Raw genomic sequence first — 57,235 nt, forward strand, 5'->3', positions numbered from 1 at the left:
ACAGCAGCCGAGCAGGCTTCCCGGGCCGACAGGTCACTGGTGAAGGACACACCCACCGGGAGCGGTCAGTCACGAAGAAGGTCAGACCCGACAGCCTCCTCGACTACCCACCATCATCCTCACTGTCTCGAAGGGCCCCTTCGTGACGACCCTCCGCAAGCTCCGGGTCTCCTCAGGGATCGAGGGGTTGGCACTCCGCAGGGGTCGGGGTGGGTCCTCGCTTGTGATATATGCGAAAGTCTGCATATATTGGCGACGACATGGGGCACTCACATTCGCACGCGCACACCCACGGGCCGACGACGACCGCATCGACGGGGCATCGCCGGATCTGGCCGATGGCTGTCGCCGTCGGGATCATCGGCAGTTACTTCGTCGTCGAGCTCGTCACCGGACTCATCGTTGACTCCCTGGCCCTGATCGCCGATGCGGGCCACATGCTCACCGACGTCGCCGCGCTGACGATGGGCCTGATGGCGCTGCTGCTGGCCAGGCACGGTTCGGCCACCGACGACCGCAGCTTCGGCTGGCACCGCGCCGAGGTGTTCACCGCCGTCGCGAACGCGGTGCTGCTCATCGGGGTGGCGGTGTTCGTCTTCTACGAGGCCATCCGGCGTATCGGCACCGACCCCGAGGTCCCCGGGCTGACGTTGATCGTGGTCGCGCTGGTCGGTCTGGCCGTCAACGTCGCGGTGATGGTGTTGTTGCGCGCCGACTCGAAGCAATCCATCGCGGTGCGCGGTGCCTACCTCGAGGTGCTCGCCGACGCCGTCGGCAGTGTGGGTGTCCTCGTCGCCGGCGTCGTGGCGTTGACCACGGGCTGGGGATACGCGGACGTCGTCGTCGCGGTGCTGATCGCGCTGTGGGTGGTGCCGCGTGCCGTACGGCTGGCAGTGGACGCCTTGCGGATCCTCAACCAGCAGGCCCCCGCGCATGTCGACGTCGATGCACTGCGCCGGGACCTCGCCGCGATCCCCGCCGTCGACGACGTCCACGACCTGCACGTGTGGACCCTGACGACCGGGATGGACGTGGCGACAGTGCACCTCGACAGCGACGGCACCAACACCGACGTCCTGACCGCCGCACAGGAGGTCATGGTCCGCCACGGGCTCGGCCACGCGACGATCCAGGTGGACCCCGAGTCAGTGCAACGGAAGTGTCGCGACGAACTGCAGTGGTGACGGCACGAAAACCGTTGGCGTGAACGCACCCGACTCGCCATGCTGTGAAGCATGACGATCGGCGATCTGTCCACTCTCACACGTAAACCCGACCGCGGTGGGGACCGTGCACTCCTCGACGAGGTCCTCGACGAAGCGACCGTCGGGGTGCTGTCGACGGTGACCGACGACGGGTTCCCGTGGTCGGTGCCGATGCTGGTGGCTCGCGACGGGAACCGGTTGCTCGTGCACGGATCGTCCGGAGCCGGCGCCCTCCGGCACGTCGCCGCCGGTGCGCCCGCCACGTTCACCGCGTTCCTCGTCGACGGACTCGTGGTCGCCGCCACCTTGTTCGACCACTCGGTGAACTACCGGTCGGCGGTCGTCCGAGGACGGCTGGAACGCGTGGACCCCGCGGACGCCCTACGCGCACTCGACGTCTTCTCGGACGCGGTGCTGCCCGGCCGCAGTGCGGAAGTACGTGACCACACCCCCAAAGAGGTGTCGGCGACGGCGATCCTGGCGTTGCCGATCATCGAGGGCCAGTGGTTGACGAAGGCACGCAGCGGCGGTCCCGGTGTCGCCGACGGCGCAGTCGGCTGGACGGGCCACGTCCCCGTCCGCACCGTCTACGACGAACCGGTGGTGGCGACACCGGGTGAGCTTCCCCGATCGGTGCGAGACCTCTACCGCCAGAACACGAACAGATCCCAGCCGTAGGACGCGAGCACACTCGGCACCCCGGACAGACCGAACAGCCAGTAGACGAGATCGAAGAACGCGCGGTTGAGGAACGGGATGAACAAGAGCGCGAACACGATCAGGAAGCCGTACGGGGCCACCTTCTGCATCGAGAACCGCGTCTTGTCGGACAGATACGGCTCGATCGCTCCGTACCCGTCGAATCCCGGAACCGGCAACAGGTTCAGCACCGCGGCGGTGATCTGGAGGAACGCCAGCATCGACAACGCCGCCCAGAGGTTGAGGCCGTCGACCGCATAGAGAACGTTGTCCGGGCCGGTGAAACCCTGTGCCCCATAGGAGCTGGGCGAGGCGAACCGCACGACCATCAGCAGGATCACGCCGAGCGCGGCGTTGGTCAGCGGACCGGCCAGCGACACGATCGTGCGTTGGGCCCGACTGAATCCGTGTTGGTGCACGTACACCGCGCCGCCCGGAAAACCGATGCCGCCCAACAGGATGATCAGCAGCGGCAGCCCGATCGACAGGCCCGGATGTGCGTACCGCATGGGGTTGAGGGTGAGGTAGCCACGCAGTTCGGCGCTGCGGTCGCCGAACCGGAATGCCGTGACGGCATGGGCGAACTCGTGCAGGCACAGCGAGATGACCCATCCGGCCAGCACCAACAGAAGTGTTCCGCCCACCGACTCGAGATTGCGGCCGGGTTCGGAGCCGGCCACCAGCCAACCACCGACGGCCGCGGCCGCGACGAGCCCGAGGAACAGCGGCCCCGGGCGGACGGCGCGGACGATTTCACGGCTCGTCGGCCCGGCACCGCGACCGGCGGCCGACCCGAACGCACTCACGGACACACCAGGTTCATGTCCACATGATGCCGATAGAACGTCGAACGCTTCAGCGTGCGCGTCGTGAGGACGCCCTCTCGCTCGACGACGATGTTGGTACCACCGGTCTGCGCCGCTCGTCCCTCGTGCCAGCCACCCGGGCGCAGCGGCCGGATCAGCCGCGCGCGCAGGCCGGGAGCGTGCGCCAGCGGCTCGATCTCCACCCCGCGCACCTCGCCGGTGAACAGTCGGGTGTTGTCGACATACGTCTCGCCGTGCAGCTTCGCGCCGTCGCCGCCCAGGTGACGAGCCCGCCCGACCAACACCGTTGCTGCGTCGTCGCGGATCAGCGGTACCGCGCGGGCACTGCCCTGCTCGGCGAGTTCTGCCGCCTCCCGCCCGTGGGGGAGACCGTGGACCCGGGTGGCGCGGGTGGCGGCCGGCGCGACGTAGCCGACCTCCACGTCGAGACGTTCCGTCAGCATCAGAACCGCGAGGACCTGCGCGAGAAATGCATCGGCACCGGCCGCGTCGGCCCCCACCACCACGAGTCGCGAAGGTTGTTCGTCGGCGAGAAAACCCGTCACCGCGGCTCGTACCGCCTGCTTCTGATTCCCCACCTCGGCTTCGGCGATACGCACAATCGACACGTGAGTAGCGTATCGATCCCGGTGAGCAAGTAAGGTTGGCCTGTTGTTCAGCGTGCCAACTCAAAGGAGTAACCGACCATGGCCGCGATCGTGCTGATCGGCGCCCAGTGGGGCGACGAGGGCAAAGGCAAGGCGACCGACCTCCTCGGTGGGCAGCTGCAATGGGTTGTCCGCTACCAGGGCGGCAACAACGCAGGTCACACGGTGGTGTTGCCCAACGGTGAGACGTTCGCGCTGCACCTGATCCCGTCCGGCATCCTCACGCCGGGGGTCAACAACGTCATCGGCAACGGTGTCGTGGTCGATCCCGGTGTGTTGCTCACCGAGCTCGGTGGGCTCGAGGACCGCGACATCGACACCTCGGGTCTGATGATCTCCGCGGACGCGCACCTGCTGATGCCGTATCACGTCGCCATCGACAAGGTGACCGAGCGATTCCTCGGCAACAAGAAGATCGGCACCACCGGACGCGGTATCGGTCCCTGCTACCAGGACAAGATCGCCCGCGTCGGCGTCCGGGCCGCCGACGTGCTCGACGAGAAGATCCTCACGCAGAAGGTCGAGGCGGCGCTCGAACTGAAGAATCAGATCCTGGTCAAGATCTACAACCGCCGTGCCCTCGAGCCGGCGCAGGTGGTCGACGAGGTGCTGACGCAGGCGGAGGGCTTCAAGGGACGCATCGCCGACACCCGGCTGCTGCTCAACCAGGCGCTCGAGCGCGGCGACACCGTGCTGTTGGAGGGTTCGCAGGGCACCCTGCTCGACGTCGACCACGGCACCTACCCGTACGTGACGTCGTCGAACCCGACGTCGGGCGGCGCGGCGGTCGGGGCGGGTATCGGCCCCAACAAGATCACCACGGTGCTCGGCATACTGAAGGCATACACCACCCGCGTCGGGTCAGGACCGTTCCCGACCGAGCTGTTCGACGAGTGGGGCGCCTACCTGGCCAAGACCGGCGGCGAGGTGGGCGTGACCACCGGACGCGCCCGCCGGTGCGGCTGGTTCGACGCGGTGATCGCCCGCTACGCGACCCGCGTCAACGGCATCACCGACTACTTCCTCACCAAACTCGACGTGCTCTCCAGCCTCGACACGGTGCCGATCTGCGTCGCCTACGACGTCGACGGCGAACGCGTCGAGGAGATGCCGATGACGCAGACCGGGTTCCACCACGCGAAGCCGATCTACGAGGAGATGCCCGGCTGGTGGGAGGACATCTCCGGCGCCCGGACCTTCGACGAACTGCCGAAGACCGCACAGGACTACATCCTTCGGCTCGAAGACCTTGCCGGGGCACACATCTCGTGCATCGGTGTCGGCCCGGGCCGCGACCAGACGATCGTGCGGCGCGCGATCATCTGACCCGACTCGTCGAACGGCCGTTGCCGCAACCACACGGGGAACTGCCCATCCACACGGGGAATATCCCCAGTGGATGTCAACTCCCCATGTGGTTGCGATACTAGGCGGCATGCGTTCGAGGCGGGGGAGCCGCGACTACGGGTCGATCCTGCTCGGCTCGGCCGACGAGAGCGGGTTCCGGCAACGGATCCGGATACAGACGCTGCTGACGGGATCGATCGTCACGGCCAACCTGTTCGGTGCCCTGGTCGCCGTCGCGCTGACCGCGGTCGGCATCCCCGAACCCACGGTCTTCACCGGCGAACTGTGGTGGGTGAACTTCATCGCGGTGCCGGTGTACATCTTCGCCGCCTTCGTCGTCGGAATCGGTTGGGGCACAGCGGTCGCCGTTCGGGATCTGCGGTGGGCCATCGCGGACCGGCCGCCGACCAAGCGCGACGCGCGCCGCACGATGCGGGTGCCGTGGGTGCTGTCGCTGGTGCAGGGCATGCTGTGGGGCGGCGCGACGGTCATGTTCACGCTGATGTACGGGATCGTGGACCCGCAACTCATTCCAAAAACCCTGTTCGTGGTGGGGCTCAGCGGCATCGTCGTCGTGTCGATCTCGTACCTGCTGATCGACTTCACGCTGCGTCCCGTCGCGGCGGAACTGATCAGCGCCGGATTCCACCGCCGCAAACGCAGCGGCGTGCGGGCCCGCTCGGTGGTGTCGTGGATCGTCGGATCGGCCATCCCCATCGTCGGGATCATGCTCGTCGTCGGCTTCGGCCTCGCGCGCGACGACACCACCAAACTCGACATGTTCGTCGGTGTGATCGTGCTCGGCCTGACCGCGCTGTTCACCGGACTGCTGCTGACCGTGTTGTCGAGCGTCAGCGTGACCGGCCCGATCCGCAGCGTGCGCGCGGGCATGAATCAGGTGACCGCCGGGGACCTCGACGACGCCGAGATCGTCGTCTACGACGGCACGGAGCTCGGTGACCTGCAGGTCGGCTTCAACTCGATGGTGGTGGGCCTGCGGGAGCGGGAACGGATGCGGGACCTGTTCGGCCGCCACGTCGGCCGCGATGTGGCGGCGGCGGCGCTCGAGCGGGACCCGGAACTCGGTGGGTCGGAACGCACCGTCGCGGTGGTGTTCGTCGACGTGATCGGTTCGACGACCCTGGCGGCCGGTCGCACCCCTACCGAGGTGGTGGAGATCCTCAACCGGTTCTTCGCGGTGATCGTCCGCGCCGTCGAACATGGTCAGGGGCTGGTCAACAAGTTCGAGGGCGACGCCGTGCTCGCCATCTTCGGCGCACCGATCGAGATCGACGATCCGGCGGGCGCCGCCCTGGTCGCGGCCCGCGACATCGCGCAGGGACTCGCCCAGGACGTCCCGGACATCTCCGCGGGCATCGGCGTCGGCTACGGGCCCGTGGTCGCCGGGAACATCGGCGCCATCGAACGCTTCGAGTACACGGTGATCGGCGACCCGGTGAACGAGAGCGCCCGGCTCTCCGAGCTCGCCAAAAGAGATCCGTCGCGCCCACTGGCCGCGGGACGCGCGGTCGACGCCGCCGGGGACGAATCGGCGTCGTGGGAACGGCAGGAGACGATCACGCTGCGGGGACGCACCGAGGAGACGGTCGTCTACGCGGCGCTCATCGATGACGGGCCCGACCGAGATCTCCGCGGAGGCACGCTCTGAACTGCACGTAGGATCTGGGCATGACGTCAGACAGCCACAGCGCTTCGGAGGCGTCGGTGCAGGCCGGTGAGGAGGCCGCATCGGTGCCGGGCCCGCAGGTCCCACCCCCGGTCGATCCGGAGGCACCGACGGCCGTTCCCGCACCGGCCGTCGGACCGCCCGCGGTGCTCGGAACCCCGCTCAGCCCCTCGGCCACCAAGGTGATGGTGCTCGGTGCCGGTGAGCTCGGCAAAGAGGTCACCATCGCTTTCCAGCGGCTCGGTGTCGAGGTGATCGCGGTCGACCGGTACGCCGACGCCCCCGGCCAGCAGGTCGCCCATCATGCCGAGGTCGTGGACATGACCGACGGTGACGCGCTGCTCGCGCTGATCGATCGGTACCGCCCGCACTATGTGGTGCCCGAGATCGAGGCGATCGCCACCGAGGCGCTCGTCGAGGTCGAGAACCGTGCCCTCGCCGAGGTCATCCCCACGGCCCACGCGGTGGTGGCGACGATGAACCGCGAAGGCATCCGCCGTCTCGCCGACGAGGAGCTGGGGCTGCCCACCTCGCCGTACCTGTTCGCGTCCTCGCAGGAGGAACTGGAGGCGTCCGTCTCCGAGATCGGGTTCCCCTGTGTCGTGAAGCCGGTCATGTCGTCGTCGGGCAAAGGGCAGACCGTGGTGCGCGCGCCCGCCGACATCGAGGCCGCGTGGCAGACCGCGACGACCGGGGCCCGCGTACAGGGCGAACGCGTCATCGTCGAGGGCTTCATCGAGTTCGACTACGAGATCACCCTGCTCACCGTGCGGGCGATCGACCCGGCGACCGGGCGCCTGGCATCGCACTTCTGCGCTCCGATCGGTCATCAGCAGGTCGGCGGCGATTACGTGGAGAGCTGGCAGCCGCACGAGATGAGCGGCGACGCACTCGCCTCGGCAACCTCCATCGCCGCGCGCATCGCGACCGCGATGGGTGACGGGAAGCTCGGCGGGCGAGGGGTTTTCGGTGTCGAACTGTTCGTCAAGGGCGACGACGTGTACTTCTCCGAGGTGAGTCCGCGCCCGCACGACACCGGCCTGGTCACCCTGGCCACTCAACGGCTCTCCGAGTTCGAGATGCATGCCCGCGCCATCCTCGGTCTGCCGGTCGACATCACCCTCGCCTCACCCGGAGCGTCCGCGGTGATCTACGGCCAGCTCGACGAGCCGGCGATCGGATTCGCCAACGTCGCGCGCGCCCTCGCCGTACCCGAGACCGACGTCCGGCTGTTCGGCAAACCGGCGAGCTTCCAGCGTCGGCGGATGGGCGTCATCACCGCCACCGCCGACGACGTCGCCACCGCCCGACAGCGGGCGGTGCAGGCCGCGTCGCTGGTCACCCCGGTGGCCGGCCGGCCGTTCGAACGTATGGTGCCGCAGCCCATGGGCCGACCGCCGGTGCCGCCACCCCCACGCCGTCCCGGACCCCCGCCGATGCCGGCCGGCCGGCCCGGTGGGCCGTCACCAGCCGGTCAAGCCGGACCGCCGCCCCCGCCGCGTCCCGGACCGCCGCCGCGAAACGCACCGCAGGGACCGCCGCCGCGCGGTCCGCGACCGGGACCGCCCCCGCCACGCGGGCCGATGCCGCCGCGCGGCGGTGCCCCCGGACGACCGGGTGGCCCTCCGCCGCGCCCGATGCCCCCGAACGCGGGCCGTCCCGCCGGACCGCCGCCGCCCCGCCCGGCCGACCAGACATCGAGATCGGGCGACGACAAGCCGGCCGCGCCCGCGGACCAGACGTCGCGCGCATCGGTCGACTGACCCGGACACCCGTCGATGTCGCTGGGTGGGGAACTGCTCATCGGGGCAGTCATCCTCGTCGGGCTGCTGGGCATCGTGTTCCCGGTGCTCCCCGGTGGCCTGCTCGTCGCGGCCGCCATCGGGATCTGGGCGCTGCTCGTCGGCGGCTGGGCGTGGGGGATCTTCGCAGCCGCCGCCGTCATCATCGTGATCGGTGAGGTCGTCAAGTACCTCGTCGCCGGACGCTCCCTGAAGGCCGACGGCATTCCCAACACCACCATCGCCGTCGGCGGGGTGCTGGGCATCGTCGGATTCTTCGTGATCCCGGTGATCGGACTGTTCATCGGGTTCGTCGTCGGCGCGCTGGTCACGGAACTGATCCGGACGCGCAGCGCCGCCGCCGCCTGGCGCGGCACCCGCGCGGCGTCGAAAGCGGCGGTCATCACCATCGGCATCGAGTTGTTCGCGGCGCTGCTGGCCACCGGTGTCTGGCTCGTCGGGGCGGGGGTCTGGTGACCCGGACCGATCCGTCCGGCGGAATGATCGCCGCCGGACTTCTGCTGCTCGTCGCCGGATTCGTGGACGCTGTTGCCTTCATCTATCTGCAGGCCAACTTCGTGTCGTTCATGTCCGGCAACACCACGGTCATGGGGGTGTCGCCGAGCCTCGGTCACTGGTCGGATGTCGCGGTGTGCGCCGGGCTGATCGCCTTGTTCTTCGCCGGGGTGTTCCTCGGATCCGTCGTCAACAGGACCCGACGTCGTCCACGGGAATTCCTGGTGTGGACGATCGCGGCCGCGACGACGGTCGGTGCGGTGTTGGTGAGCCTGGAACCCGTTGCCGCCGCAGGTGAAATGGACGGTGCCGGTGTCGCCGGGATGCTCGTGGTGGCGGTAGCGACGGGCATGATCAACGCGATCTTCGAGAAGGAGGCCGCAGTGCCCTACGGCCTCACCTATATCACCGGGACGCTGGTGCGGTCGGCTCGGCAGCTCGCCGACACGGTGGTGGGAGAGGCGCCCGGCCGACGCTGGTCGTGGCTGGGGTCGCTGGGGATGTGGTCGTTGCTGGCCGTCGGTGCGGTCGGCGGCGGGTACTGCTACCGGTGGATGTCGTTGCCTGCCATGTGGATTCCGGCCACACTGCTGGCAGCGATGGCGCTCACGATCTCACTGGCGCGTGCCGCGCACCCAACGGGATGATCATCGGGCCGCCCGCGATCGGGTCCTCCATCACGTGCGCCTGAAGGCCGAACGCCTCCTCGAGCAACGCGCTGGTGATCACATCACCGGGGCGGCCGTGCGCCATGATCTGACCCTCGCGCATCACGAACAGTGAATCACTGTATCGCGCAGCAAGATTGAGATCGTGTAGGACCATCACCACGGTCTTGCCGTGTTCGGTGCGCAACGTGTGCACGAGGTCGAGGATCTCCACCGAGTGCGCGAGGTCGAGGTAGGTGGTCGGCTCGTCGAGCAGGAGCAGATCGGTTTCCTGCGCAAGGGTCAACGCGATCCACACGCGCTGACGCTGGCCACCCGACAACGCGTCGATGGTGCGGTCGGCGAGGTCGGCGGTCTCGGTCTGCTCCAGGGCGCGGGCCACGGCCGCCTCGTCGGCCGGAGTGGCCTGCTGATACCACCGCTGATGCGGGTGACGACCGCGGATGACCAGATCGGCGACCGTGAGTCCCTCCGGCGCAACGGGATTCTGCGGCAGCAGGCCGAGCGTGCGGGCCACCGTCTTCGGACGCATCCGGTTAATGTCCTCGTCGTCGAGGTACACCGTGCCGGCGCGCGGCGGAAGCAGCCGCGACAGCGCCCGCAACAACGTGGATTTCCCGCAACCGTTGGGGCCGATGATGCTGGTGATCTGGGCACCCGGGATCGCGATGTCCAGATCGGTGATCACGGTCCGCTCGTCGTAGCCGACGCTGAGGCCCTCGGCCCGCAGTCGGCAGCCGGTGGCGTGCGGTGTGACGTCGATGCCGGGACCGTGGTTCATACCGTCGCCTTCCGGGACATGGTGATCATGAGGTAGATGAGGAACGGTCCGCCGATCGCCGCGGTGACGATGCCGACAGGAAGGTTGCCGGGAAGCACTGTGCGACACAACAGGTCGCCGCCCAACACCAGCATGGCCCCGACGAGTCCGGAGGCCAGCGGCGTCGGCTGCGGCGACGCCGTCAGACGCAGCGCGATCTGCGGTGCGAGCAACGCGACGAAGGCGATCGGACCGGCCGCCGACACGCACAGGGCGGTGACGACGACGGCGGCGACCAGCACCGCCGCGGTCACCCGGCCCGCGTTGATCCCGAGGCCGCGAGCGATGTCGGGGCCCAGACCCAGCACCCCGATCGGACGGGACAGTCCGATCACCATCGTCACGCCGATCGTCACGGCGATCAGCGACGGCCACACGTCCGACCAGGTCGCCTGCGACACCGACCCGACCAGCCACGTCTGCGCGCGGGCGGCATCATCGATCCGGGCCCGGGTGAGCATGTAGGTGGTGAGCGCCTGCAGCATCCAGGTCACGCCGACGCCGATGATGACCAGCCGAAACGGGTCGATCCCCGCGTTGGCGCGACGCCCCGGCCAGGCCAGGATGTACATCGCGATCGCGGTCGCGAATCCGCCCAGCAACGCGGCCGCCGGAATGCCCAGGTCGGCGAGCCAGGCGCCCCACGAGGTGGAGAAGGCGATGGCCGCGACCGCCGCGGCGCTGGCACCGGCGGTGATGCCCAGGATGTCGGGCGTGGCCAGCGGGTTACGGGCGATCCGCTGGGTGAGTGCACCGGCCATCCCCAGCCCGAAACCGACGAGCAGCGACACCAGTGCCCGCGGCAAGGCGACGTCGAACACCACCACGTTCTCGATGCGTGTCCCGCCGCCCAGGAGGACCCGCGCGACGTCGAAGGGACCCATCGGGTAGTCGCTGACCCCGATGCTGAGCAGGAACAGCAGAACTGTGATCGCCGCGCCGACGGCGGCGACGACGAGCATTCGCGGGCGGACGATCCACGACGACGGCCCGACATGGACGATCCGTCGGGCCGTCGAACCCATGGTCGTCTCGGCCCGATCCGGTTCCGGGGCGGGCTGCGTGCGCGTGTCGATGGTCATACGCTCACCAGTCTCCGTCGTCGGACCATCGCGATCAGGAACGGGGCCCCCACCAGCGCGAGCACGACACCGACCTGGATCTCTCCCGGCCGGGCGATGATACGGCCGAGGATGTCGCAGACGAGGATCAGGATCGCGCCCAGCAGGGCCGAGTACGGGACGATCCATCGGTAGTCGGGCCCGACGAAGGCACGGGCGATGTGCGGCACGACCAACCCGAGAAACACGATCGGGCCGCACGCGGCAGTCGCGGCACCGATGAGCAGCGTGATGGTGAGGATGCCGACCGTGCGGATCAGCACCACCCGCGATCCGAGTGCCTTGGTCATGTCCTCGCCCAGACTCAGCACATTGAGGAAATAGCCACTGCCCAGCGCGAGGACCAGTCCGATCACGATGAACGGCAGGCTCGCAGAGAACACGTCGAGTCCGCGCCCGGTGGTGGCACCGACGTTCCAGAAGCGCCACGCGTCGAGGGTGACGCTGTCGGTGAGCACGATCCCCGAGGTGATCGCGAGCAACATCGCGGACAGGCCGGTGCCGGCGAGGACCAGGGTCAGGGGGCTTGCCCCCGACAGGGCGGACAGCCCGAACACGGCACTGGCGGCGATCAGCGCGCCCAGCAGCCCGAATGCCATGTAGGCGATCGGGCTCGAGATGCCCAGCACATAGACGCCGACGACCACCGCGCAGGCGGCGCCGGCGTTCACCCCGAGCATCCCCGGGTCGGCGAGCGGATTGCGGGTGTGCCCCTGGGCGAGCGCCCCCGCCGCGCCGATCGCCAGGCCGACGATCAAACCGAGAACGGTGCGGGGGAAGCGGAGATCCCAGACGATCCCGTAGACGTCGCCTGCGCCGGGCGGGGGAGCAGGGGACTCGAGCACGATCCACGGCATCCCGTGGAAGTCGGTCAGGCTCAGATGTGGCCACCCACCGGCCTGCAAGACGTCGAGGACCTCAGAGAGCCCGAGTTGCCGGGTGCCGATCGCGACGGACGCGAGCAGCGCCACGACGAGTACTGCGATGAGCAGCACGATTCCGGTCATCCGACGCACAAAGGGTTACCTTACCAACGCCTTTCGGGGGTTAGGTGGCGCCCATCGTGACAATCTCCGTTGCATAACGAAACGCCGCCCGCGTCTGTGAAGATGCTTTGAGGTACGTAACGATTCGATACGTGGGGATCGATAGATCAACCAGTACTTGAGGTCGACAAATCAGAGGAGAGGTCCGATGAGAGCATCAATCAAGCGTGCAGGCGCCGCCGCTTTGGCGACGGTCGGCATCGCTGCCGGCTCGCTGGCCGGGACGGCACCGGCGCAGGCCGTCCCCGGCGTCCACAACCTGCAGATGATCGGCGGGATCAACTGCTATTGGAAGGGCTGGGGACCGACGTGGGACAACCTCCCGGGCTGGCGTATGCATCGCTGGATGGGTGTGAAGAACACCGGTAGCCAGCGGATGCACGGTGTGACGGTCACCGAACTGTTCGGCGCGGCCAAGTCGCCGAACTTCCGTAATCAGCCGGCACGTTCGCTGAACCCGGGGCAGACCTACATCGCGTTCGACACCACGTGGGAAGGCTGCTGGCCGTCGTCGATCTCCGGCTACGCGATCGCCACGGAGACCGAGGATCTGCTCGACAACTGGGGCTTCTGGGCCAACGTCCGCCAGGAGCGCGGTGACCAGTCGGAGGTCACGCCGGAGGACTAGGAAGCGCCGACCCGGCGTACGCCGACAGAACCCAAAAAATCACCGAGAGAACCCACCGTCTTGGACGGAGGCCCGCGACCGTGATCGCGGGCGGGTTCTCTCGGTGATTTTTTGGGTTCTGTCGGCCGCCGTGCTGAGCACGTTGGCAGGTGACCTTACGAGCTGGGGCGGGCCACCTTGTCGGGCTCGCTGGCGGCGAGCATGTCCTCGCGCTCGACCACCTTGACGCGTTCGCGGCCTTCGGCGGCACCGAGAGCGCGCTCGTGCTCGTCGAGGCGGTACCAGCCGTCCCAGGTGGTGAACGGGATGTTCTTGGACTCGAGGATCTCGATGAGGGCGTCCTCGGCGGGGCGGCTCGGCGACAACAGCGCCTCGTTGGTCATGTCCTCGAGGATGCAGTCCACGGTCTCGTTGGCGTCGCCCTTGGTGTGGCCGATCAGGCCGACGGGGCCACGCTTGACCCAACCGGTGGTGTAGATGCCGGTCAGGTGGGTGCCCTCGTCGAACACGCGTCCGGCTTCGTTGGGGATGACGCCGGCCTGGGTGTCGAACGGAATCTGCGGCAGGTTGTCCGACAGGTAGCCGACCGCGCGGTAGACCGCGCCGAGCTCCCAGTCGGTGTGCTTGCCGGTCGGCTTGACGTTGCCGGTGCCGTCGAGCTGGGTGCGTTCGGTGCGCAGGCCCACGACCTTGCCGTCTTCGCCGAGGATCTCCACCGGATTCTCGAAGAAGTGCAGATACAGCTTGTGGATCGCGCCCTGCTTCGGCTCGCGGATGGCGTAGTTCTCGATGATCGTGGCGACCTGGTCAGTGATCTTCGACCCGCGCCGCGCCACCGCGGAGCCTTCGTCGTACTCGATGTCCTCGGGGTTGACGATGACCTCGATGTTGGGCGAGTGGTCGAGTTCCTTGAGTTCGAGCGGGGTGAACTTGGCCTGCGCGGGTCCGCGACGACCGAACACGTGCACCTCGACGGCCTTGTTGTTCTTGAGGCCCTCGTAGACGTTGGCCGGGATCTCCGTGGGCAGCAGTTCGTCGCCGGTCTTGGCCAGCACGCGCGCGACGTCGAGGGCGACGTTGCCGACGCCGATGACGGCGACCTTCTCCTGATCCAGCGGCCAGGTGCGCGGGAAGTCGGGGTGTCCGTCGTACCAGGCGACGAACTGGGCGGCGCCGTAGCTGCCGTCGAGATCGGTACCCGGGATGTCGAGGGCGCGGTCGTCGGTGGCGCCGGTGGAGAAGATCACCGCGTCGTAGAGGTCACGCAGCTCGTCGAGGGTGATGTCGGTGCCGTAGTCGACGTTGCCGATCAGCCGCACCTGCGGCTTGTCGAGCACCTTGTGCAGCGCGGTGATGATGCCCTTGATCCGCGGATGATCCGGCGCCACGCCGTAGCGGATCAGACCGAACGGTGCGGGCATGCGCTCGAACAGGTCGATGCTCACGCCACGATCCTTGGCGGTGTCAGACTTCATCAACGCGTCGGCGGCATAGATCCCGGCGGGACCGGCTCCGACGATGGCAACCCGCAACGGGCGGCTCGTGTCACTCATGGAATAGGTGCTTTCCGTGGCTCTCTCGGTGACTTCGGCGAAGAAGTCGCTGGCGGTGGCCGCAAACGCGGCGCCTATCCCTTCTACGGTAGGCGCTGACAGGCCGTCACCAAAATCTCCGTGTGAGGTAAACCTCACTTGGGTCGTGGGTGGTCAGCGCTTCGCGGCCTCGGATATTGGTCCGACGGTCTGCTCGGCCACCCAGGGGATGGTCAGAAGCGTGGGTACCGACATGGCGGTGCCCACCTGCTGGTCCAGGTAGACGACGCGTCCCTCCTGGGCAACGGGCTGCCGCTGCCAGTTCGGATCGTTGCGCAGGCGGTCGTTGGCTCCGTCCCAGTCGACGGCCACCACCACATCCGCATCGTTGAGCATCGCGTAGTTCTCCGCGGAGATCTCCCCGTAGAAGCCGTTGGTGATGGCCGGCTCCAGCGATTCGGGGAAGGCCAGGCCGTAGTCGGTGAGGGTCTGGCCGCGGCCGTCGGTGGCGCTGTAGATCGACAGCCCGCCGGTCGGCGACGAGGTCACCACGACCCCCGTCTTGCCCTCCAACTCCGGATGCTGCTCGCGGACGTCGGCGAGGAATGCCCTGGTCTCGTCGATCTTCGCCTGAGCTTGCTCGGGTAGGCCGACTGCGCGACCGATCTGCGTGGTCTGTGCGTCCCACGGCACCTGCCAATCCGGGTACTCGGCCGGGCGGGTGACGGTCGGGACGGCCTTGGAGAGGATGTCGTACTGCTCGCGAGTCGGGGCGGCGCCGACGGCGGTGACCAGATCCGGATCGGTCTCGAGTGCTTGCGGGATCTGGCTGCCGAACTCGAACGCTGCCTCGGGCAGGATCACCGGCTCCGCGTCGCCGAGCAGCTCCGCGTTCCACGGCGTGGAGCGTTCCGGTGGATCGTTGAACGGTGCGATCGTCGTCGGCGTGATGCCCAGGGCCAGGAGGGTGTCCGCATCGCCGACGCCCATCGCCGCCACCCGGGACGGTTGCTCGGAGACGGTGGTCGAACCGTAGGAGTGGTCGATGGTCACGGGCAGCGCGCCGGGATCGGCCGAGGGCATCGACGACGTCGCGGCGGTGTCCTCCTCGGGTGCACTACACGCGCCGACTGCCACGGCCATCGTGGCGGCGATCGCTGCGATCGCGACACCGGTGGGCCGGAAGTGACGTGTTCGATGTGCTCGCAAAGCTACCTCCGCCTCGTCGGTTCGGTTACCCTGTCGGATTGGTTACCCAACCCTTACCAGCAAGAGGTCGACGGTGCCCCGGGGCGGGTGCACGAATGCTCTCGATAGACTGCCCGCCATGGCCAAGAGTGCAGGTGATCGGGATCGTTCGACGTCGCAGGGGCGTCGTGGCGAGCCGACTGCGCCGGCCGGTCGGTCGTGGAAAGAGGCGTGGCCGTTCCTGGTCGCCCTGGGGATCATCGTGGTCGTCGCCCTCGGCATCGGCATCTCCTATCTGATCCGCCCTGCCGATGACCGGATGAACACCGAGGCCCACATCCAGCACGCCGTGAACGACGCCTACACGGCGCGCAACGAGCTCGACTATGCGGCCTACCGCGGCGCGATGTGTGCGGAGGAGCTCGGGTCGGACAGCTTCCCGGACGAGGCCACGTTTGTCGACGACAACCGGATCTCGTTCGAGGAGAACGGTCAGATCGTGATCCCGGAGATCGCCGACATCACCGTCACCGGAGATCGCGCGACCGCGCAGGTACATTGGCATTTCGACGAGAAGCCCGATCAGGAACAGGTCACGAACGTGGTCGTGGTACGAGAAGACGGGGACTGGAAGGTGTGTACGTCGTGAGCTACGCGGGTGACCTCACGCCGCAGCAGGCGTGGGAGAAACTGGAGAACGACCCGAACGCGGTGCTGGTCGACTGCCGTACCCGGGCCGAATGGGCCTTCGTCGGGGTGCCGGATCTCGAGATCATCGGCAAGAAGACGGTGTTCATCGAGTGGAACACGTTTCCCGACGGTCGCCACAACGGCGCGTTCGTGTCGCAGCTGCGCGACGCCGGGATCGCCGACGACAACGAGGTCATCTTCATCTGCCGGTCCGGGCATCGTTCGATCGGGGCGGCCGAGGCGGCGACGGCCGACGGCGTCGCGAAGGCTTACAACGTGCTCGACGGCTTCGAGGGCGGCCTCGACGAGAACGGCCATCGCGGCCGCGTCGGTTGGCGAGCGTTGAACCTGCCGTGGCGGCAGTCGTGAGCAAGCAACTGCCCGAAGGCGTTTCGGCCGATACGCTGGCCGTCCGGGCCGGTCTGGACCGCTCCGGATTTTTCGAGACCTCCGAGGCGCTGTACCTGACGAGCGGGTACGTCTACGACTCCGCCGAAGCCGCCGAACGTGCGTTCACCGGTGAGGACGAGCGATTCGTGTACTCCCGGTACGGCAATCCGACGGTGGAGATGTTCCAGGAGCGTCTGCGCCAGATCGAAGGTGCGCAAGCATGTTTCGCCACCGCGAGCGGCATGGCGGCGGTGTTCGTCGCGCTGGGAGCGTTGCTCAAGGCGGGTGACCGGCTGGTCGCCGCCCGCAGCCTGTTCGGTTCCTGCTTCGTGGTCTGCAACGAGATCCTGCCGCGCTGGGGTGTCGAGACCGTGTTCGTCGACGGTGAGGATCTCGACCAGTGGGAGGCGGCGCTCGCCAAGCCCACCGACGCGGTGTTCTTCGAGACCCCGTCCAACCCGATGCAGGTGCTCGTCGACGTCGCCAAGGTGACCGAGATGGCGCACGCCGCCGGCGCGAAAGTGGTGTTGGACAACGTCTTCGCCACTCCACTACTGCAGCGTGGACTGGACATGGGTGCCGACGTCATCGTGTACTCGGGCACCAAGCACATCGACGGTCAGGGCCGTGTCATGGGCGGTGCGGTACTCGGCGAGAAGGAGTACATCGACGGTCCGGTGCAGACCCTGATGCGCCACACCGGCCCCGCCATGAGTCCGTTCAACGCGTGGACGATGCTCAAAGGCCTCGAGACGATGCGGCTGCGGCTCGACGCGTCGGTGTCGTCGGCGTTGCGGATCGCCGAGTTCCTGGAAGCCGATCCGCGGGTCGCGTGGGTCAAATATCCGTTCCTGCAGTCTCATCCGCAGTACGAGCTCGCCAAGGCGCAGATGTCGGGTGGTGGCACCGTGGTGACCTTCGAGATCGCAGACCGCGACGGCGTCGGCGGCAAGAAGCGGGCGTTCGAGGTGCTCAACGGCCTCCAGATCGTCGACATCTCGAACAATCTCGGCGACTCGAAGTCGCTGATCACCCACCCCGCCACCACCACCCACCGTGCCATGGGGCCCGAGGGTCGCGCTGCGATCGGCGTCACCGACTCCGTTGTGCGGCTGTCGGTGGGACTCGAAGGTGTCGACGATCTGCTGGCGGATCTGGATCGGGCCCTGGGGTAAGGGTTTCGGCGGTCGCTTCTGGATCTCGATACGGTCCTCGGCTAGCGCCTCGGCCCTACTCGATCAGCGAATAAGGCGGCTCCAACCGCCGATCAGCGAATAGGTTGGCTCCAACCGCCGATCAGCGAATGGGGGACTCCATCCGCTGGTCGAGTAGTCGCGAGGCGCTAGCCGAGCGACGTATCGAGACCCGCTCCACCATTCACCCCTCCGGCCGATCGTTCCGCGCCTCCCACGCCGACCGGATGCGCGCCGGGATCCGCCCCTTCGCGGGCACATCGAGCCCTTGGGTCAGCGCCCAGGTTCGGATCTCGGCGGGTGAGGCCTGCGGCCCGGCCAGGTCCGCGACCACGACGTCGGTGCGCGCCGACAGCCGCCACTCGTGCAACGCCGCACCGAGCCACCGGTATGTCCACTCTTCGGCCAGCTTCCGGTTGTCGCAGAACACGATCGGCACGCGTGGGAAGCGGACTTGGGCCTCGGCCAGGGCTTCGGCGAGCGTCGCGCCGGACACGTACTCGCGCTTGAAGAGTGAGCTGTACCCGGCCTCGACGACGACGGCCGCGCGATGCAGGCCGGCGAGATCGGCGAGCTGATAGGTCAGCTTGCCCGACGTGAGTCCGGCGCTGAGGTCGTCGACGGACTTGCGTTCCACCGCCGCGATCACGGTGTCGCCGTCGGTGATCGCATAGTCGCCGGCCGGGAGCTTTCGGCGGGTGGTGGTGGTCTGTTGATGGTCGAACTTGTAGGCATACCGTTCGCCGCTGTCGACGACGATGTCGAGCACCTGTCCGTGCGCCCGGGCCGTCGGCAGTGTGACATTGGGCCGGGCCTGCTTCGCGGTGCGGCGCGACTGCCAGAAGATCATCTCGCGCCCGCGGGCCCGGGTCAGCACGAACTGTGATCGGTTCTCCCGGCCGCGGTCGAGCACGAGGTCGATGGCCGCGCCACGCCTCGACACCGTCCGCACCGGGAGCCGATCGACGATCTCGGCGTCTGCCGGCCACGATTCCGCGCGGTGGCAATAGATCTTGGACGTGCGCGGCCAGGTGTCGCGCACCTTGAGGACCACGCCGTTGGCGCCCAGGGGGATTCGCACCAGATACGGCAGCGACGAACCCTCTTCGGGATTGCGTGCGACGAGGAAGTCGTCAGGCATGCTCGATTCCCAACGCCCGCAGAACGGTTGCGAGTTTCGCCGTGGTCTCGTCGAGTTCATCCTGCGGGTCCGACTGCGCGACGATCCCTCCGCCCGCCCAGGTCCGCAGGCTCCGACGATCGGCACCCAGCTGCAGGCATCTGATCGTCACCATCCATTCGCCGTCTCCCGCCGCGTCGCACCAACCCACCGCGCCGCCGTAGAGGCCGCGGGGTTCCTCGATCTCGCGGATCAGCTGTGCGGCAGCGTCAGTGGGGGTGCCGCAGACCGCGGGAGTGGGGCTGAGGACCGACGCCAGGTCGAGTGCCGTGATCGACGGATCGCGGAGCGTCGCGCGAATCGGAGTGGCGAGGTGCCATACCTCGCCGGTCGGATGGACTTCCGGCGTCGACGGTACGTCGAGGTCAGAACACAACGGTGCGAGACGATCTCGCAGATAGTCGACGACGAACCGATGTTCGGACTGATCTTTGTGTGATGCTGCGAGAGCTCGCGCGGCCGCCCGGTCGACCGTTGGGTCCGCCGACCGTGGTGCGGAGCCCGCGTACGGGCGGCACGTGACGACGCGACCCCGTCTGCGTAGCAACATCTCCGGGCTCGCGCCGAGGAGCCACGAGTCGTCACCGAACACTGCGCCCACATCGACGGCGAACGCGTTGCGGTCGCTGTTGCCGCCGGCCAGCGCGGCCACGAGTTCGGGGACGTCCACCGCGGGCTCGACGACGATGTCCACCGCACGAGCGAGCACCACTTTGTCGAGCTCGCCGTCGGCGATCCGCTTGATGGCGCCGATGACTCGGTCGCGATGGGTTCGCGGGTCCGGGCGCGCGTTCATCGACGTCGCTCGACGCCGGACCGGACTCGTGGGTGCCAGCGGTGCGGGCTCGGCCGTCAACGCGACCGGCGCCACCAATGCTGCAGGGTCGCTGGGATCGAACGGGATCGCGCCCGTGATCGCGCGCACCGGCCCCGATGCCAGGGCCGCCCGTGCGGCCGTCACGTCGTCGAACGTGCGACCGACGCCGCGTCCGCGAACCGTCCCGTGCGGCCCGGACAGGACGAACACATCGTCGTCGGCGCCGTCGGAGGAGGCCATGACCTCACCGTACCGGCTACGCAGACGGGGTTTCGCTCACGCGGAATCAGTAGTTGACTTCGCCCGATCGATGGGTGAGTCTTGATGCGGGTCATGAGTGCCAGTGACAAGCCCCGGCTCGCTGGCCGGCAACCCTCCTCCGCGGTGGGGTGCTCCGGGTGACGACCCGGCCGTGGTCGAGGTGATCACGGCAAGCGCGGATTCTCCAGGAGTGTTTGTCATGTCTGCTGTGTTGTCATCCCCGTTGGTCACGTCGCCGGCCGGTCTCTCGGCGCGAACGTCCGAGCGGCCGCCGATCGCGCCACTCGCCGAGGTCGTCGGCGCCGGCGAAAAGGTGCCGCTGTCGTCCGGTGACGTCGTGCGGTACGCCAATCTCGACTATGCGGCCAGCGCTCCCGCCCTGGCCGATGTGGCGCGGGCCGTGCAGTGTTCGCTGGGCCAGTACGCGAGTGTGCATCGCGGGGCGGGGCATCTCTCCCAGGTCACCACCGCAAGGTACGAGGCGGCCCGTGAGACGGTGCGTGAGTTCGTCCGCGGACGGGTCGACGACGCGGTTGTGTTCACCCGCGGCACGACCGACGCCATCAACCTGGCAGCCCACATCACCCGCGGCGACGTGGTCGTTCTGGACATCGAGCACCACGCGAACCTGCTGCCGTGGTCGGCACGCGAACGCACCGGGTCGTCGCGGCTTCGGGTGGTCCGCGCCGCGACCACGATCGAGGACACCCTCGCCGCGCTGGACACCGAACTCGCGTCGTCGCCGGCGGCGCTCCTCGCGGTGACGGCCGCCTCCAACGTCACCGGCGAGGTTCTGCCGGTCGGTCGCCTCGCCGCCGTCGCACACCGTCACGGCGCGCGGATTCTCGTCGACGCCGCGCAACTCGTCGCCCATCGGCCGGTGTCGATGGTGACCCACGGCGTCGACTATCTCGTGTTCTCCGGCCACAAGCTCTACGCGCCGTTCGGGGCCGGGGTGTTGGTCGGGCGTTCGGATTGGCTCGACGCGGCCGAACCGTACCTGGCGGGGGGTGGTGCGTCGGCCTCCGTCGCGGTCGACGATGCGACCCAGTCGGCCGACGTCACCTGGCACCGCGGCGCCGCGCGACATGAGGCCGGATCGCCTAATGTGTTGGGCGCGTTGTCCATCGCTGCTGCGTGTGAGTCACTGACGGCCCTCGGGTTCGACGCGATCGGACTCCACGAGACCGCGTTGCTGGCCCGCCTCGACAGAGGCCTCGACTCGGTCGACGGCGTCGAGCCGCTGCGTGTGTTCGACGACTCGACCGAACGGGTCGGCATCGCCGGCTTCGTCGTCGCCGGTCGTGCGCCCCGCGAGTTGGCCGAATTCCTCAGCGACAGAGCGGGAATCGGCGTCCGCGACGGCAAGTTCTGCGCGCATCCGCTGCTGCGGCGGCTCGGATTCCCGAACGGCGCGGTGCGCGCGAGTTTCGGCCTCGGTACCGGTTCCGACGACATCGACCGGTTGGTGGATGCTCTGCGGCAGTTGGCCCTTCGTGACGCCCGCTCCTTCGTCGCGGGCTCCTCAGGGGCCGGGGGATAGGTCAACCGCTCCTTCGTCGCGGGCTCCTCAGGGACCGGGGGATGATCAACCGCTCCCTGAGAAATCCCGGAGCCTGCGAAGGGAAAGATCAACCGCTCCCTGAGGAATCCCGGAGCCTGCGGAGGGATGTCACGAAGGGCAGCAACCGCTTCCACGAAGGGCGTGGCAACCCTCAGGCCTCGCCGCGCTCCCACTGCTCGACGAGTTCGGCCTCCGCGTCGGGCGTCAGGGTGCCGTAGAGCTTGAACCGCGCCATGCCGCCGTCGGGGAAGATGTCCATCCGCGCCTCGGTCATCGGCCGGTCGAGATCGATGACGAAACGGTGACGGGTGTCGGGCTGTAAATCGGTGCGCGGCAACACCTCGAACCATTCGCCGTCCTCGCCGTCGCGCCCGCGGACCGTCGCCGAGCCGGGGGCGTTGCCGAGGAAATAGCTGGTGTCGAGCTCGACGAGGCTCACCTGTCCGCGGCCCGCAAGGCGCACCTGCACCCAGTCGTTGCCGTCGTCGCGTCGCCGCGACGTCTCCCAGCCCTCACCCATGTTGCGGGCGCGGCCGGGCATCAGCAGGTTGTTCGGCGAGCTGTAGAACATGTTGGAGCAGGCCGTGATCAGGCCGCCGTTCTCCAGGGCGGCGAGGTCGAAGTGGCCGTAGCGGAAGAAGTGCGGGTTGGGCACGCCGCGACCGTGCACCCGGAATCGGGCGACGCCGCCGTCAGGATGCATCGACAGTCGCACGTGGGTGAAGCGGTTCTTCGCGCCGACCTTGAACGGGTTGCGGGTGTCGCCCTCGGCCGGGCTCTTCTCGACGATCGTCACCCACTCGACGTCGTTGAGCAGTTGATCGACCGAGACCACGCCCTCGACGGCGGCCGCCTCGACCGAGATGTGCGGGGGATAGTTGCCCTTGAACCAAGACGTGTCCACGACCACGCCGTACACCACTCCCGGCGCACCGAGACGGACAATCGCCTGGTCGATGCCACCCACACGGCGACGACGGGTCTCCCAGCCGTCGTACACCTGACCTTTGTGGCCGAACGTCGCCGGGCGGTACTCCGCCGGTGGCGTCTTGATCAGGTTCTGCGCCTCCGCGAAGAGATCGTCGTTGGTCCAGACCACCGCGCCCCCGAGGTCGCGAAGGGCGAGGTCGGGCATGGACGTGAAGTGCGGGCGATGGCCCGACGAGGGCGGCGGCTGAGGAGTCACGTTTTCTCATCGTAGGTAACGGTTTGCCTGGGATCGAATCCGAGCGCATACTTGCGTCCAGCAATTGATTGCATTCCGCAACTAATTGCAAAGGGAAAGTAAAGAAGTCCTCCGGAAGGGATCTGCGCCGATGCTCGACCAGAACGCCCTCGATGAGCTCTTCGACGTGTTGGCCCGTTACGTCCGCATGCGCGACCGCGCGGCCCATCGAACGTTCCGGACACCGGACGGTGACGTCGAGTCGGCCGCTTTCAAGTGCCTGTTCCATCTCGCGCGCCAGCCGATGCGCGCCCGTGAGCTGGCCGAGAGCCTGCACGCCGAGCCGTCGTCGGTGAGCAGATACGTCGCCGAACTCGTCGACCTGGGGTTCGTCCGTCGCGAAGCGGACCCCGCCGACGGCCGGGCCACGCTGCTGGTCATCACCGACATCGGCCGCGAACGCGTGGCGGCGATGCGCGCGGTGCGGCGACATGCGATGGACCGGGCGATGACGGACTGGACCGACGACGAGCTGCGGACCCTGGTGCGGCTGCTCGGTCGGTTCGTCGACGCGGCCGAGCCACTCTTCGCGCCGTCGGGAGACAAGCCCGGCAGCCTGGAGGACTTGATGAAAGGACGTGCATGACCGACACAGCCGCCGAGGCCCGCGACGACGTCGCCGGGGCCGGGCTGACCCACCGCCAGATCCTCACGGTGCTGGCGGGCCTGATGAGCGCGATGTTCCTGGCCGCGCTCGATCAGACGATCGTCTCGACGTCGATCCGCACGATCGCCGACGACCTCAACGGCTACGACATGCAGGCGTGGGCGACGACGGCCTACCTGGTGACCGCAACCATCGTCACTCCGCTCTACGGCAAACTGTCCGACCTCTACGGCCGTAAACCGTTCTTCATGGTCGCGATCTCGATCTTCGTCGTCGGGTCTCTGCTGTGCAGCCTGGCGACGTCGATGTACGAGCTCGCGGCGTTCCGCGCATTCCAGGGTCTCGGCGCCGGTGGCCTGATGACCCTGGCGCTCACCACCATCGGCGACATCGTGCCGCCGAGGGAGCGCGCCAAGTACCAGGGCTACTTCCTGGCCGTGTTCGGTACCTCCAGCGTGCTCGGACCGGTCCTCGGCGGACTGTTCGCCGGACAGAGCTCGATCCTGTGGATCAGCGGCTGGCGCTGGGTCTTCCTCGTCAACGTGCCGATCGGGCTCTGTGCACTACTCCTCGTCTACAAGGTGCTCAACTACGACCAGCAGAAAGGCGCCGGTGGCCGCACCGACTACTGGGGCGCCACCGGCCTGGCCGTCACCGTCGCGCCACTGCTGATCGTGGCCGAGCAAGGTCGCGAATGGGGATGGACCTCCGGGACCGCGTGGCTGTGCTACGCGATCGGTGCCGTGGGCCTGGCCGCGTTCGTCTGGATCGAGCACCGGATGGGCGACGACGCGCTGATCCCGCTGCGTGTGTTCCGGAACCCGGTCTTCGCGCAGGGCGTGGTCATCTCGGTGGTCGTCGGCGCCGCGATGTTCGGCGGCATCTCGATCCTCCCGCAGTATTACCAGGTGTTGCGCGGATCGAGTCCGATGATCGCGGGACTGCAGATGCTGCCGATGGTCGTCGGACTCATGACCGGCTCGATCCTGTCCGGTCAACTGATCTCGCGGACGGGTCGCTACAAGATCTTCCCGATCATCGGGTCGGTGCTGGTGACCGTCGGCGCGTTCCTGATGCACCTCGTCGGCGTGGACACACCGCTCTACCTGGTGATGGGCACCGCCGCGCTGATCGGATTCGGCCTGGGCAATCTTCTCCAGCCGGTCACACTGGCCATGCAGAACATCCTGCCGCCCAAGGATATGGGCCTGTCCACGGGCACCGCGACGTTCTTCCGTCAGATCGGCGGAACGATGGGTGTGGCGGTGTTCTTCTCGGTGCTGTTCTCGCTGATGGGGCCCAACATCTCTGACGAGATGACCTCGGCCGCACAACAACCCGAATACCGGGCCGCGGTGGTCGAGGCTTCGCAGAGCGACAATCCCCAGGTCCGCCAGTTCGCCGACGGGCTCATTGCTGCGGCGCAGAACCCCGCCAGCGCTGCCGGCGCGTCCGACGACGTCATGTCCGACACCTCGGTGATCTCCGAGCTGCCCGCCGAACTGGCCCGACCCATCAAGGTCGGTTTCGCCGACTCGATGGACGGGGTGTTCCTCGCCGTGTCGATCGTGTCGCTGGTCGGTGTCCTCGGCACGCTCACGTGGAAGGAACTGCCGCTCCGCAGCGGAAAAGCCCCGTAACCCTACGTAGCAACGTGCCCAGCACGGAGGTCGAGTGGGCGTTGAATTTCGTCGAGTGGGCGTCGCGTACCGCAATGACGCCACGTCACTGCGAAAGTACGACGCCCACTCGACGAAATTCGGCGCCCACTCGACACGAAAGGCGCTCTAGGGTCGCGTTGAGGCGACTACCCCCGGCTCGGCTCGTTGGCCTCTTCCGGATGAGTCTTGAGGCGCTCGACGGCCGCCTTGGCGACCTGCTCGGCCTCGGCCTTGCCGACCCAGCCGCCGGGCTCGACCTCCTTGCCCGGCTCGAGGTCCTTGTAGTGCTCGAAGAAGTGGGCGATGGGTCCGAGTTCGAACTCACTGACGTCGGTGATGTCCTGGATGTGATCCCAGCGGGTGTCGCCGGCCGGGACGCACAGCAGCTTGTCGTCGCCGCCGGCCTCGTCGGTCATCGTGTACATGCCGACGATCCGGGCGCGGACGATCACCCCGGGGAACACGGACTCGGGCAGCAACACCATGGCGTCGAGCGGATCGCCGTCCTCGCCGAGCGTGCCGTCGATGTAGCCGTAATCGGCCGGATAGCCCATCGAGGTGTACAGATAGCGGTCGAGGTAGATCTTGCCGTTCTCGTGATCGACCTCGTATTTGTTACGGCAGCCCTTGGGGATCTCGATGGTCACATCGAATTCCACGGTTCCTCCTGGCACTTGATCGCTGGTGGTGACGGCAGCCGACGAGCAGTCGCCTGCGCAGATCGCCTCAACGATACTGTGAGGGCACAACGGGGGTCGGACCCCACGGGCGATTACCGGAGGTTCACAGGGAGTGCGGCGCGGATCGACAACCGGAGACAGCACATCGGGCCGTTCGCTCCGTTCACGGCGGGGCGTGCTGTGGACGATCATCTCGGTGGTCATCGTCGCCCTCATCGGGGCCGGCGCGGTGGTGGTGGCCCTGCAGATCGACGCATCCGACCAACTGCCACCCGGCATCCCACCGCAACCCGCGGCGATCACGGTGAATCCGCAGATCAGGGCGGTGCCACCGAATGCTCCCGAACCCACGCCGACCGGGGTGCAGCAGGCGATCGCCGACGCCGTCCGTGACCCCGCGTTGGGCGAGTTCACCGGCGAGATCAGCGACGCACTGACCGGCCAGACCCTGTGGTCGGAGTCGCCCACCGAGCCGCGCGTCCCCGCCTCGAACGCCAAGATCCTGACCGCCGCGGCGGCACTGTTGGACCTGCCACATGATCAGCGGATCACCACGACCGTCGTCGCCGGCCCCGACGGGCAGGTGATCCTCAAGGGCGCCGGTGACCCGACGCTGTCGGCGCAGCCGACCGGGGCGGACACCTTCTATACCAACCCGGCACGCATCGCCGACCTGGCGGCGCAGATCCGGGAGGCCGGCATCGACGTGACGTCGGTGGCCGTGGACACCAGCGCCTTCACCGGGCCGACCATGGAACGCACGTGGGAAGACGCCGACATCGCCGGCGGTGACATCACCCCGATCGAGTCCCTCATCGCTGACGGCGGGCGTATCGAACCGCTCGACGAGTACTCCCCGCGCGTGGCCGACCCGGCGATCACCGCCGGTGAGGCGCTCGCCTACGCCCTCGGCGTCGACGCCCCCGTCACCGAGCAGACCGCATCCGGCGGTGGACAGGTGATCGCCCAGGTGCAGTCGGCGCCCCTGGTCGCCCGCGTCAACGACATGATGCGCCTGAGTGACAACGTGCTGGCCGAGACGCTGTCCATCGAACTGTCCGTCGCCCAGGGCGGTCCCGCGTCCATCGCGGGCGGGGTGGCGGCCATCGAGAGCTCGTTGGCGCGACACGGTTTCGACATGTCCGCGGTCACCCTGCGCGACGCGTCCGGCCTGTCCTACGCCAACCGCGTCCCGGCCACCGTGCTCGACACCCTGATGGGCGCGGCCGCCGGACCGGCGCAGCCCCTGATGCGTTCGCTGCTCGACGGCCTGCCGGTCGCCGGCGGCACCGGGACGCTGACCGACCGGTTCGATCCCGAGACGAACCCGGGCGCCGGATGGGTGCGCGCCAAGACGGGAACACTCACCGGAGTCAGTTCGTTGACCGGGATAGTCCAGACGATCGACGGTCGAGTGCTGGCGTTCGCCCTGATGTCCGGTGGCACGTCACCGGCCGATGCGCGGCCCGCCCTCGACGACGTGGCCGGCGAGCTCAGGGAATGCGGGTGCCGATGAACAGCAACGAGACCACTCTCGAACAGGTCGACACCGAATCGATCGGCGCGCGTATCGACTGGGGACTGGCGGCCGCGACGGGCAAACGGTTGTCGCGTCCCGGTCCGAAGACCACCGCCTACACACTCGACGCCGCACACGCCGAACTCGCCGACGCCGCCACCCGCGCGGAGGCGCCGGTGCGTGAGGTCACCGGACTCGCCGACGGACTCCGCGTGCCCACCACCCGCATCCTCGACCGCGAGGAATGGGTGGAGGCCGCCGCGCAGTCGATGCAGTCGATGCTCGGCCTGGACGGGACACCCGCCGACGACTCGGTGCTCGGTGGACTCTCGGCGAAGGTGGGCGGCGTGCAGGCCGGCGGGCTGCTCGCGTTCCTGTCGGGAGCGATCCTCGGGCAGTACGACCCGTTCACCCCGGACCCGGACACCGGCGATCCGGGTGTGCTGATGGTGGTGGCGCCCAACATCATCGCCGTCGAGCGGTCATTGCGGGTGGTGCCCAGCGACTTCCGGTTGTGGGTGTGCCTGCACGAGGTGACCCACCGCGTCCAGTTCTCCGCCAATCCATGGCTGCGCCAGTACATGGTGGACAACCTGGAGATCCTCACCGCCGACTCCGGCGAATCGACCGGCGAGATCGTCGGGCGCATCACCGAGACCCTGCGCGGCGACAAGCCCCGCGAGAAGGGTGTGCTCGGCGCGATGCAGCTGCTGCAGACGCCCGAACAGTACGAGGCGTTCAACCGGATGATGATGCTCGGCACCCTGCTCGAGGGGCACGCCGATCACGTCATGGACGCCGTCGGTCCCGCGCACGTGCCGACGGTGGCGACGATCCGGCAGGCCTTCGACAAACGACGCACCGCGCCCCGCAACCCCGTGCAGCGCATCATCCGAGCCCTGATCGGCATGGATGCCAAACTGGCGCAATACATTCGGGGCAAGGCCTTCGTCGATGAGGTGGTCGACGCGGTCGGTATGGAGCGGTTCAACACCATCTGGACGTCGCCCGAGACGATGCCGCGTCCCGACGAGATCGACGAGCCGCGCCGATGGATGCAACGGGTGCTGTAACCCGCGCCGTCACCGAGTTCGCAGCGCACCACCCCGACCTCGGACGCGAGGTGTGTGTCGGACTCTCCGGCGGACCCGATTCGCTCGCGCTGCTCGCGTGCGCCCTGCGCGCCGACCTCCACGTGCACGCCCTCGTCGTCGACCACGGACTGCAACCCGGATCGGATGCGGTCGCGTCCGCGGCAGCCGACGCGGCACTCGCGCTCGGTGCCGAGGCGACGGTGCTACCGGTGCGGGTCGGTTCCGACGGCGGGATGGAGGCGGCTGCCCGCACCGCCCGGTACGCAGCACTCGACGACGCCCGCGACGGGCGGCCGGTGCTGCTGGCCCACACCGCCGACGACCAGGCCGAAACCGTACTGCTCGGCCTCGCCCGCGGTTCGGGAGCACGGTCGATCGCCGGGATGCGCGCCTGGAACCCGCCGTGGGGGCGGCCCCTGCTGGATGTGCGGCGCGCGCAGACCCTCGCCGCCTGTGCCGAACTCGGCCTTCGACCCCACCACGATCCGCACAACCGCGATCCGCGGTTCACCCGTGTGCGGGTGCGCAGCGAGGTGCTGCCGCTGCTCGACGACGTCCTGCACGGGGGTGTCGTCGAGGCTCTGGGTCGCACCGCCGACTCGCTACAGGCCGACAACGACGCGCTCGACGCCCTGGCCGACGACCTGCGCACCCGGGCAGCCGTCGGCGACGACCTCGACGCCGAGGTTCTCGCTGTCGCTCCCGCGGCGGTGCGTACCCGGGCGCTGCGCTGCTGGCTGCTCGACGTCGGCGCTACCGAGCCCACGCACCGGGTGATCGGCGCCGTCGACGCCATGGTCACCGACCGACGTTCGCGTGCCCAGGTGGCGATCGGCGGCGACCCGGCCGCGCGGACCGTCGTGGTGCGCTCCGACAGCCGGTTGCGCGTCGAGCGCACGCCACGCTGACGCTGCGCTCAAGTTCTGGCCGCAGTTCCAGGGTCTGGCCGCAGTTCCGGCTCCAAGCCGGAACCTGAAACTGCGGCCAGAACTCCAGACACGATGACGGCCCGCCTCGTCGAAACGTTGAGGCGGACCGTCGGGGTGGATGGTCTAGTTCCTCGGTGGGACGAAGGGGGAGTTGATGGTCTCGAAGTACTGGATGGCCGCGACGATCAATGTTCCTCCGCCGCCCAGGGCCAGGCCGATGATCCCGCCGATGCCGGCGCCGAGGGGAATAAACGGAAGGCATCCGACGACGATTCCGCCTGCGCATCCGAGGACGCCACCGACTATCGCACCGAGGACTGTTCCCACCAGCTGCGCGATCGTGAAGCCCGCACCGAGTGTCTGATTGAACCGCGCCAACGCCTGATCATCTCTCTCCTGCTTGGTTCGAGGTCCGTCGACTTGCTTCGTGGCGGCCTCGACCCGTAACGGCTCCACCTCGGCCGGACTGACCGGATTCGCCCGCGACAGGTCACGAGAAGGTATCAGCGTGGCGGAATTGCCGACGGTTTTGGCATCGATCGGAAATTGCTGATATTCCTTTCGATAGCTCAGCGGCATTTGAAATGCCGTCGCACCTGCGGAATTGCGAATCGCGAGCACGCCGTTCGCGGTGCTGATCGTGCCGTTGTGAACGGTGATCGTGAATGACGACGGTGTCGTATGAATGTCGTACGTCGTGGGCGCCGATCCGGTCGGCACCGCCTGCGCGACCCCGGCGAATGCCGTAAAAGCCACAGTGACAAGAGAAATGATGGTCAGGAGTCGGAGCGGGGCGCGAAAGCCTCGATGGGAGACGCGGGCGCCGGTGGCTGCGTTCATCAAAGGGTGGTCTTTCCGGTCGACGGCTCCCGCGAGGAGCCTGGGTGAGTGTTCGGTGTTCAACAATCTCGTTCGCGGAACAAAAGACCAGGCCCCCAATAAATCAATTCGCCGCGAACGGATTCACTTTCACAAATTAATGTTCCCTGCTGGAGAAAAATGTGTCGCGTGTGAGTCATGTTGTCATTCGTGATCTGAGTGTGATCAGTGACACGCCGGTCCCACAATTCGCTGTCCTACAAATGACGTACGCGCGCGCGACCGCCGCCGGGCGGCCTTTGGGCGGCGAAGCGGCGGTTGGGAGCGAGCGGCGCCGCGCGGCATGACAAGCTTGAGGCGTGCAGTCCGCAGATGGGTACGGCGACGACATCGAAGCGATCCTCATCACCGAGGATCAGATCAAGCAACGAACACAGGAGTTGGCCGACTCGGTGGCCGCCCGCTATGCGGACATCGAGCAGGATCTGGTCCTGATCGGCGTCCTCAAGGGGGCGGTCATGTTCATGACCGACTTCGCGCGGGCGTTGCGCATCCCATCGCAGATGGAGTTCATGGCGGTGTCGAGCTACGGGTCCTCGACGTCGTCGTCGGGCGTGGTGCGCATTCTCAAGGACCTCGACCGCGACATCACCGGTCGCGACGTCCTCATCGTCGAGGACATCATCGACTCGGGCCTCACCCTGTCGTGGCTGATGAAGAACCTCGCGACCCGATCACCTCGATCGCTCGAGGTCTGCACCCTGCTCCGCAAACCCGAAGCGGTCCGCTCGCCGGTCGACGTCGCCGATGTCGGCTTCGACATCCCGAACGAATTCGTCGTCGGCTATGGCCTGGACTACTCGGAGCGCTACCGCGATCTGCCCTTCATCGGGCGGTTGCGGCCGTCGGTCTACCAGAACTGACCCTCACCAGGGGTGAGATGCCTCGCAGGCGGGCGCGGAACAGTTTTCCCTGGATGTTCGTTGACCGGTAGCCTCTAGAAATACGGACAGTCGCGCGGCGCGTCGCGCGGCCGGCCACGACGTCGACCGGGAAGGACAGTGGGAACGGCGCGGACGCAGGTCGTGAGGCCGGGTCCCGACCACCACCAACAGGCATGAACCGAAAGTCAGTCTTCCGCAACCTCGCCATCGTGGCGTTGATCGTGCTCGCCCTGTGGGGCTGGAGCGTGATGCGTGACTCGGGCCGCGAATTCCAGTCCGTGGACACCTCGGTCGCATTGACGCAGCTCAACGTGAAGAACACCGAGCGCATCGACATCGACGACCGGGAACAGACGCTGCGGATCGAGCTGACGAACCCGATCCAGGTCGACGGCACCGACGTCACCAAGATCAGCACCCAGTACCCGGCGGCGGCCGGCGAACAGGTCTTCGACTCGGTCACCCAAACGGGCGCGCCGTATCAGACGCACGTCAACGAACAGTCCGCGCTCTGGCAGATCCTCATCTTCATCCTGCCGATGCTGCTGCTGTTCGGTCTGTTCTTCTTCGTGATGAACCGCATGCAGGGCGGCGGCCGTGGCGGCGTGATGGGCTTCGGCAAGTCGAAGGCCAAGCAGCTGACCAAGGACATGCCCAAGACCACCTTCGCCGACGTCGCCGGCGCCGACGAAGCGGTCGAGGAACTCTACGAGATCAAGGACTTCCTCCAGAACCCGACGCGCTACCAGGCGCTCGGCGCCAAGATCCCCAAGGGCGTGCTGCTGTTCGGTCCGCCCGGCACCGGTAAGACCCTGCTCGCCCGGGCCGTCGCCGGCGAGGCCGGGGTGCCGTTCTTCACCATCTCCGGCTCCGACTTCGTCGAGATGTTCGTCGGTGTCGGCGCCTCCCGCGTGCGTGACCTGTTCGAGCAGGCCAAGAACAACAGCCCCTGCATCATCTTCGTCGACGAGATCGACGCCGTCGGCCGCCAGCGTGGCGCCGGCCTCGGCGGTGGACACGACGAGCGTGAGCAGACCCTCAACCAGCTCCTCGTCGAGATGGACGGCTTCGGCGACCGCTCCGGCATCATCCTGATCGCCGCGACCAACCGCCCCGACATCCTCGACCCGGCCCTGCTGCGGCCCGGCCGCTTCGACCGGCAGATCCCCGTCGGCAACCCCGACATCGCCGGCCGCCGCGCCATCCTCAAGGTGCATGCCGCAGGCAAGCCCATCGACGCCGACGCCGACCTCGACGGCCTGGCCAAGCGCACCCCCGGCATGTCCGGCGCCGACCTCGCCAACGTCGTCAACGAGGCGGCGCTGCTCGCCGCGCGCGAACACAAGGACACCATCACCGCCGAGATGCTGGAAGAAGCGGTGGATCGCGTCATCGGCGGCCCGCGCCGCAAGAGTCGCATCATCAGTGAGCACGAGAAGAAGGTCGTCGCCTACCACGAGGGTGGACACACCCTCGCCGCGTGGGCGATGCCCGACCTCGACCCGATCTACAAGGTGACCATCCTGGCCCGCGGCCGCACCGGCGGTCACGCCCTCGCGGTGCCGGAGCAGGACAAGGACCTGATGACGCGATCGGAGATGATCGCGCGTCTCGTCATGGCCATGGGTGGTCGTGCCGCCGAGGAACTCGTGTTCCACGAGCCGACCACCGGTGCATCGTCCGACATCGACCAGGCCACCAAGATCGCGCGTGCGATGGTCACCGAGTACGGCATGAGCGCCAAGCTCGGCGCCGTCCACTACGGCCAGGAACAGGGCGATCCGTTCCTGGGTCGTTCGATGGGGAACCAGGCGTCGTACTCGGCCGAGATCGCCAGCGAGATCGACGAGGAGGTGCGCCGGCTGATCGAGGCCGCGCACACCGAAGCGTGGGCGATCCTGTCGGAGTACCGCGACACCCTCGACATTCTCGCCACCGAGTTGCTCGAGAAGGAGACGCTGACCCGCAAGGATCTCGAGCAGATCTTCTCCGAGGTGCACAAGCGTCCGCGGATCACCACGTTCAACGAGTTCGGCGACCGCACCCCGAGTGACAAGCCGCCGGTGAAGACGCCGGGCGAACTGGCGATCGAGCGAGGCGAGCCGTGGCCGCCGGAGCCCGTGCAGCCCCAGCCCGTTCCGGAGCCGGTCGGCGCCGGCGGCCCCGGCGGGCCCCCCGGCAGCGGCCCCGGATACCCGAGTCCGACTCCCGGGCAGTCGTATCCGCCGTCCTACCCGCCGCAGTCGGCTCCCGGCTACGGTCCCTACGGCGGTCAGCAGGCCCGGCCGGACAGCTATCCCGGTCAGCCGACCCACGGCACCCGTCCCGACTACGGCGCACCCCGCGACTGGTCGGCCCCCGGCTGGCCTCCGCAGGACGCCCCGCAGGGACCGAACGGCTCGGGCGGATACGGTGGCGGAAACAATGGCGGCAACGGTTCCGGTCACGGTGGCCCTGTGCAGGGCGGTCCCCGGCACGGGTCCGGCGCCAACGGTTCCGGCGATCACGGTCAGTACGGCAACGGCGGCTACGGCAACAGTGGCCCCGGCAACGGCGGCTACGGGAACGGTGCCAACGGCTACGGCCCCTACGACGGCGGTCCTCAGGCTGGTGGGCCGAATGACGCCGGCCCGGCCGATCCCGGCACCGAGAACCGGTGACAGCCACCACGGCCGACCAGCGTTCATAGAACGGACCAGATGACACGATGACGATCAGCGAACAGCACCACACGGACCTCGGATCTGAAGGCATGGGTGGCGACGGCGTGGACGAGTTCGCCCCGCGCACCCCGGCCGGGCGGCACTTCGACCAGCCGCGCGCCGAGGCGGCGGTCCGGGAATTGCTGATCGCCGTCGGCGAGGATCCGGACCGGGAGGGCCTGCAGCGCACCCCGACCCGCGTCGCCAACGCCTATCGCGAGATGTTCGCGGGTCTCTACACCGATCCGAGCGAAGTGCTCGCCACCGTCTTCGAGGAGAACCACGACGAGTTGGTGCTCGTCAAGGACATCCCGATGTACTCGACCTGCGAACACCACCTCGTCTCGTTCCACGGGGTCGCCCACGTCGGTTACATCCCGGGCGAGAGCGGGCAGGTGACCGGGCTGTCGAAGCTGGCGCGGGTGGTCGACCTGTACGCCAAGCGGCCGCAGGTGCAGGAGCGGCTGACCAGTCAGATCGCCGACGCGATCGTCAAGCGGCTCGATCCGCGCGGCGTCATCGTGGTCATCGAGGCCGAGCACCTCTGCATGGCGATGCGCGGCATCCGCAAGCCGGGCGCCAAGACCACGACGTCGGCGGTGCGGGGTCTGTTCAAGACCAGTGCGGTCTCCCGCGGTGAAGCCCTCGACCTGATCTCGCGGACCTGAGCGACCACATCGACCCGATGCGCCTGGATGCCGATCGCACCCTCGTGATGGGGGTCATCAACGTCACCGCCGACTCCTTCTCCGACGGTGGCCGCTACCTCGACCTGGATGCGGCCATCGCCCACGGCCACGAACTGATCGCGCAGGGCGCAGATCTGATCGACATCGGCGGCGAATCGACCCGGCCCGGCGCCACCCGCGTCGACCCGGACGTGGAGGCGGCCCGCGTGGCACCCGTCATCAAAGGGCTCGCCGGTGCCGGCGTCCCGATCTCGGTGGACACCATGCGTTCGGCCGTGGCCGAAGCGGCCATCGAGGCAGGGGTCACCATCATCAACGACGTATCCGGGGGACGCGCGGACGCCGACATGGCCCGCGTCGTCGCCGAGTCGGGACTGCCGTGGATTCTGATGCACTGGCGTCCCATCGACCGGGTGAGCCAGCGGGCCGGCGCCACCTTCACCCACGGCATCGACGACGCCGGCGGCTACCGCGACGTGGTCGCCGAGGTCAGCGGCGAACTCCTCGCGCAGGTCGACGCCGCGGTCGCCGCAGGCGTCGACCCCGACCGCGTCATCCTGGACCCGGGCCTGGGTTTCGCCAAGACCGGCGACCACAACTGGGCACTGCTGCACGCGCTGCCCACCCTGGTCGGGCTCGGTTTCCCGGTCCTCATCGGTGCGTCGCGCAAGCGGTTCCTCGGCACACTGCTCGCCCACGGTGGCGATCACGGCGCTGGCGAGCCCCGCCCGGCAGCCGGGCGGGAGATCGCCACGGCTGCCATCTCGGCGCTGGCGGCAGCAGAAGGGGCGTGGGCGGTTCGGGTCCACGACGTGCAGAAGAGTCGCGACGCGATCGCGGTGGCCAGCGCCTGGCGCGCCGGTGGGCAACGCGGAAAGCCGAACGTTCAACACAGCGCAGGAGTCACGGACTGATGGCCGATCGGATCGAGTTGCGGGGACTGGTCGTCCGGGGCAACCACGGGGTGTTCGAACACGAGCGTCGCGACGGCCAGGACTTCATCCTCGACATCGTCCTGTGGATCGACCTCGCGCAGGCAGCCGCATCCGACGACCTCGCCGACACCGTGGACTACGGCGCGCTGGCCCAGCGTGCCCACGATATCGTCGCCGGACCGCCCCGCAATCTGATCGAGGCGGTCGGCGGCGAGGTCGCCGACGACATCATGGATGACGAGCGCATCGCCGCCTGCGAGGTCACCGTGCACAAGCCGTCGGCGCCCATCCCGCTGCAATTCGCCGACGTCGCCGTGGTCACCCGCCGTTCGCGGAAGTCGATGGGCCGATGATCCGGTCGCGTGCGGTGCTGTCGGCCGGCTCCAACGTCGGCGACCGGCTCGACCACCTGACCACGGTCGTCGAGCGGCTCGCCGACGACCTCGTCGCGACGTCGGCGGTCTACTCGACACCCCCATGGGGCGGCGTCGAACAGGACGACTTCTACAACATCACGCTCATCGTCGAGGGTGCGAAACGTCCCGACGACTGGCTCGAGATCTGCCACGAGCTCGAGCAGTCCGCCGACCGGACCCGCGAAATACGTTGGGGGCCCAGAACTCTCGATGTGGATGTGATCTCGGTCAGCTATGACGGTGAGGTTGTCCGCAGCGACGATCCGGACCTGCTCCTTCCGCATCCCCGCGCAGTCGAACGCGCCTTCGTGCTGGTGCCCTGGCTGGCGATCGATCCCGAGGCTGCCCTGTGGACCCCGGAGGGCGTGCGGCCCGTCGCCGACCTGGTCGAGCACCTCGATGCCGACGAACGCGCCGGCGTGCGGCCGGTCGCCGATCTCCCGGGGGTGGGGCCACGGTGACCTCGCCGAAACGGCCGCCGGAGGAGAACCAGGACGAAGAGCCCGGTCTCGGCCCGACCCGGCTGCGTGACCTCGCGCTGATCGCCGGCGTCGTCGCGGTGGTGGCGTGGATCCTGGTCCGCTACAACTACGGCAGCCTGCCGCCGATGCCGCTGCTGGCCGGCCTCGTCCTCTACATTCTCGCGGCGTTGGAGGCGGTGATCGCGTTCGTCGTCCGCGCGCGGGTGGCCTCCCGCGACGTCGGGCGCGCCCGCGGTCAGCTGCACCCGTTGACCGCGGCGCGGGTGTTCGCTTTGGCGAAGTCGTCGGCGATCCTCGGTGCGATCGCGGTCGGGGTGTGGGCCGGGCTGCTCGTCTACCTCGCCACCCGGCATGATCTCGCAGCGGCCCAACACGACCGGCCCGGCGCGATCGTCGGACTCATCGGCGGCGTCCTCCTCGTCGCCGCTGCGCTGTGGCTCGAATACTGTTGTCGCGCACCCGACGACCCCACCGACGAGGCCGTCGGACGGCACCCGGGCCACGCCTGACCTCGCGTGAGTCGCGGTCCGGCGATTCGTGACTCTCCGCCGAGGTTGGGCAATATCGGTGCGATCAGGCGGTATGTTCACGGACATGACGACCTCGAACGGCCGTTCCACGGAGCCGCGGCGCTCCGGTAGATCGGTGGGACAGTGGCTGCTGGGTCTGCTCATCGTGCTGGCCATCGCCGCCAGCATCCTCATGGTGTTCACCGACCAGTTGTCGATCAGCGGGTCACTGGCTGTGATCGCGGCCCTGTGGGCGGCCGTGATCGGGGCGATCCTCGTCACGAAGTTCCGTCGCCAGGCCGAGAGCGCGGAGGCCAAGAGTCGTGATCTCCGGCTGGTGTACGAACTCCAGCTCGAACGGGAGATCGCCGCGCGACGCCAGTACGAGCTCGACGTGGAGACCACCGTCCGCAAAGAGGTGAGCGCCGAGGCGAACCAGGAACTCGCCGACCTCAAGGCGCAGGTGCTCGCGTTGCGCTCCAGCCTCGAGATGCTACTCGGCGAGTCGCTGCCGGAGCACCGCGCGGCCCTGCCGAACGAGAAGCTGCGCGAGCTGGCGTCCGGCATCGGTCAGCCTGAGGGATACGGCCACGGATTCGGCGGCTACGGCACCGACGACAGCGTGCGGGCCGCACAGGACTTCGCGACGACCGCCCCTGCCACGGACATCGGCCGCCGCGTCCCGGACCGTGACATGGCAGATGTGGATCCGAACGAGATGACCGAGGTGATCCCGGTCATCACCGACGACGCACCGATCTCCGGCCGGATCGCCACCGAGGTCCCGGACGCCGGCGTCGACGAGCACGTCGAAGACGCAATCCTGGCCGACGACGAAGACGCCCTGCGCGACGCCGCCCCGGCAGGACCCGGGACCGGCGCGGGACCGCAGGGTTACGTCGACGAGGCGCCGACCGACGAGTGGCCGCCCACCCCCGAACCGGAACGGGCCGTCGAGCCCGAACCGACCGTCGAACCCGCGCCTGCCGTCGAAGCCGAACCTGTCGAATACGAGCCCGCCGAGGCCGCCACTCCCGCTGACGAACCCGCTGCCGTCCCCGGACGTCACGAAGGCACCGGTGACGAGGTGAGCCCGGTGCTGCAGGGAAGGCGTCGTCGCCGTGCCGATGATGGCGAAAGCGCACACTCGGCCGGACTGCCCGTCTCCGAACTGCTCAGCCAGCTGCGTGGATCCGGCGCACCCGGTGGCGGGCGCCGCCGACGCGAGGACTGAGACCCGCCCCAAACACATCGCGATGCCCGCCCGGCCGGGGCGCGGTGAACCCTGTCACAGGTGTTGGCCCCGCGCCCGCCGGACGAACTACTCTTGCTCTGCAACGTCTGGTACCCGAGCTCAGCCGGGACTGGAACTGATCAGCGGAGGACAGTGGTGACCTCACCGAGCGATGAACTCGGCCCGTCGGGGCGGCCTGGCGCTGCCCCCTACCTGTCCGGCGTCTCCAACCTGCCCGCCCCGGCCCGCCTGACCGTCGGGATCATCTCCGCCGGGCGCGTCGGCACCGCCCTCGGCGCCGCCCTCGAACAGGCCGGCCATGTCGTCGGCGCCGTCCTGGCCCGCTCGGAGGCGTCTCGGCGCCGCGCCGCGGAACGCCTGCCCGAATCGGAGATCCTCGACCTCGCCGGCGTCGTCGCGCGCGCGGAACTGCTGATCCTCGCTGTCCCCGACGCCGCGCTCGCCGACGTGGTCGCCGACGTCGCGCGCAGCGAAGCCCTTCGACCGAACACCCTCGTCGCCCACACCGCGGGCGCAACCGGCGTGGCCGTGCTGGCGCCGCTCGCCGACCTCGGGGCGTTGCCCCTCGCGATTCATCCGGCGATGACCTTCGTCGGCTCCGAGGAGGACACCACCCGGCTGCGGCAGGCATGTTTCGGCGTGACCGCAGCCGATGAGGTCGGGTACGCGATCGCGCAGTCCCTGGTCCTCGAGATGGGTGGGGAGCCGGTGCGGATCGCCGAGGCCGACCGCGTCCTGTATCACGCGGCGCTCGCGCACGGCGCGAACCACCTCGTCACCCTCATCACCGACGCGGTTGCCGCCCTCAACGCCGCGATCGAAGGCCATGACGGCCAGTCGGCACGGGCCACCGCGACCGTGGACGGCAGCGCCACCATGCTCGCCGAACGCATCCTCGGACCGCTCGTCACCGCGTCCCTGCGCAACGTCCTCGAGTTGGGGCCGCGCGCGCTCACCGGTCCCGTCGCCCGCGACGACGCGGCCGCCGTCGCCGATCACCTCGCCGCGCTGCGCACCCTGCCCGCCGACCGGGCCGGGGCGACCGGTATCGCCGAGGCCTACCGGGTGATGGCGCGCCGGACCGCCGGCCACACCGATGCGTCGGCCGATCTGCTCGCCGTGCTGGAGGCATCATGACCGGCGGACTCGACGGCACGTCCTTCGTGCCCGGAGAACTCACCGTGCATCGCGACCCGACGGTGCTGCATCGCGTGAGCCAGGCGCTGCGTCGCGCCGGCAAGAGGGTGGTCTTGGTACCGACGATGGGCGCGTTGCACGCCGGTCACCTGGAACTCGTCCGTGCCGCCAAGGCCAAGGGTGACGCGGTGGTCATCGTGTCCATCTTCGTCAACCCGTTGCAGTTCGGTGCCAACGAGGATCTCGACGCCTATCCGCGGACCTTCGACGCCGACTGCGCGCTGCTGCGATCGGTGGGCGTGGAACTCGTGTTCGCCCCCACCGTCGCGCACATGTATCCGCACGGGCAGCGCACCCTGGTCCAGCCCGGGCCGGCCGGCGCTGTGCTCGATGGGCTTTCGCGGCCGACCCACTTCGCCGGGATGCTCACGGTGGTGCTCAAGCTGCTGTCGATCGCGTCGCCGCACGCCGCTTTCTTCGGCGAGAAGGACTACCAGCAGCTCGTGCTCATCAAGCAGATGGTGGACGACCTGAACATCGACGTCGACGTGGTCGGTGTCCCGACGGTGCGCGAGTCGGACGGGCTCGCGATGTCGTCACGTAATCGCTACCTCGATGAATCCCAACGAGAACTCGCCACCACCCTGTCGGCGGCACTGGTCGCCGGCGCCCACGCGGCGGCCGGTGGCCGGGACGCGATCCTCGCCGCCGCCCAGTCCGTCCTCGACGCCCACTCCGAGATCGACGTGGACTATCTCGCACTGACCGGCCGGCTGCTCGATGACCCGCCGGAACGCGGCGACGGACGCCTGCTCGTCGCGGCCCGAATCGGCCCGGCCCGCCTCATCGACAACGTCGGCGTCGCCATCGGCACCGGCTTCGCCGGCCGCGACCCCGAACCAATCGACCACTGATCACCCCGACGAAAGGGAAAGCACACACCATGTTCCGCACCATGATGAAATCAAAGATCCACCGGGCCCGGGTCACCCAGGCCGACCTGCACTACGTCGGGTCGGTCACCATCGACCAGGATCTGCTCGACGCGTCCGACCTGCTCGAGGGCGAACAGGTCACCATCGTCGACATCGACAACGGCGCCCGCCTCGAGACCTATGTCATCGCCGGTGAACGAGGCTCCGGCGTGATCGGGATCAATGGTGCCGCAGCACATCTCGTCCATCCCGGCGACCTGGTGATCATCATCGCCTACGGCATCATGAACGAGCAGGAACTGCGCGACTACTCGCCGTCGGTCGTCTTCGTCGATGATCACAACCGCGTCCTGGAGGCCGGGACCGATCCCGCGCGCGTCCCCGCCGGTTCCGGTCTGCGCGACCCGCGCGAGCTCGTCGACACCCGCGCCTAGGAAACCTCACCCACGATGCTGCTCACCGTCGACGTCGGGAACACCAACATCCATCTCGGCGTCTTCGCCGGAGCGGGTGATCACGCGACCCTGGTGCGCGACTGGCGCATTCACACCGAGCCCAATCTCACGTCCGACGAACTGGCACTCCTCATCCGTGGTCTGCTCGGGCGCGACGTCGACCAGGTGACCGGTGTCGCCGCGCTGTCCACGGTGCCGTCGTTGCTACGTGAGCTGCGGGTGATGGTACCGCGCTATTTCGGCGACGGGCATCACCATCTGCTGCTGGAACCCGGTGTGCGGACCGGGGTTCCGCTACTCGTCGACAACCCGAAGGAAGTCGGCACCGACCGTGTCGCCAACTGCGTTGCGGCTCATCACAACTACCCGAAAGGTCCGTGCATTGTCGTGGCCTTCGGGACCGCGACGGTCGTGGACGCGATCTCCGCGAAAGGCGAGTTCCTCGGCGGCGCTATCGCTCCGGGCGTCGACCTGGCGGTGGAGGCGCTGTCCGAGCACACCGTCACCGTCCGAAAGGTCGAGCTGATGCCGCCCCGCAGCGTCCTGGGCAAGAACACCGTCGAGGCCCTGCAGTCGGGCATCCTGTACGGCTTCGCCGGGCAGGTGGATGCCCTGGTCGACCGGGTCCGCGACACCGTCGACGGGTTCGACTCCGACGACGTGACCGTGGTCGCGACCGGCTACCTCGCCCCGCTGATGTTCGACGAGTGCGAAACCCTCACCGAGCACCACCCGCACCTGACCCTCGACGGTCTCCGGCTGGTCCACGAGCGGTCCAAGCAGCAGCGTCGTCGCTGAGTCGTGGTTACAACCGCTGGTCGAGTAGTCCGAGCCGCTAGGCGAGGGCGTATCCGCCGGATTGAGCCTGTCGAAATCGAGACCTCGTGACCTCGCGAGTACCGAGGTCTGGCGGCAGACCACTATCTGTGGCACACTGTTCGCCGTGATCAAGAGCTGTCTGGAGTGTTGTCAGGGCTGAGTTCCGCATCTGCGGCCGCCCTCCTTCGACGACCCCCGCTCGCTTCGATCACTCCCAGGACACCTCATGACCGCCGTGCTCGGCACCCTCGCCACTGAATCCGTCACCCTCGATCCCACCGTTGCCCAGGCAACCGCTGCACCGCTGTCGGCGCAGGCCGCCGACTACGCGATGCTCGTCGCCACCGGCACCACCCCGGTCGACGTCCGCAGCCAGCGCAAGCGCGACGCCGACGGCGTACTCTCCGGCGCCTTGGCCATCGACGCAGCAGAGATCCTCACCCGCCTCACCCCGGGCAGCGACGAGTCCCTGACCAGTGCAGACGCCGACGCGCGGTGGTTGCTCATCAGCGACGACGGCCACGAAGCCGAGTGGCTGGCGTGGCATCTGCAGGCGCGCGGGATCACCGGCGCCGTCTTCGTCGTCGGCGGCTTCCGCGCTCTGCGCCGCGCCCGGGTGGTCGGCACCATCAGCGAGCAGGAACTCGCGGCTATCTCAGCCCACTGAATCCCTCCACACCGAGTCGTCCCGAGCTTCTATCGTCGGGTACATGACCACCACGACGACTCCCTGGGACGGCAAGATCTTCGACGGCAGCTGGATCGACGGCGGCGCCGGGACCATCGACGTCACCGCGCCCGCCACCGGCCACAGCATCGCCACCGTCGGCGGCGCGAACATCGACGACCTGCGCGCCGCGGTCACCAAAGCGACCGCCGCACAACGCGAGTGGGCGTCGCTCCCGTACACCGAGCGTGCGGCGGTGATGAGCCGCGCGTCGGCCCTGCTCGCCGCCGACCCCGACCGGCTGACCCGCTGGCTCGTCCCCGAATCCGGCTCCGGCCAGGGCAAGGCGGCATTCGAGGCCGGCCTGGTCACCTCCGAGCTGGCCGAGGCCGCCGGTCTCGCGTCGCAGCCGTTCGGACAGGTGCTGCGCAGCATGAAGCCCCGCATGTCCATCGGCCGATACGTGCCGATCGGCATCGTGGGGGTGATCAGCCCGTTCAACTTCCCAGCCATCCTGTCGATGCGGTCGGTGGCGCCGGCACTGGCCGTCGGCAACGCGGTCATCCTCAAGCCCGACCCGCGCACCCCGATCTCCGGGGGCCTGGCACTCGCCGACCTCCTCGCCGAGGCGGGCCTCCCTGATGGCCTGCTGCACGTCCTGCCCGCCGGCGCCGACGTCGGAGCCGAGCTGGTCACCCACCCCGACATCGGCTGCATCTCGTTCACCGGCTCCACCCCGGCTGGACGCAAGATCGGCCAAGCAGCCGCCCCGCTGCTCAAGAAGGTGCACCTCGAACTCGGCGGCAACAATGCGCTGCTCGTCCTCCCGGACGCCGACCTCGACGCCGCGGCATCGGCGGGCGCCTGGGGTTCGTTCCTGCATCAGGGCCAGATCTGCATGACCGCCGGGCGGCACCTGTTGCCGTCCGACCTCGCCGCGTCCTACACCGGCAAGCTCGCCGACAAGGCCGACGCCATACCGGTCGGTGACCCCACCGACCCCGCCAACGCGCTCGGCCCGATCATCGACCGCGGTCAGCTCGAGCGGGTCGACGACATCGTCCAGTCGACGGTGCGTGGCGGTGCGACACTCGCGGCCGGCGGCACCTACGACGAGCTGTTCTACCGGCCCACCGTCCTGGCCGACGTCTCACCGGACGCACCCGCGTTCACACAGGAGATCTTCGGACCGGTCGCGCCGGTGGCCACCTACGACACCGTCGACGAGGCGATCGACATCATCAACTCGTCGGAGTTCGGGTTGTCGGTGTCGATCCTCACCGGCAACGCCCTGCGTGCCTACGAACTGGCCGACCGCATCCGGTCGGGCGCGATCCACATCAACGACCAGACCGTCGACGACGAGGCCGTTGCGCCGTTCGGCGGAACGAAGGCGTCCGGAACCGGCGGGTACTTCGGGTCGTCGGTGAACCTGGACACCTTCTGTGACCTGCAGTGGGTGACGATGCAGGCAGACATCGAGCGATATCCGTTCTGACATTGGCGCGCGGGTCGTCTCCGGTCCGGCGGGTCGTCCCTGTTCCCGCGGGCAGTCGACGACCCGCGCCACCCGAACCGACTCGCTCCACCCGATCCGACCCGCGTCAGCACGGACCGAGTTGCCGAGTTGCCGCCCAGCCACCGGACTAGGGTCGGGACGTTCGGTTCCGATAGGGTTTCCGGCGTGAGCAACACCCCGACCACGCAGAACGCGCCCGCAGACGCCGACGACAACGCCCCGGAGCAGCTCCGGATCCGTCGCGAGAAGCGCGAGGCGATCCTGAGTGAGGGGCGCGAGGCCTACCCGGTCTCCATCGCTCGGACCCACAGTCTCTCGGAGATCCGCACCACGTTCCCCGATCTCGAGGCCGGGACCGAGACCGGACAGGTGGTCGGTGTCGCGGGCCGGATCATCTTCCTGCGGAACAAGGGCAAGCTCTGCTTCGCCACGCTGCAGGAGGGCGACGGCACCCAGCTGCAGGCGATGATCAGCTTCAACGGGGTGGGCGAGGACGCGCTCGCCCGATGGAAGGCCGAGGTGGATCTCGGTGACATCGTCTTCGTGCACGGTCAGGTCATCAGCTCCCGCACCGGCGAGCTGTCGGTGATGGCCGACATGTGGGAGATGGCGTCGAAGGCGTTGCGTCCCTTGCCGATCGCGCACAAGGAGATGAACGAGGAGACCCGGGTTCGGCAGCGCTACGTCGATCTCATCATGCGTCCGGAGGCCCGCGAGACCGCCCGGACCCGCATCGCGGTCATCTCGGAGCTGCGAAATGCGTTGGCGCGACGTGACTTTCTCGAAGTCGAGACGCCCATGCTGCAGACGCTGCACGGTGGCGCGGCGGCGCGGCCGTTCGTGACCCATTCCAACGCCTTCGACATCGATCTCTACCTCCGGATCGCGCCGGAGTTGTTCCTCAAGCGTTGCATCGTCGGCGGCATCGAGCGGGTCTTCGAGATCAATCGCAACTTCCGCAACGAGGGTGCGGACTCCACGCACTCGCCGGAGTTCGCGATGCTCGAGACCTATCAGGCCTACGGCACCTACGACGATGCCGCAGTGATGACACGTGAACTCGTGCAAGAGGTTTCGCAGGGTGCGCTGGGCACGCTGACACCGGTGATGGCCGACGGAACCGAATACGACCTGTCCGGTGAGTGGACGTCGCTCCAGATGTACCCGTCGCTGTCGGAGGCGCTGGGGGAGGAGATCGTCCCGGACAGCGGCGATGCCGGGACGAGCGTCGACGAACTGCTGTCGATCGCCGCACGCGTGGGTCTGGAGATCCCGAAGGACAAGGGCTACGGCCACGGCAAGATCGTCGAAGAGCTGTGGGAGCACATGGTCGGGGAGAAGCTCGACCAGCCGGTGTTCATCCGCGACTTCCCGGTCGAGACATCACCGTTGGTCCGTGCCCACCGCTCGGTGCCCGGCGTCGTGGAGAAGTGGGACCTCTACGTGCGCGGTTTCGAGCTGGCCACCGGCTACTCCGAACTCGTCGACCCGGTGATCCAGCGCGAGCGATTCGTCGACCAGGCGAGGCTGGCCGCCGCAGGAGACGACGAGGCGATGCGCCTCGACGAGGAGTTCCTCACCGCGATGGAATACGGCATGCCGCCCACCGCGGGAACCGGCATGGGCATCGACCGGCTGCTCATGGCGCTCACGGGTCTCGGCATCCGGGAGACCATTCTGTTCCCGCTGGTCAAGCCGCGCAACTGAGCGCGAGTTCGACAGTGGGTCAGGCGAGTTCGCGTTTCAGTATCTTACCGGCGGCGTTGCGCGGGAAGGCGTCGACGAACACCACCGAGCGGGGCACCTTGAAGTTCGCGAGATGTTCCTTGGCGTAGGCGATCACGGCGGCCTCGTCGAGGTCGCTGCCGTCGCGGACCGTCAGATACGCCCGCCCGACCTCACCCAGACGCTCGTCGGACACGCCGACCACGGCCGACTCGGTGACACCGTCGAGCCGGGCCAGGGCCTGTTCGATCTCGGCCGGATAGACGTTGAATCCGCCGCAGATGTACATGTCCTTGAGGCGATCGGTGATCTTCAGGTTGCCGCGTTCGTCGATGGTGCCGATGTCGCCGGTGTGTAGCCAGCCGTCCTCGTCGATGGTCTCCTTGGTGGCGGCCGGGTCGTCGAGGTAACCGCGCATCACCATCGTGCCGCGCGCCAGCACCTCGCCCTCCTCGGACAGCCTGATCTCCATGCCGTCGAACGCACGACCACAGGTGTTGGCGACCGTCTCGTCGTCGTCGTCCGGGGTGCAGGTGGAGACGAACCCGCTGGCCTCGGTCAATCCGTAGGCGGTGATCACCGTGTCCACGCCGAGTTCGTGCTGCAGGCGTTCGACGAGTACGACCGGCACGATCGCCGCGCCGGTCACCACCAGTCGCAGCGACGACAGATCGTGGCCGCTGCGGGCGGGGTCGTCGAGGATGGTCTGGAAGATCGTGGGCGCGCCGGGGAACACGGTGGCGCGCTGCTTCTCGGCGAGCTTCATCGCCTCGGTCGGCGAGTAGACCGCGAGCGGGATCATCGTCACCCCGAACAACACGCACGGCAGAATGCCCGCCTTGTAGCCGAACGTGTGGAAGTACGGGTTCACCATGAGATACCGGTCGTCGTCGGACAACTGTCCGTTGGCGCCCCACGCGCGCGAGCCGGCGACCGTCTGGTGGTGCTCGGCCAGGACGCCCTTCGACTTGCCGGTCGTCCCGGAGGTGAACAGGATGTCCGAGATGTCGTCGGGAGCCACCGCGTCCGCACGGCTTTCGGCTTCACGACGCGACTCATCGGTGGCGCGGTCGAGGAAGTCCGCCCAGGACACCGCCCCTTCGGGCACAACCGACGATTCGTTGAGCGTGACCCCGACGACGACGTCGGGCATGGTTTCGCGGTGATCGCTCATCAGCTCGGCGAGGTGATCGCTGCCGAGGAACTCGCCGGACACGATCGCCGTTTTGGCGTCCGAGCGTTCGATGATCTCGATCGCCTCACCCGCGGTGTATCGGGTGTTGAGCGGCACCAGCGTCGCTCCGGCATGGTGGACGCCGAGCGCCGCGATCGGCCAGTGGTAGCTGTTCGGGGACCAGATGGCCACGCGGTCGCCCGGCTGAATACCGGAGGCGACGAGTGCGCCGGCGAAGGTGACCACCGCTGCGGAGAGCTCCGACCACGTGAGCGCGACGTGAGGGCTGTCCGTGGACGACCATTGGTCGTCGACGATGGCGATCTTCTCCGGCCAGGTCCGCACCGCCCGACGCAGGGCAGCCGGAGTCGTCACAATCGGCTCCATACGCCCCAACCTAGCACTTGCTTGGTGAGTTATGCTAGCGGTCATGACCTCGATCAACCTCGCCGACCGGGCCGTCGACCTGGGTGAATGGGCGAGATCCGTGCCCGACGCGGACGAGCAGTTCGCCGTCGCGGTACGCGAGTGGCTCGAGAAGAACCTCACCGGCGAGTTCGCCGATCTGAAGGGACGGGGCGGTCCGGGCAGTGAGCACGAGTTCTTCGAAGGCCGGCTCGCCTGGGATCGCCATCTCGCCGCCGCCGGCTGGACCTGCCTCGGATGGTCCACCCGCTACGGCGGCCGCGGCGCCACGCTCGATCAGCGAATCATCTTCCATCAGGAGTACGCGCGGGCCAACGCGCCCGCGCGGGTCAATCACCTCGGCGAGGAACTCCTCGGCCCCACCCTGATCGAGTACGGCACCGAGGAGCAGAAGCAGCGGTTCCTGCCCGGGATCGTCGACGTGACCGAACTGTGGGCCCAGGGGTACTCCGAGCCCGGCGCCGGTTCCGACCTCGCCGGGGTGTCCACGACCGCGCAACTCGACGACAGCGGTGAGCGATGGGTCGTCAACGGGCAGAAGGTGTGGACGTCGCTCGCGCATGTCGCGCAATGGTGTTTCGTCATCTGTCGCACCGAGAAGGGCTCCCAGCGGCACAAGGGCCTGAGCTTCCTGTTGGTGCCCCTCGACCAGCCCGGCGTCAGCGTGCGGCCCATCCAGCAGCTCACCGGGACCTCGGAGTTCAACGAGGTGTTCTTCGACGATGCGGTCACCGACGCCGACCTCATCGTCGGCGAGCCGGGGGAGGGCTGGAAGGTCGCGATGGGGCTGCTTCAGTTCGAGCGGGGTGTCTCCACACTCGGCCAGCAGGTCGGCTTCGAGCGTGAATGGCGCGAACTCGTCGACATCGCCCAGGCCAACGGCGCGGTGGACAACCCCGAGATCGCCACCCGTCTGACCCGATCGTGGATCGGACTGAAGGTCATGCGCGCCAACGCCCAGCGCACACTCGCCGGCGACATCGTCTCCGAGGCCGGCGCGGCATCGGTGTCGAAGTTGTTGTGGGCCAATTGGCATCGGGATCTCGGTGAGCTGGCGATGTCGATCGTCGGCCCACGGTCACTCCTCGGGCCCACGCACACCGTCGAAGGCGTCGCCAACGACATCACCGACCCCGACCACGTCGAACTCGACGAATGGCAACGACTCTTCCTGTTCACACGCGCGGACACCATCTACGGAGGTTCGAACGAGGTGCAACGCAACATCATCGCCGAGCGGGTGCTCGGCCTACCCCGGGAGGCCCGACAGTGACGGAATCGACCATCTCCCAGCAGCGCTCACCGCTGTCCGACCCACCGGCGGAGACGCCCGGGCACGGCCTGTTGCTCGGCCGCAAGGTCGTGGTGACCGCCGCCGCCGGGACCGGCATCGGCTTCGCCACCGCCCGCCGGGCCCTCCTCGAGGGCGCCGACGTCGTGATCAGCGACTGGCACGAACGCCGCCTCGGTGAGGCCCGGGACGCGCTCGCGTCGGAGTTCGCCGACCAGACGGTCGGCCAGATCGTGTGCAACGTGCAGGAGTCCGCCGATGTCGACGCCCTGATCGACTCCGCCGCAAGCGAACTCGGACGAATCGACGTCCTGGTGAACAACGCCGGCCTCGGTGGCGAGACGCCGGTCGCCGACATGACCGACGACGAATGGGATCGGGTCGTCGACATCACCCTCAACGGCACCTTCCGCGCGACCCGCGCCGCGCTTCGGTACTTCCGCGGTGTCGAGCACGGGGGAGTCATCGTCAACAACGCCTCGGTCCTGGGGTGGCGAGCGCAGCGTGGGCAGGCGCATTATGCCGCGGCGAAGGCCGGCGTCATGGCGTTGACCCGATGCTCGGCGGTCGAGGCGGCCGACTTCGGCGTGCGGATCAACGCAATCGCGCCGTCGATCGCCAAGCATCCGTTCCTGGCGAAGGTGACCAGCGACGAACTGCTCGACGAACTGGCTTCGCGCGAAGCGTACGGCCGCGCCGCCGAGGTCTGGGAGGTCGCCGCCACGATCGCCATGCTCGCCAGCGACTACACCACCTATCTCACCGGCGAGGTCGTCTCGATCTCCAGCCAGCGTGCCTGAAAACAGAATCGGAGTCCGGATCATGACATCGTCCACACCTACGGCCTACATCGTCGACGCCATCCGCACGCCCGTCGGCAAGCGCAACGGGTCGCTCGCCAAGACCCACCCCGCCGACCTGGGGGCACACATCATCAAGTCACTGGTCGATCGCACGGGTATCGACCCCGAGGTGGTGGACGACGTGGTGTTCGGCTGTGTCGATGCGATCGGTCCGCAGGCCGGCAACATCGCCCGCACCGCCTGGCTTGCCGCGGGATTGCCGCTGGCTGTTCCCGGTACGACGGTCGACCGCCAGTGCGGGTCGTCGCAGCAGGCCATCCACTTCGCGGCGCAGGGCGTCATGAGCGGGACGCAGGATGTCGTCGTCGCGGGCGGTGTGCAGAACATGAGCGCCATCCCGATCTCGCAGGCCATGATCGCCGGGCAGGAACTCGGATTCACCACTCCCACCGCAGAATCCGCCGGGTGGCGGGAACGCTTCGGCGACGCCGCCATCTCCCAGTTCAACGGTGCCGACATGATGGCCAACAAATGGGACATCTCGCGCGAGGACATGGAGCGGTGGGCGCTGCAGTCACACGAACGCGCTCGTGCCGCGATCGCCGAGGGCCGGTTCGACAACGAGAACGTGCCGCTCGGGGACTGCGTCGTCGACGAATGCCCGCGCGAGACGTCGATGGAGAAGATGGCCGGACTGCAGCCGCTGGCCGAGGGATCTCGGTTGACCGCGGCCGTGTCATCGCAGATCTGCGACGGCGCATCGGCCACCCTGGTGGTCTCGGAGAAGGCCCTCGAGGAGTACGGCCTGACCCCGCGGGCCCGTATCCACCACATGTCGGTGCGTGGCGACGACCCGGTGATGATGTTGTCGGCGCCGATCCCGGCCACCGCGTACGCCTTGGCGAAGACCGGCCTGAGCATCGACGACATCGACGTGATCGAGATCAACGAGGCCTTCGCGTCCGTCGTACTCGCGTGGCTCAAGGAAACCGGAGCCGACCCGGCGAAGGTCAACCGCAACGGCGGGGGGATCGCCCTCGGTCACCCGCTCGGCGCGACCGGGGCCAAGCTGTTCGCCACCCTGCTCAACGAACTCGAACGGACCGGCGGCCGGTACGGCCTGCAGACGATGTGCGAGGGCGGCGGCACGGCGAACGTCACCATCATCGAGCGCCTGGGGTGAGGCGGGGGCCGCATCTGAAAACCCATGTGGCCAGAACGCTGTGATCTGACGCATACTAGGCTGGAACTGATGTACGAGTTCGTCTCACGAGCTCGTGCGAGGCACTGGCAACGTTCGGAGGATCACTAATGACCAAACCAGCAGAGTTGCGGACGGCGGTCGGGGACCGTGTCTCGTCGGAAGCGCACACCATGACCGAGCTGCTGGAGATCCAGCGTGCCGCTTTCCTGCGTGACGGCATCCCGGACGCGAAGACCCGTATCGACCGGATCACCCGCTTGTCGTCGCTGCTGCTCGACAACTCGGAGGAGATCGCGCAGGCGCTGGAGGCCGATTTCGGGTCGCGTCCTCGCGAGCTGTCGATGGCCACCGACATCGTCGGCTGCATGATCGACCTCACCCATCAGCGGCGTCACGCCGAGAAGTGGATGAAGGAGGTCAACGTCGCCAAGGGGCAGGGGTTGGCCGGCTTCAAGCAGCGTCTCCGCCACGACCCGCTCGGTGTCGTCGGCATCATGGGGCCCTGGAATTTCCCGCTGAACCTGACCTTCGTTCCCGCGGGATCGGCGTTCGCGGCCGGCAACCGCGTGTTGATGCGCCCGTCTTCGGTCACCGCGCGGACCACCGAGGTCATCGCCAAGCACGCACCCGACTACTTCTCGATCGAAGAGCTCGCGGTCATCACGAGCAAGCACGGATCCGGGTCGGACTTCGCGAAGCTCAAGGTCGACCACATGTTCTTCACCGGGTCGCCCGAGGTCGGATCGTCCGTGGCGCAGGAAGCGGCAAAGAACCTCGTGCCGGTCACCCTGGAACTCGGCGGCAAGAATCCCGCCGTGGTCGATGTCGATGCCGACATCGACAAGGCCGCCAAGTTCATCGCCGACGCGCGCCTGGTCAACGGCGGCCAGGTCTGCCTGTGCCCCGACTACGTGTTCGTGCCCGAGGCGAAGCTCGGTGAGTTCACCGACAAGGTGATCGCGCGCTGGAAAGAGAAGTTCCCGACCATCCGCTCGAACACCGAGTACACCTCGACGATCAACGAGAAGAACTTCACCCGCATCGTCGGACTCATCGAGGACGCCGAACAGCTCGGCGCCACCAAGCACCAGGTCATCCCGGCGGGCGAGTCACTGCCGGATGCCGAGACCCGCAAGATCCCGCCGACGCTGCTCACCGGGGTCAAGGCCGGCATGAAGGTCGAGGAGGACGAGGTCTTCGGTCCCGTCCTGACCGTCTACCCGTACCGCGACCTGTCGGAGGCGATCAGCCACATCAGCAGCCATCCGCACCCGCTGACGATGTACTGGTCCGGCGACGACAACGAGAACTTCAAGAAGCTCGCCGACGGCACCCGCAGCGGATCGATCAACGCCAACGACTTCGCCACCCACCTGTTCAGCCTGGAACTGCCGTTCGGCGGTGTCGGTAAGAGCGGCATGGGCAACTACCACGGCCGGTTCGGTTTCGAGACCTTCAGCCATGCCCGCGCTGTCACCGTCTCGACGCTGCCGGTGTCGGTGGCCGAGTTGATGTCGCCGCCGTTCACCGCAAGCGACAAGCGGATGACCAACGGTCAGCTGAAGATGTGGGCGTTCTTCAACAACAAGGCCATCAAGAAGCTGAAGAAGAAGCGCTGACGGTTTTCTCTCACTGGGTTCGCCCAGCTTGGCCGGGTTCGCACACCGCGGACCCGGCCAAGCGCTTGCTAGGGTAGGCCCATGGCCCCACGCAGCACCGTTCCCGGCTCCACCAGGCGCGACGAACTGCTGTCCACCGCGGGTCGGATGTTCGCCGAGCAGGGCCTTCGGTCGACCACGGTCCGCGACATCGCCGACGCCGCCGGGATCCTCTCCGGCAGCCTCTACCATCACTTCGACTCGAAGGAGTCGATGGTCGACGAGTTGCTGCGAGGTTTCCTCGACGACCTGTTCTCGCGGTACCGCGAGATCGCCGGAGCCGGTCTGAGCGCGGCCGAGACCCTTCGCCGTCTGGTCGTCGCGTCGTTCGAGTCGATCGACGCGCAGCGCAACGCCGTCGCGATCTACCAGGACGAGGCCAAACGCCTTGCCGCGCAAGAACGTTTCGCCTACATCGGGGAGCTCAACACCGAGTTCCGCCAGCTGTGGCACGCGGTGCTGCGGCGTGGGGTCGACGACGGCGAGTTCCGCGCCGACCTCGATGTCGAATTGGCCTACCGATTCCTGCGTGACACGGTCTGGGTGGCGGTGCGCTGGTATCGGCCGGGCGGTTCCCTGTCGGCCGACGACATTGCGCAACAGTATCTTTCGATCGTTCTCGACGGTATCTTGCCGCGCTGACCGTTGTCGGTCGCGTCGACGCATCGGTGCGATGTCGTCCGAACGGGCTCAAACTTAGGTAACCCTTGCTAGCGGTGTCTCGGCGCCGATATCGTACGCACGTGACACTTGGTGCAGAGCTCGAGGACGGCGCGCGGGCGACGCACGTCGCTGACCCGCCGGCCGACGACGCCGAACCTGATGTACGCGCGGAGGCCAAAGCCAAAGCCGCGGCGTTGCGCGAACTGCTCGAGCCGGTTCGGACCCGCACGCTGCTGGGGCAGGCCATCCAGCTGCTGGCGTCGGCGGCGACGGTGGTCCCGTTCATCGGCATCGTCGAAATCGGTCGCACCCTGCTCGCGCCGGGTCCCGTCGATTCCGGCCGGGTGTGGCTGATCGTGCTGATCGTTGGTGTCGGACTTGCGGCCCGCGCACTGTTCGGTTTCCTGGCGCTGACGGTGACTCACTTCGCGGATCTCGATCTTCAGGCGCAGCTACGGGTCCGGATCGCGGACAAACTGGGCCGTCTGCCGCTCGGATGGTTCAGTCGTACGAGTTCGGGAGCGGTACGGAAATCCGTGCAGAGCGACGTCGCCGAACTCCACTACCTCGTCGCGCACGCCAACGTCGAGGCCACCGCGGCCGCCGTCACCCCGTTGTTCGCACTCGCATACTGCTTTGTCCTGGACTGGCGACTGGGTCTGCTCGCGATCGCCACCTTGCCGCTGTACGCGCTCGCCTACGCGTGGATGGCGCGGGACATGACCGCGCAGATGGCCCGGATGGATGCGGGTGTGGCGAAGATCAGCGCGACGATCGTCGAGTTCATCGCGGGTGTCTCCGTGGTGAAGACATTCGGTCAGGTGGGCAAGGCGCATCGACGATTCGTCGACGCCGCCGACGAGTTCAACGACGACTTCTCCGGGTACATCGGTCCGATGCTCCGCTTGGAGGCGGTCTCATCGATCTTCCTCTCCGCCCCACTGATCTTGCTCGTCAATCTCGCCGGCGGCTATTGGTTCGTCGACAGCGGATGGGTGGAGCCGATCGAACTCGTCGGCTCGACCCTGATCGCGATGGTGCTGCCGACAGCACTGCTGACGGTGTCGATGGCCGTGCACACGCGCCAGCAGGCTTCTGGTGCGGCCCAACGGATCGTGGACCTGCTCGGTGAGCCGGAGCTTCCGACGACCGACAGCCCGAAGTCGCCGGTGGGCCACGATGTCGTCATCGAGGACGTCGACTTCACGTACCCGCCGCGACTGGGGGTGTCGGCGGGCGTCAAGGCTCTCGACGGTGTCAGCCTCCGACTCCCTGCCGGCAGTCTCACCGCCCTCGTCGGACCCTCCGGAAGTGGGAAGTCGACTCTGGCAACACTGCTGCCGCGGTTCGGCGATCCCGATTCGGGGTCGGTGAGAATCGGTGGGGTCGACGTGCGTGAGATAGCCTCCTCGGAGCTCTATCGGCACGTCGGCTTCGTGCTGCAGGACGTCCAACTGTTGTCGACGTCGGTGGCCGACAACATCCGCCTCGGGCGTCCGGACGCGACCGACGACGACGTGTTCGCCGCAGCCCGTGCCGCCAACATCCACGACCGCATCCTCGAACTGCCCAACGGATACGACACCATCGTGGGTGTCGGGGCCCACTTCTCCGGGGGCGAGGAGCAGCGGGTCTCGATAGCTCGGGCACTCCTTGCCGACACACCGATCCTGGTCCTCGACGAGGCCACCGCATTCGCCGATCCGGAATCCGAAGCCCAGATCCAAGAGGCGATCTCGACATTGGTGGCCGGTCGGACCGTCCTCGTCATCGCACACCGCCTGGGCACGATCACGCACGCCGACAACATCGTCGTCCTCGATGGTGGCCGTGTCGTTGGGCAGGGGACGCACGCCGACCTCGTGTCGGCGGGCGGCGTGTACGCCGCGATGTGGGCGAGCTATCAGGCGGGCACCAGCCGACAAGACGAAGAGATCGCGCGACAGGAGGCCCGACGATGATCCGCGGCTTCTACACGATCCTCGGGCCGGAGCGTTCCCGGCTCACGGTCTTCCTGTTCTGGGTGGTCGTCTACGGAACCGCCCAGGGACTCGCGATGCTGACCCTCGTGCCGTTCGTCCGTCACCTCCTCGACGGTGACATCGATGCCGCGGCTGCGTGGCTGTGGCCGCTCGCCGTCCTTGTCGCCGTCGGCGCGTGTGCCTGCTACATCCAGGCCATGCAGGGAATGCGAATGGCCGTCTACAGCATGCGGATGCTGCATCACCGGCTCGGCGACCACATGGTCACCCTGCCGCTCGGCTGGTTCACCCGGGACCGTGTCGGCGATGTCTCCCAGATCGCCGTCAAGGGAACGATGTTCGTCGGCAGTACCGGCGCCCACTTCATCACTCCGGTCGTTGCGAACACCGTCAGTTCGGTGGTCGTGGTGATCGGCCTGTGCTTCTTCGACTGGCGCATCGGTGTGCTGATGATCGCCGGGGCTCTACTTCTGGCCCTGGTCGGGCGGGCATCGAGCGCGATGCTCGCGGATGCGGAGAACACCAAGCGCGGGGCGACCGTCGACGTCAACAACCGGGTTCTGGAGTTCGCCCGGTGCCAGGCGGTGTTGCGGGCGTTCGGTGATGCCGGTTCCCATCATGTGCCGCTGTCCGAGTCGTTGGCACAGCAGGCTCGGATCGGTAAGGCGATGATGTGGCGGTCGGTGCTGGGGATTCTGTTGAACGGGTTGTCGGTTCAGATCGTCTTCTCCGCGGTTCTCGCCTTCGGCGCCTGGCTGGCGGTGACTGACCGGATCGAGCCTGCTCTGCTGATCGCGATCTTCGGCCTTGCCGCCCGATTCTTCGGTCCCATCGGTGAACTCGCGGAGTTGGGCTCGACGCTTCGGATGTCGACCGACGAGATCAACCGCATCACCGGCGTTCTCGACACCGAACGAATGCCGGCACCGGACCGGCCGAAGGAACTCACCGACCACGGCAGTATCGAACTCGACAGCGTCGCCTTCGCCTACGATGACAGTTCTCCGGTACTGCGGGACGTGTCCTTCGTGGCCCGGCCGGGCACGATGACCGCCCTGGTGGGGCCATCCGGATCGGGCAAGACGACGATCTTCCGGCTGATCGCACGCTTCTACGACGTGACCGATGGTGGGGTCCGCGTCGGCGGCGTCGACGTTCGCGACCAGGACACCGTCACTCTGATGGGGCAGCTTTCGCAGGTGTTCCAGGACGTCTATCTCTTCGACGACTCACTGCGCGAGAACATCCGGATCGGCCGGCCGGAAGCCACCGACGCCGAGATAGCTGCTGCGGCCGAGATCGCCGGTGTGACCCAGATCGTCGAGCGACTACCCGAGGGCTGGAACACGCGTGTCGGCGAAGCCGGGTCAGCACTCTCCGGCGGTGAACGGCAGCGTGTTTCCATCGCGCGAGCACTGCTGAAGAACGCGCCCATCGTGTTGTTCGATGAGGCCACGAGCGCCCTCGATCCGGAAAACGAAGCACATGTCGCGGCGTCGATCCGAGCACTGGCCGACAACAGCACCGTCGTCGTCATCGCGCACAAACTGTCGACGGTCGTGGCAGCCGACCAGATCGTGGTGCTCGACGACACCGGTCGCGTCGTCGACATCGGCCGCCACCACGAGTTGCTCGCTCGCGGAGGCCGCTACGCCGAGTTCTGGGCGCAGCGCACGGCAGCGGCCGGATGGACGATGGCGGCATCCGGCCGATGACGGTATCGGTCTGACGATCGATCTCACCGCCACCGTCCGGTGTCGCGTACCGCGCTCCGCGCCGACCTGGTGAGGTCGGGGGGCGGCCGTCGGGTACGCGACACCGGTTGGTGGCGTGGGTGTTTCACTCTGTGGAGTTGTCAAGGTACGGATGCGGTCCCGCGGGGGCGGGTGCGGGCTTGCTGATCAAGTCGCCGCCGAGCCGCTGGGCGAGGTGGCGTATCGAGATCTGTGGGCCTGCTACTGCTGGGACACGGTCAGGCGGCGGCGGGCAGGTTGTCGAGGTTCAACGTTCGTCGGTTGTGGGCGGGCAAGGGTCGCCGCTGCGGGTCGACGGTGACGGGTGGGATGAGCCAGGGGTGGTGGTCGGCGCCGATGATCACGTCCCAGCCGTTGTGGTGCACGTCGGCGTGGCAGGCCGGACACAGCAAACACCCGTTGTCCAAGGAAGTTTCGCCGCCATCGGCCCAGTGGATGATGTGGTGGGCGTGGGCTCGGGTGGCGGGTGCGCCGCACTTGATGCAGCCCTGATCGCGTACGTGTAGGGCGCGTCGCAGGTGGGCGGGGAACAGGCGCTGTTCGCGGCCGATGTCGAGGGGGACGCGTTCGCCGTCGACGATCATGGTGGTGATGCTGCTGTCACACGAGAGGCGGCGCAGGGTGGCGTCGGTGATCGATCCCATGAACTCCAGGCTGGACTGGTCGGGTGTGTCGGCGGGAACGGTGAGCAGGACTTGGGTTTTGGGTGCTGACATGGCGCCGGCGGTGTCGATGCGGGCGGCGATGTCG

General features: G+C 67.9%; 53 protein-coding genes and 1 riboswitch (1 of these 54 cut by a window edge). Of the genes, 39 read left to right on the forward strand and 14 right to left on the reverse strand.

Annotated elements, in window-relative coordinates:
* The first annotated feature begins 260 nt into the window (after positions 1–260).
* Both V1Y59_RS18710 and V1Y59_RS18715 read left to right on the forward strand, forming a co-directional pair.
* The gene (locus V1Y59_RS18710) at positions 261–1,184 is read left to right on the forward strand and encodes a cation diffusion facilitator family transporter (protein ID WP_330506470.1); all 924 of its coding nucleotides are present in this window, start codon (positions 261–263) and stop codon (positions 1,182–1,184) included.
* Positions 1,185–1,235: 51 nt separating this feature from the next.
* Positions 1,236–1,883: a pyridoxamine 5'-phosphate oxidase family protein gene (locus V1Y59_RS18715; protein ID WP_330506471.1), complete on the forward strand. Its 648-nt coding sequence runs from the start codon at positions 1,236–1,238 to the stop codon at positions 1,881–1,883.
* Here V1Y59_RS18715 and V1Y59_RS18720 read toward each other — a convergent pair.
* Both V1Y59_RS18720 and V1Y59_RS18725 read right to left on the reverse strand, forming a co-directional pair.
* On the reverse strand, positions 1,850–2,710 hold the full coding sequence (locus tag V1Y59_RS18720; protein WP_431309224.1) for a site-2 protease family protein: 861 nt from the start codon (positions 2,708–2,710) through the stop codon (positions 1,850–1,852). The genes V1Y59_RS18715 and V1Y59_RS18720 overlap by 34 nt on opposite strands.
* Positions 2,707–3,339, reverse strand: a complete 633-nt coding sequence (locus V1Y59_RS18725; protein WP_330506473.1) for a hypothetical protein — start codon at positions 3,337–3,339, stop codon at positions 2,707–2,709. Before V1Y59_RS18725 ends, V1Y59_RS18720 begins: the two co-directional genes overlap by 4 nt.
* A 78-nt stretch (positions 3,340–3,417) precedes the next feature.
* Here V1Y59_RS18725 and V1Y59_RS18730 point away from each other — a divergent pair, with 78 nt between their 5' ends.
* The 5 genes from V1Y59_RS18730 (at position 3,418) to V1Y59_RS18750 (ending at position 9,356) form a co-directional block, all read left to right on the forward strand.
* Entirely contained in the window at positions 3,418–4,704 is a 1,287-nt protein-coding gene (locus V1Y59_RS18730; RefSeq protein WP_330506474.1) for an adenylosuccinate synthase, read from the forward strand.
* A gap of 109 nt (positions 4,705–4,813) precedes the next feature.
* Positions 4,814–6,394 (forward strand): adenylate/guanylate cyclase domain-containing protein, encoded by a 1,581-nt coding sequence (locus V1Y59_RS18735; protein WP_330506475.1) that lies wholly within the window; start codon positions 4,814–4,816, stop codon positions 6,392–6,394.
* A gap of 20 nt (positions 6,395–6,414) precedes the next feature.
* Positions 6,415–8,175, forward strand: coding sequence for a formate-dependent phosphoribosylglycinamide formyltransferase (purT, locus tag V1Y59_RS18740; RefSeq protein ID WP_330506476.1), 1,761 nt, complete (start codon positions 6,415–6,417; stop codon positions 8,173–8,175).
* Between the two features lie 15 nt (positions 8,176–8,190).
* The gene (locus V1Y59_RS18745) at positions 8,191–8,670 is read left to right on the forward strand and encodes a DUF456 domain-containing protein (RefSeq protein WP_330506478.1); all 480 of its coding nucleotides are present in this window, start codon (positions 8,191–8,193) and stop codon (positions 8,668–8,670) included.
* Entirely contained in the window at positions 8,667–9,356 is a 690-nt protein-coding gene (locus V1Y59_RS18750) for a YoaK family protein (RefSeq protein ID WP_330506479.1), read from the forward strand. Before V1Y59_RS18745 ends, V1Y59_RS18750 begins: the two co-directional genes overlap by 4 nt.
* On the opposite strand, the gene V1Y59_RS18755 is transcribed toward V1Y59_RS18750, so the two are convergent.
* From V1Y59_RS18755 to V1Y59_RS18765, 3 genes are read right to left on the reverse strand one after another with little or no spacing between them, the layout of a single operon-like run.
* Positions 9,316–10,158, reverse strand: coding sequence for an ABC transporter ATP-binding protein (locus V1Y59_RS18755; RefSeq protein WP_330506481.1), 843 nt, complete (start codon positions 10,156–10,158; stop codon positions 9,316–9,318). The two genes, V1Y59_RS18750 and V1Y59_RS18755, sit on opposite strands and share 41 nt — an antisense overlap.
* Positions 10,155–11,279 (reverse strand): FecCD family ABC transporter permease, encoded by a 1,125-nt coding sequence (locus V1Y59_RS18760; RefSeq protein ID WP_431309225.1) that lies wholly within the window; start codon positions 11,277–11,279, stop codon positions 10,155–10,157. Before V1Y59_RS18760 ends, V1Y59_RS18755 begins: the two co-directional genes overlap by 4 nt.
* Positions 11,276–12,325: a FecCD family ABC transporter permease gene (locus V1Y59_RS18765; RefSeq protein ID WP_330506483.1), complete on the reverse strand. Its 1,050-nt coding sequence runs from the start codon at positions 12,323–12,325 to the stop codon at positions 11,276–11,278. The genes V1Y59_RS18760 and V1Y59_RS18765 overlap by 4 nt, the downstream gene beginning before the upstream one ends.
* A 187-nt stretch (positions 12,326–12,512) precedes the next feature.
* Here V1Y59_RS18765 and V1Y59_RS18770 point away from each other — a divergent pair, with 187 nt between their 5' ends.
* On the forward strand, positions 12,513–12,992 hold the full coding sequence (locus V1Y59_RS18770) for a hypothetical protein (protein WP_330506484.1): 480 nt from the start codon (positions 12,513–12,515) through the stop codon (positions 12,990–12,992).
* 155 nt (positions 12,993–13,147) lie between these two features.
* Here the strand turns inward: V1Y59_RS18770 and V1Y59_RS18775 are convergent, their stop codons facing one another.
* Entirely contained in the window at positions 13,148–14,545 is a 1,398-nt protein-coding gene (locus V1Y59_RS18775) for an FAD-dependent oxidoreductase (RefSeq protein WP_330506485.1), read from the reverse strand.
* Positions 14,546–14,698: 153 nt separating this feature from the next.
* Positions 14,699–15,667 (reverse strand): ABC transporter substrate-binding protein, encoded by a 969-nt coding sequence (locus tag V1Y59_RS18780; protein WP_330506648.1) that lies wholly within the window; start codon positions 15,665–15,667, stop codon positions 14,699–14,701.
* A 184-nt stretch (positions 15,668–15,851) separates the two neighbouring features.
* On the opposite strand from V1Y59_RS18780, the gene V1Y59_RS18785 reads away from it, so the two are divergent.
* The 3 genes from V1Y59_RS18785 to V1Y59_RS18795 are packed head-to-tail and all read left to right on the forward strand — an operon-like array spanning position 15,852 to position 17,967.
* Positions 15,852–16,361 carry an Rv0361 family membrane protein gene (locus V1Y59_RS18785; protein WP_330506486.1) on the forward strand — a complete coding sequence of 170 codons (510 nt, stop codon included), beginning with the start codon at positions 15,852–15,854 and terminating at the stop codon, positions 16,359–16,361.
* Positions 16,358–16,771 (forward strand): rhodanese-like domain-containing protein, encoded by a 414-nt coding sequence (locus V1Y59_RS18790; RefSeq protein WP_330506487.1) that lies wholly within the window; start codon positions 16,358–16,360, stop codon positions 16,769–16,771. The genes V1Y59_RS18785 and V1Y59_RS18790 overlap by 4 nt, the downstream gene beginning before the upstream one ends.
* Complete coding sequence (locus V1Y59_RS18795; RefSeq protein ID WP_330506489.1) at positions 16,768–17,967, forward strand: O-succinylhomoserine sulfhydrylase; 1,200 nt, start codon at positions 16,768–16,770, stop codon at positions 17,965–17,967. The genes V1Y59_RS18790 and V1Y59_RS18795 overlap by 4 nt, the downstream gene beginning before the upstream one ends.
* 202 nt (positions 17,968–18,169) lie before the next feature.
* Here the strand turns inward: V1Y59_RS18795 and V1Y59_RS18800 are convergent, their stop codons facing one another.
* Positions 18,170–19,126 carry an ERCC4 domain-containing protein gene (locus tag V1Y59_RS18800; protein ID WP_330506490.1) on the reverse strand — a complete coding sequence of 319 codons (957 nt, stop codon included), beginning with the start codon at positions 19,124–19,126 and terminating at the stop codon, positions 18,170–18,172.
* Entirely contained in the window at positions 19,119–20,222 is a 1,104-nt protein-coding gene (locus V1Y59_RS18805) for an isochorismate synthase (protein ID WP_330506491.1), read from the reverse strand. The genes V1Y59_RS18800 and V1Y59_RS18805 overlap by 8 nt, the downstream gene beginning before the upstream one ends.
* An 89-nt stretch (positions 20,223–20,311) precedes the next feature.
* Positions 20,312–20,425, forward strand: a riboswitch (SAM riboswitch).
* Positions 20,426–20,442: 17 nt separating this feature from the next.
* Here V1Y59_RS18805 and V1Y59_RS18810 point away from each other — a divergent pair.
* A complete protein-coding gene (locus tag V1Y59_RS18810; RefSeq protein ID WP_330506492.1) occupies positions 20,443–21,786 on the forward strand; it encodes an aminotransferase class V-fold PLP-dependent enzyme in 1,344 nt (447 codons plus the stop codon).
* A 172-nt stretch (positions 21,787–21,958) separates the two neighbouring features.
* Here V1Y59_RS18810 and alc read toward each other — a convergent pair whose 3' ends face one another.
* The gene (alc, locus tag V1Y59_RS18815) at positions 21,959–22,942 is read right to left on the reverse strand and encodes an allantoicase (protein ID WP_330506650.1); all 984 of its coding nucleotides are present in this window, start codon (positions 22,940–22,942) and stop codon (positions 21,959–21,961) included.
* A 181-nt stretch (positions 22,943–23,123) separates the two neighbouring features.
* Between alc and V1Y59_RS18820 the strand changes: the two genes are divergently transcribed.
* Together V1Y59_RS18820 and V1Y59_RS18825 are read left to right on the forward strand one after the other, a co-directional pair.
* Positions 23,124–23,618, forward strand: coding sequence for a MarR family winged helix-turn-helix transcriptional regulator (locus V1Y59_RS18820; RefSeq protein WP_330506493.1), 495 nt, complete (start codon positions 23,124–23,126; stop codon positions 23,616–23,618).
* A complete protein-coding gene (locus V1Y59_RS18825) occupies positions 23,615–25,279 on the forward strand; it encodes an MDR family MFS transporter (protein WP_330506495.1) in 1,665 nt (554 codons plus the stop codon). Before V1Y59_RS18820 ends, V1Y59_RS18825 begins: the two co-directional genes overlap by 4 nt.
* A gap of 167 nt (positions 25,280–25,446) precedes the next feature.
* Here V1Y59_RS18825 and V1Y59_RS18830 read toward each other — a convergent pair whose 3' ends face one another.
* The gene (locus V1Y59_RS18830; RefSeq protein WP_330506496.1) at positions 25,447–25,959 is read right to left on the reverse strand and encodes an inorganic diphosphatase; all 513 of its coding nucleotides are present in this window, start codon (positions 25,957–25,959) and stop codon (positions 25,447–25,449) included.
* A 196-nt stretch (positions 25,960–26,155) separates the two neighbouring features.
* Between V1Y59_RS18830 and dacB the strand changes: the two genes are divergently transcribed.
* The 3 genes from dacB to tilS are packed head-to-tail and all read left to right on the forward strand — an operon-like array spanning position 26,156 to position 29,501.
* Positions 26,156–27,496 carry a D-alanyl-D-alanine carboxypeptidase/D-alanyl-D-alanine endopeptidase gene (dacB, locus tag V1Y59_RS18835; RefSeq protein WP_330506497.1) on the forward strand — a complete coding sequence of 447 codons (1,341 nt, stop codon included), beginning with the start codon at positions 26,156–26,158 and terminating at the stop codon, positions 27,494–27,496.
* On the forward strand, positions 27,493–28,572 hold the full coding sequence (locus V1Y59_RS18840) for a zinc-dependent metalloprotease (protein WP_330506499.1): 1,080 nt from the start codon (positions 27,493–27,495) through the stop codon (positions 28,570–28,572). Before dacB ends, V1Y59_RS18840 begins: the two co-directional genes overlap by 4 nt.
* A complete protein-coding gene (tilS, locus tag V1Y59_RS18845; protein WP_330506501.1) occupies positions 28,551–29,501 on the forward strand; it encodes a tRNA lysidine(34) synthetase TilS in 951 nt (316 codons plus the stop codon). Before V1Y59_RS18840 ends, tilS begins: the two co-directional genes overlap by 22 nt.
* Before the next feature lie 144 nt (positions 29,502–29,645).
* On the opposite strand, the gene V1Y59_RS18850 is transcribed toward tilS, so the two are convergent.
* On the reverse strand, positions 29,646–30,362 hold the full coding sequence (locus V1Y59_RS18850; protein WP_330506502.1) for a DUF8020 domain-containing protein: 717 nt from the start codon (positions 30,360–30,362) through the stop codon (positions 29,646–29,648).
* Positions 30,363–30,700: 338 nt separating this feature from the next.
* On the opposite strand from V1Y59_RS18850, the gene hpt reads away from it, so the two are divergent.
* The 15 genes from hpt (at position 30,701) to lysS (ending at position 45,512) form a co-directional block, all read left to right on the forward strand.
* Positions 30,701–31,264, forward strand: a complete 564-nt coding sequence (gene hpt / locus V1Y59_RS18855; protein WP_330506503.1) for a hypoxanthine phosphoribosyltransferase — start codon at positions 30,701–30,703, stop codon at positions 31,262–31,264.
* 194 nt (positions 31,265–31,458) lie between these two features.
* Positions 31,459–33,945, forward strand: a complete 2,487-nt coding sequence (ftsH, locus tag V1Y59_RS18860) for an ATP-dependent zinc metalloprotease FtsH (protein WP_330506504.1) — start codon at positions 31,459–31,461, stop codon at positions 33,943–33,945.
* A gap of 92 nt (positions 33,946–34,037) precedes the next feature.
* Entirely contained in the window at positions 34,038–34,655 is a 618-nt protein-coding gene (folE, locus tag V1Y59_RS18865) for a GTP cyclohydrolase I FolE (protein ID WP_330506652.1), read from the forward strand.
* A 17-nt stretch (positions 34,656–34,672) separates the two neighbouring features.
* Positions 34,673–35,590 (forward strand): dihydropteroate synthase, encoded by a 918-nt coding sequence (gene folP, locus V1Y59_RS18870; RefSeq protein WP_330506505.1) that lies wholly within the window; start codon positions 34,673–34,675, stop codon positions 35,588–35,590.
* On the forward strand, positions 35,590–35,964 hold the full coding sequence (gene folB, locus V1Y59_RS18875; RefSeq protein ID WP_330506506.1) for a dihydroneopterin aldolase: 375 nt from the start codon (positions 35,590–35,592) through the stop codon (positions 35,962–35,964). Before folP ends, folB begins: the two co-directional genes overlap by 1 nt.
* Entirely contained in the window at positions 35,961–36,488 is a 528-nt protein-coding gene (gene folK, locus V1Y59_RS18880) for a 2-amino-4-hydroxy-6-hydroxymethyldihydropteridine diphosphokinase (RefSeq protein WP_330506508.1), read from the forward strand. Before folB ends, folK begins: the two co-directional genes overlap by 4 nt.
* Entirely contained in the window at positions 36,485–37,018 is a 534-nt protein-coding gene (locus V1Y59_RS18885) for a DUF3180 domain-containing protein (protein ID WP_330436228.1), read from the forward strand. Before folK ends, V1Y59_RS18885 begins: the two co-directional genes overlap by 4 nt.
* Positions 37,019–37,103: 85 nt before the next feature.
* Positions 37,104–38,252: a DUF6779 domain-containing protein gene (locus V1Y59_RS18890; RefSeq protein WP_330506510.1), complete on the forward strand. Its 1,149-nt coding sequence runs from the start codon at positions 37,104–37,106 to the stop codon at positions 38,250–38,252.
* Positions 38,253–38,408: 156 nt separating this feature from the next.
* Entirely contained in the window at positions 38,409–39,410 is a 1,002-nt protein-coding gene (locus V1Y59_RS18895) for a Rossmann-like and DUF2520 domain-containing protein (RefSeq protein ID WP_330506512.1), read from the forward strand.
* The gene (gene panC, locus V1Y59_RS18900) at positions 39,407–40,324 is read left to right on the forward strand and encodes a pantoate--beta-alanine ligase (RefSeq protein ID WP_330506514.1); all 918 of its coding nucleotides are present in this window, start codon (positions 39,407–39,409) and stop codon (positions 40,322–40,324) included. Before V1Y59_RS18895 ends, panC begins: the two co-directional genes overlap by 4 nt.
* Positions 40,325–40,353: 29 nt before the next feature.
* Entirely contained in the window at positions 40,354–40,779 is a 426-nt protein-coding gene (gene panD / locus V1Y59_RS18905; RefSeq protein WP_330506515.1) for an aspartate 1-decarboxylase, read from the forward strand.
* Between the two features lie 15 nt (positions 40,780–40,794).
* Entirely contained in the window at positions 40,795–41,598 is an 804-nt protein-coding gene (locus tag V1Y59_RS18910) for a type III pantothenate kinase (RefSeq protein ID WP_330506517.1), read from the forward strand.
* Between the two features lie 247 nt (positions 41,599–41,845).
* Positions 41,846–42,286: a rhodanese-like domain-containing protein gene (locus tag V1Y59_RS18915; RefSeq protein WP_330506519.1), complete on the forward strand. Its 441-nt coding sequence runs from the start codon at positions 41,846–41,848 to the stop codon at positions 42,284–42,286.
* A 43-nt stretch (positions 42,287–42,329) separates the two neighbouring features.
* A complete protein-coding gene (locus tag V1Y59_RS18920; protein WP_330506520.1) occupies positions 42,330–43,784 on the forward strand; it encodes an aldehyde dehydrogenase family protein in 1,455 nt (484 codons plus the stop codon).
* 186 nt (positions 43,785–43,970) lie between these two features.
* Positions 43,971–45,512: a lysine--tRNA ligase gene (lysS, locus tag V1Y59_RS18925; RefSeq protein WP_330506522.1), complete on the forward strand. Its 1,542-nt coding sequence runs from the start codon at positions 43,971–43,973 to the stop codon at positions 45,510–45,512.
* Between the two features lie 19 nt (positions 45,513–45,531).
* Here the strand turns inward: lysS and V1Y59_RS18930 are convergent, their stop codons facing one another.
* Positions 45,532–47,091: a FadD3 family acyl-CoA ligase gene (locus tag V1Y59_RS18930; protein ID WP_330506524.1), complete on the reverse strand. Its 1,560-nt coding sequence runs from the start codon at positions 47,089–47,091 to the stop codon at positions 45,532–45,534.
* 43 nt (positions 47,092–47,134) lie between these two features.
* On the opposite strand from V1Y59_RS18930, the gene V1Y59_RS18935 reads away from it, so the two are divergent.
* From V1Y59_RS18935 to V1Y59_RS18965, 7 genes are all read left to right on the forward strand, one after another.
* Entirely contained in the window at positions 47,135–48,403 is a 1,269-nt protein-coding gene (locus V1Y59_RS18935; protein ID WP_330506525.1) for an acyl-CoA dehydrogenase family protein, read from the forward strand.
* Complete coding sequence (locus V1Y59_RS18940; RefSeq protein WP_330506526.1) at positions 48,400–49,221, forward strand: SDR family oxidoreductase; 822 nt, start codon at positions 48,400–48,402, stop codon at positions 49,219–49,221. The genes V1Y59_RS18935 and V1Y59_RS18940 overlap by 4 nt, the downstream gene beginning before the upstream one ends.
* Positions 49,222–49,243: 22 nt before the next feature.
* Positions 49,244–50,407, forward strand: a complete 1,164-nt coding sequence (locus tag V1Y59_RS18945; RefSeq protein WP_330506527.1) for an acetyl-CoA C-acetyltransferase — start codon at positions 49,244–49,246, stop codon at positions 50,405–50,407.
* Between the two features lie 128 nt (positions 50,408–50,535).
* Entirely contained in the window at positions 50,536–52,047 is a 1,512-nt protein-coding gene (locus V1Y59_RS18950) for an aldehyde dehydrogenase family protein (RefSeq protein WP_330506529.1), read from the forward strand.
* Between the two features lie 81 nt (positions 52,048–52,128).
* Complete coding sequence (locus V1Y59_RS18955; protein WP_330436204.1) at positions 52,129–52,728, forward strand: TetR/AcrR family transcriptional regulator; 600 nt, start codon at positions 52,129–52,131, stop codon at positions 52,726–52,728.
* A gap of 101 nt (positions 52,729–52,829) precedes the next feature.
* Positions 52,830–54,710, forward strand: coding sequence for an ABC transporter ATP-binding protein (locus V1Y59_RS18960; protein ID WP_431309226.1), 1,881 nt, complete (start codon positions 52,830–52,832; stop codon positions 54,708–54,710).
* Complete coding sequence (locus V1Y59_RS18965; RefSeq protein ID WP_330506530.1) at positions 54,707–56,446, forward strand: ABC transporter ATP-binding protein; 1,740 nt, start codon at positions 54,707–54,709, stop codon at positions 56,444–56,446. Before V1Y59_RS18960 ends, V1Y59_RS18965 begins: the two co-directional genes overlap by 4 nt.
* A gap of 257 nt (positions 56,447–56,703) precedes the next feature.
* Here the strand turns inward: V1Y59_RS18965 and V1Y59_RS18970 are convergent, their stop codons facing one another.
* A protein-coding gene (locus tag V1Y59_RS18970; RefSeq protein ID WP_330506531.1) for an HNH endonuclease crosses the window boundary here: on the reverse strand, positions 56,704–57,235 show its 3' portion. It continues 722 nt past the right edge of the window; the window shows 532 of its 1,254 coding nt (coding positions 723–1,254); its start codon lies beyond the right edge, outside the window — the gene reads right to left on this strand; its stop codon occupies positions 56,704–56,706.

It is taken from the genome of Gordonia prachuapensis (assembly GCF_036350515.1).
GTDB classification, from domain to species: domain Bacteria; phylum Actinomycetota; class Actinomycetes; order Mycobacteriales; family Mycobacteriaceae; genus Gordonia; species Gordonia prachuapensis.

Excerpts from the sequence above, each read along its gene's own strand:
- V1Y59_RS18710 (WP_330506470.1), top strand. The coding sequence starts at position 261 with ATGGGGCACTCACATTCGCACGCGCACACCCACGGGCCGACGACGACC.
- V1Y59_RS18715 (WP_330506471.1), top strand. The coding sequence starts at position 1,236 with ATGACGATCGGCGATCTGTCCACTCTCACACGTAAACCCGACCGCGGT.
- V1Y59_RS18730 (WP_330506474.1), top strand. The coding sequence starts at position 3,418 with ATGGCCGCGATCGTGCTGATCGGCGCCCAGTGGGGCGACGAGGGCAAA.
- V1Y59_RS18735 (WP_330506475.1), top strand. The coding sequence starts at position 4,814 with ATGCGTTCGAGGCGGGGGAGCCGCGACTACGGGTCGATCCTGCTCGGC.
- purT (WP_330506476.1), top strand. The coding sequence starts at position 6,415 with ATGACGTCAGACAGCCACAGCGCTTCGGAGGCGTCGGTGCAGGCCGGT.
- V1Y59_RS18745 (WP_330506478.1), top strand. The coding sequence starts at position 8,191 with ATGTCGCTGGGTGGGGAACTGCTCATCGGGGCAGTCATCCTCGTCGGG.
- V1Y59_RS18755 (WP_330506481.1), bottom strand. The coding sequence starts at position 10,158 with ATGAACCACGGTCCCGGCATCGACGTCACACCGCACGCCACCGGCTGC.
- V1Y59_RS18760 (WP_431309225.1), bottom strand. The coding sequence starts at position 11,279 with ATGACCATCGACACGCGCACGCAGCCCGCCCCGGAACCGGATCGGGCC.
- V1Y59_RS18765 (WP_330506483.1), bottom strand. The coding sequence starts at position 12,325 with ATGACCGGAATCGTGCTGCTCATCGCAGTACTCGTCGTGGCGCTGCTC.
- V1Y59_RS18770 (WP_330506484.1), top strand. The coding sequence starts at position 12,513 with ATGAGAGCATCAATCAAGCGTGCAGGCGCCGCCGCTTTGGCGACGGTC.
- V1Y59_RS18775 (WP_330506485.1), bottom strand. The coding sequence starts at position 14,545 with ATGAGTGACACGAGCCGCCCGTTGCGGGTTGCCATCGTCGGAGCCGGT.
- V1Y59_RS18780 (WP_330506648.1), bottom strand. The coding sequence starts at position 15,667 with ATGGCCGTGGCAGTCGGCGCGTGTAGTGCACCCGAGGAGGACACCGCC.
- V1Y59_RS18785 (WP_330506486.1), top strand. The coding sequence starts at position 15,852 with ATGGCCAAGAGTGCAGGTGATCGGGATCGTTCGACGTCGCAGGGGCGT.
- V1Y59_RS18800 (WP_330506490.1), bottom strand. The coding sequence starts at position 19,126 with ATGCCTGACGACTTCCTCGTCGCACGCAATCCCGAAGAGGGTTCGTCG.
- V1Y59_RS18805 (WP_330506491.1), bottom strand. The coding sequence starts at position 20,222 with ATGGCCTCCTCCGACGGCGCCGACGACGATGTGTTCGTCCTGTCCGGG.
- V1Y59_RS18810 (WP_330506492.1), top strand. The coding sequence starts at position 20,443 with ATGTCTGCTGTGTTGTCATCCCCGTTGGTCACGTCGCCGGCCGGTCTC.
- alc (WP_330506650.1), bottom strand. The coding sequence starts at position 22,942 with ATGCCCGACCTCGCCCTTCGCGACCTCGGGGGCGCGGTGGTCTGGACC.
- V1Y59_RS18820 (WP_330506493.1), top strand. The coding sequence starts at position 23,124 with ATGCTCGACCAGAACGCCCTCGATGAGCTCTTCGACGTGTTGGCCCGT.
- V1Y59_RS18825 (WP_330506495.1), top strand. The coding sequence starts at position 23,615 with ATGACCGACACAGCCGCCGAGGCCCGCGACGACGTCGCCGGGGCCGGG.
- V1Y59_RS18840 (WP_330506499.1), top strand. The coding sequence starts at position 27,493 with ATGAACAGCAACGAGACCACTCTCGAACAGGTCGACACCGAATCGATC.
- tilS (WP_330506501.1), top strand. The coding sequence starts at position 28,551 with ATGGATGCAACGGGTGCTGTAACCCGCGCCGTCACCGAGTTCGCAGCG.
- V1Y59_RS18850 (WP_330506502.1), bottom strand. The coding sequence starts at position 30,362 with ATGAACGCAGCCACCGGCGCCCGCGTCTCCCATCGAGGCTTTCGCGCC.
- ftsH (WP_330506504.1), top strand. The coding sequence starts at position 31,459 with ATGAACCGAAAGTCAGTCTTCCGCAACCTCGCCATCGTGGCGTTGATC.
- folE (WP_330506652.1), top strand. The coding sequence starts at position 34,038 with ATGGGTGGCGACGGCGTGGACGAGTTCGCCCCGCGCACCCCGGCCGGG.
- folP (WP_330506505.1), top strand. The coding sequence starts at position 34,673 with ATGCGCCTGGATGCCGATCGCACCCTCGTGATGGGGGTCATCAACGTC.
- folB (WP_330506506.1), top strand. The coding sequence starts at position 35,590 with ATGGCCGATCGGATCGAGTTGCGGGGACTGGTCGTCCGGGGCAACCAC.
- folK (WP_330506508.1), top strand. The coding sequence starts at position 35,961 with ATGATCCGGTCGCGTGCGGTGCTGTCGGCCGGCTCCAACGTCGGCGAC.
- V1Y59_RS18890 (WP_330506510.1), top strand. The coding sequence starts at position 37,104 with ATGACGACCTCGAACGGCCGTTCCACGGAGCCGCGGCGCTCCGGTAGA.
- panC (WP_330506514.1), top strand. The coding sequence starts at position 39,407 with ATGACCGGCGGACTCGACGGCACGTCCTTCGTGCCCGGAGAACTCACC.
- panD (WP_330506515.1), top strand. The coding sequence starts at position 40,354 with ATGTTCCGCACCATGATGAAATCAAAGATCCACCGGGCCCGGGTCACC.
- V1Y59_RS18910 (WP_330506517.1), top strand. The coding sequence starts at position 40,795 with ATGCTGCTCACCGTCGACGTCGGGAACACCAACATCCATCTCGGCGTC.
- V1Y59_RS18915 (WP_330506519.1), top strand. The coding sequence starts at position 41,846 with ATGACCGCCGTGCTCGGCACCCTCGCCACTGAATCCGTCACCCTCGAT.
- V1Y59_RS18920 (WP_330506520.1), top strand. The coding sequence starts at position 42,330 with ATGACCACCACGACGACTCCCTGGGACGGCAAGATCTTCGACGGCAGC.
- V1Y59_RS18930 (WP_330506524.1), bottom strand. The coding sequence starts at position 47,091 with ATGGAGCCGATTGTGACGACTCCGGCTGCCCTGCGTCGGGCGGTGCGG.
- V1Y59_RS18935 (WP_330506525.1), top strand. The coding sequence starts at position 47,135 with ATGACCTCGATCAACCTCGCCGACCGGGCCGTCGACCTGGGTGAATGG.
- V1Y59_RS18945 (WP_330506527.1), top strand. The coding sequence starts at position 49,244 with ATGACATCGTCCACACCTACGGCCTACATCGTCGACGCCATCCGCACG.
- V1Y59_RS18950 (WP_330506529.1), top strand. The coding sequence starts at position 50,536 with ATGACCAAACCAGCAGAGTTGCGGACGGCGGTCGGGGACCGTGTCTCG.
- V1Y59_RS18955 (WP_330436204.1), top strand. The coding sequence starts at position 52,129 with ATGGCCCCACGCAGCACCGTTCCCGGCTCCACCAGGCGCGACGAACTG.
- V1Y59_RS18965 (WP_330506530.1), top strand. The coding sequence starts at position 54,707 with ATGATCCGCGGCTTCTACACGATCCTCGGGCCGGAGCGTTCCCGGCTC.